The sequence below is a fragment of the Nocardia blacklockiae genome, assembly GCF_015477355.1.
Classification (GTDB): Bacteria; Actinomycetota; Actinomycetes; order Mycobacteriales; family Mycobacteriaceae; genus Nocardia; species Nocardia blacklockiae.
Window position 1 is genome coordinate 515,871 of the sequence record NZ_JADLRJ010000005.1, and the last position, 56,652, is coordinate 572,522.

Genomic DNA, 56,652 nt, shown 5'->3' on the forward strand with positions numbered 1-56,652 from the left:
CCTCCGCCGAAGCAGCAAACGCCACCGCCACATACCCCAGCAACAGCCCCTGCAACAGCGCCAAAATCCCCCCGGTGATCGCGGTCCCACCCCCGGCCTTCGGCGGATAGCCCGGTGGTGGATAGCCGTAGGCGGGATAGGCCGGTGGCGGGTGGCCGTAGGGCGGGTATTCCGGGTGGCCGTATGGATGGTTCATCGATGGTCCCCCCACCATTCGTGCTCGAAAACCAAACTGCTGCAAAGCGCGAGCCTCCGGGGCCCCCGCACGCTCGGCGCGAACTCTACCGGGCGGCGGGATCGAGGGTGAAGCGGTGGGATACGGGTAGCGCCCGCACGGTGGGGGCGTGCGGGCGCTGGGGGCCGGGTGGAAAGTGGTTACCGCAAATGGGTTTCGGCGTAGGCGCGCATGGCGTCGCGGACGAACTCGGCGGTGCCGGGGCCGTGCTTGTCGTAGTTGCGGCCGAAACGTGGGTCGGCTACGTACATTTCGCCGAGGTTGGTGAAGTACTCGCGGTCGGGGCGCTTGCCCTGGCCGCTGGTCGCCATCCAGTCGTAGTGGCGCTGGGTGATGGCCAGCACTTCGGGGCTGTCGGGGGCGAGGCCCGCGGTGTGCGCCTTGCCGTAGTCGGCCGCGATGTCGAGCTGGGTGCGGACGAACTGCTGCCGCTCGGCCTCGGTGAGTGAGCGCCACCAGCGGTCGCCCTGCTCGTAGGCGTCCTTGCCCCAGCGCTCGACCACCTCGTCCTTGTATCGGGTGTGGTCGAACCCGTCGAATACCTCGTCTGCCATGAGTGGCTCACCTGCTTCCGTCTTGTGCAATGTGGTGTGCACCGACGCGATGAGGCGGGCGATGCGGTCCTGCTCCTGACGCAGCAGGTCCAGGTGCGTCCGCAACGCGGTCGCCGTATCCCGTTCTCCGGCAAGGACTTCGGCGATGGCCGGCAGGCCGAGGCCGAGTTCCCGCAGCAGCAGGATGCGCTGCAGCCGGACCAGCGAGTCCTGGTCGTAGTAGCGGTACCCGTTGGCTCCCACCCGACTGGGCGGCAGCAGGCCGAGCTGGCCGTAGTGGCGCAGCGTCCGGCTGGTGGTGCCGGCCGCCTTGGCCAGCTCCTGGATGGACCATTCCGTCCGCCCCGCCCCGGATACCGCCCTGACCACCGCTTTCCCTCCTCGTTCGCGTCGATACGTCCAGCTTGCAAGTTGACGCTACGTCAAGGTCAAGCTTCTTTTCTCGGTAACCGGCGCGGGAACGGGTGCGGTGACGATCGGGGCTCGTGGAGCGCTGCCGGTCTGGCCGAGCAGCGTGCCGCCCAACGCGATCACCATGCCCAGCACCTGTAGCGGAGTGAGCGCCTGCCCGAGCCAGGCCCAGCCGAGGACCGCGGCCGACACGGGACTGAGCAGGCCGAGGAAGGCGACCGAGGTGGCGGGCATGCGAGCCAGGCCGCGGAACCAGACCGCGTACGCCGCGGCGGTCCCGAGCACGCCGAGGTACAGGTAGCCACCCACCGCGTCGGCATCGAGCGCCGGCGGGGCGCCCTCGGTGACGAGCGCCAGCGGCAGCAGGAACAACCCGCCGACCGTCAGCTGCCAGCCCGTAACCGCCAGCGGCCCAACGCCTTCCGGCCGCCCCCAGCGACCGGCCAGCACGGTGGCGGCCGCCATCGACGCGGCCCCGGCCAGGCCGGCCACCAGGCCGATCCCGTCCAGCACGGCGGTGGCCCGCAACACCACCAGCCCGACGCCGACGATGCCGATCACCCCCGCGAGCACCTTGCGCCCGCTCGGCCGCGCCCGCATCAGCACCGCCGTGAACACCACCGCGAACACCGGTGCGGTGGCGCTCAGCACGGCGGCCACACCGCCGGGCAGCCGATACGCGGCGAGGAACAGCAGCGGGAAGAAGATGCCGATGTTCAGCAGCCCGAGCAGGATCGTGCGCCCGATCCAGCGACCGTGCGGCAGCGTGCGGGTGACGGCCAGCAGCACCAGCCCGGCGGGCAGCGCGCGCATCAGCGCCGTGAACATCGGCCGGTCCGGCGGCAGGAATTCTGACGTGACGGCGTAGGTGGAACCCCACACCACCGGGGCCAGCCCGGTGAGCGCGAGGGTCGCGGCCGGGATGCGAGTGCTTGCCATGTCGTTCTCTCCCTATTGATAATCTCAACATTGAGATAAGACAGCAGCACTCATCTTGGTGTCAAGTATCTTAATGTTGAAACTTCTGGGAAGGGAGCGCCCGTGAGCGACGCCGTGGACGATGTGGTGGCGGCCTGGAACCGGGCCCGCCCCGAACTCGACGTGTGGCCGACGCACGTCATCGGCCGGATCAAACGGCTGGGCCGGCTGGTGGAACGGGAGATGAAGGAGTTCTTCGCGAGCCACGGCCTGGAGTACTGGGAGTTCGACGTGCTCGCCACGCTGCGCCGGTCCGGCGGCCCGGCGGGGCTCACCGCCGGTGCGCTGATCAAGACCACCATGGTCACCTCGGGCGCCATCACCAACCGCATCGACCGCCTGGCGGCCAAGGGCCTGGTGCGCCGCGCCGCGGACCCGGCGGACCGCCGCACGGTCCGCATCCAGCTGACCGACGCGGGCCTCGACCTGATCGACAAGCTGATGCCGCTGCACGTCGACAACGAGATCCGCCTGCTCGGCGGCGTGGACCGCGCGGAACTCGACCGGCTCGCCGCCCTCCTGCGCACCTTGTCGGAGTCCCTGGGCGACACCTCCCTGAGCTGAGCGGGTTACGCGCTCCCGTCGCCCGCAACGGGGCGAAACAACGTGACGCTCAGTCGGATTCGCCTTCGCCTGTCAAGGAACGACTGCAGAGGCTTCTTCGCCCGACGGAACGAACTCGTCCGGCGTCGCGCCGGAATCGTCTGTAGGCGGGGTGGATTCGTCGATCGGCGGGGCGGGTGCCGCCGCGGGTGGGGCGGCAGGCGGTTCCGGGTACGACTCGCCCGCGGGGCTGGTGGACTGCGGCGCTTGCGCGGTCGGGGCGACCGGTGGCGTGGTGGCGCGCGGGGTCGGCACGGCCGCGGTGTGTGGCGGGAGGGTGCCCGGTACCGAGGCCGGGTCGGCGCCCGGAGTGGTCGCCATTTCCGGCGCGACCTGGAGCAACGTGGCGAAGTCGACGACCCGGGCGCCCAGCACCGGTGTCGCGATGATGACGCCGTGGTCGAACATCCGGTAGGTCCCGATTCGGCCCGGCAGCAACGACTCCGGGCCCACGGCCGCGCCCAGCGGACCGGCCGGACCGCCCGACTCCGCGTACTTCGCATCGATGACGCTGTTGCCTCGCACCGCCTGCTGCCCGTAGTCGGCGGGCGGCGGCGCGACGGGGGCGGGCGCGAGTTCGTCCGGGGTCGGCCCGACCTCGAGGGTGGCGATGTCGATGGGCTGCCCGCCGCCCGGCGCGGCGGAGTACTCGGTGCGCAGAATCCGCCCGTCGCGCAACAACACTCGGCCCGCGGTGGCCCGCACCGCCGCCGCGGCCCGCGGATCCTCCCGCTCGGTGCCCGGATAGGCCTGGCAGTCGGTGGTGTCGCAGGTCTGGGCGTAGGGGTAGCGGTGTTCGGCGAGCGCGTAGGAGCGCGCGGCGATCGCCTGCGCGCGCAGCGCCTCCGCGCCGCCCTGGTCGGCCCAGTTGGCCTGCATCTCGGCCGGCACCACGCCGAGCAGGTAGTCGTCGACGTCGACCTCGTTGACGGTGCGGGCCTCGCCGTTCTCCAGCGCGACGCCCAGCGCGCCCCGATACGTGCCGCCGCCGCACACCTTCAGATGCTCGGCGGGCGGCCGGTCGGTGCCCTCCGCGACGGGGTACGCCCACGGCGTGTCGGTGGCGCCCTGCCAGATGACGTCGCCGTCGCAGCCCGCGGTGATCACGACATTGGCGCCGCCGTCGGGCATGGGCGTGAGGTGCGCGGCCTGCCCGGGGACGACACGCCGGTCGGCGACGGTCAGCCCGGCGTCGGAGAACACGTCGAGCGTCTCGTTGTCGTCGGCGGTGAGGCGCACGCTGACGGTGGTGGGCCCGATCGTGCCCAGCGCGGCGCCCGGATAGTAGTGCGCGAGAATGCCTTCGGCGGTGGCGCCCGCCGTGGCCTGGTCGAACGCGCCCACCTGGCTCATGCCGCGCCCGTGCCCGACTCCCGCCACCGGCCGGTACGGCGACCCGTCCGACCAGGTCGCGCTCACCACGACCGCGCCGCCGGTGACGCTCAGCACGACCAGTCCCGCCGTCACGGCGTGTCGCCGTCGGCGGCGACGCAGCTGGTCGCCCTGGCGCAGTACCGCCACCCACCCTCGTCTCGCGCTTGCCATCTGCACTCCCACGGGTTTCGCGGGTGGGGCGCGCCGGTTGTTTCCGTTCGGCATGTCCTGCCCGCTGTGCGGCTATTCGGAAGCTACATTCGAGCTATCTACCCTAATCCTCAACCGAAGGTTTAGATTTGTGACGATTGTGACTAGTGTGACCATTGTTCCGTCAGGAATCAACCTTGCTCCGCCACTGACGGCCAACGGTTCTACCTGAAGGGGAGAAGCTCGTGCCGTATCGCAGACCGAAACGCCCGTACATCCTTCCGGTGGTGGCCACCCTCGCGGTCACCGCGCCGCTCGCGGGTCTCGTCCTGCGCCACACGCCCGACTATCACTCGGCGAACGAAAGCAACCTCGCCGCGATCCCCGCGCAACTCGCCGAGGTGGGCCTCGCCTCCGCGCCGGACGTCGTCCTGCCACTGCGCGAACTCACCGGCCTCGACCTGCCGGACCTGCGGCTGTCCGATCTGCGTAAGCTGCCGCTCCCCCGCGCCCTGCCCGTGCCGCCGGGCCTGCCGACGCCGCCGGGTGTGCAGCTACCCAGCGAAATCCCACTACCCCAGTTCAATTCGCCCCAAGCCACGTCGGCGGCGCCGACACCCGGCAAGCGGCCCAGCGGCGGGCCCGCGTTCATCGGCGCGCCGCTCGACGAGTCCGGCGACGCCGCTCCGGCCCTCGCGCCGGGCACCGATCCCGACGCCCCCGCCCTCGCACCCGGGGCCGTCGCGCCCGAACTCGCCGACCAGGTGGGCGCGGAGGTCAAGGAACTCACCCGCGAGACCCCGTTCAGCATGGTGGCGCTCACGGCCGAGAACCTCGGCGGCACCAAGGCTTTGGTGCGGGCCAGGACGCCCGACGGCAGTTGGGGCCCGTGGTTCGCGACCGAGCAGGTCGACACCCGCGCCGACGACCACGCCCCGCCCGGCAAGACCGGCACCGAACCGATCTACGTCGGCAGGACCAACGCCGTCCAGGTGCTCACCACGCGCAAGGCGGCCCCGATCCCGGGCGCCGTGCCCGCCCGCTCCGGCGATCCCGCCCAGGTGACGGCCGCGGCGCTGTCGGCGGTGCTGATCGATCCGGGCCGCGGCGTCGCCGACGGCAACCTGACCAGCGTGGCGGCACCGCTGGCGAGCGGCGGACCCAAGGTGATCAGCCGGGCCCAGTGGGGCGCCGACGAGTCGATCCGCTGCGAGGAACCCACCTACGACGACGGCCTCGGCGGCATCACCGTGCACCACACGGCGGGCCGCAACGACTACTCCCAGGCCGAATCGGCCGGCATCGTGCGCGCCATCTACGCCTATCACGCGAAGACGCTGGGCTGGTGCGACATCGGTTACCACGCGCTGGTCGACAAGTACGGGCAGATCTTCGAGGGCCACGCGGGTGGTCTGGACCGGCCGGTGCAGGGCGCGCACGCGGGCGGGTTCAACGAGAACACCTCCGGTGTCGCGCTGATGGGCGACTTCGAGACCGAACCGCCCACCGACGCCGCGATCCAGGCGGCCGGGCAGTTCATCGGCTGGCGCGCGAAGGTCGCGGGACTGAACCCGCAGAGCCGGACCACGATGTATTCGGAGGGCACCGAATTCACGCCGTACGCCCAGGGCGAGGCCGTGCAGCTGCCGACCGTGTTCGCCCACCGCGACGTCGGCAACACCACCTGCCCCGGCGACGCCGCGTACGCGCTGATGGACCGCATCCGCGAGATCGCGGCCGGCAGCGGCGGCGCGCTGGGCACCCGGGTGGGCAACAACACCGCGCCGGGCGCCCAGCGCCCGCAGACCGACCTCGCCGCCCTCGCGGATCTGACCGGCCGGGTGCTGGGCATGGTCGGCGACAACATCGTGGCCAAGTACTGGGCCGACCAGGGCGGTCCGGACGGCCGGCTGGGCGCGGCCGCGTCCGAGCCGCAGCCGACCGCGAACGGCGGGCAGTACGCGAAATTCGTCAACGGCTACGTCTACGCCGCGCCGGACGGCACCGTGGTCGAGGTGGTCGGCCACATCCTGGACCGGTTCGTCCAGCTCGGAGCCGAAACCGGCCTGCTCGGCCTGCCGTTGCGAAACGCCTACCCGGTACCAGACGGCCTGCGCGCCGACTTCCAGCACGGCTCACTGATTCTCAACCAGGTCACCGGCATCGTGACCACCCTGCTGAAGACCTACGGCGACGGTTATCCACAGGGTCAGAACCCTGTTCCGGGCCGTCCTGCGCCCGTGGCCGGACAGCCCGGGGCTCCCGGTCAACCGGCTCCTGCTACGCCCGCCGTGCCGGAGCAACCGGCCTCCGAGCAGGCCGCCACGCCGGAGCCGGGCACCGAGCCCGTACCGGCCACGGGGCCGGAGCCGGATCCCGTGGTCCCCGACGTCTCAGACTCGTCCGGGCAGGCGGTACAGGAGTAGGTCCGCGCCTGCCGGATGGCGAATCAGCTTGTCCACCATCGTTCCAGCACCTGGGCGACGCCGTCGGCGGAGTTGGTGGCGGTGACCTCGTCGGCGGCGGCCTGCGCCTCGGGGTGGCCGTTGGCCATGGCCACGCCGTGCCCGGCCATGCGCAGCATCGGGACGTCGTTGGGCATGTCGCCGAAGGCGACCACGGTGCCGTGCTGAACGCCCAGCCGCTGCGCGACGATCGCCAGCCCGGAGGCCTTCGTCACCCCCGGCGCGGACAGCTCGATCAGGCCGTTGTTGGTCGAGTAGGTGATGTCGGCGCGCCCGGCCAGCTCGGGTTCCAGGGCCGCGCGCATCTCCGCGCTGCTCGCCCCGCGCAACCGGATCAGCATCTTGATGGCGGGCGCGGCCAGCACCTCGCGCCGCGCCACCTGGGTGTCGTCGGGGTTCAGCCAGGCGTGTTCGTACTCCGGCGAACTGACGAACTGCGGCGTGGCCGCGTCGTGCGCGCTCGCGCCGACCCGCTCGGCGGCCAGCCCGCAGCCGGGCAGCAGCCGTTCGGCCAGGTCGGCGATCCAGGCCAGGTTCTCCATGTCCAGCACACTGGTCTGCAGGATCCGGTCGGACGCGCTGTCGTAGATCACCGCCCCGTTGCCGCACACGCACAGCGGCGCGTACCCGAGACCGTCGACCACCGGATCGATCCAGCGCGGCGGCCGGCCGGTGGCGAGGACGAACGGGACGCCGTCGGCGATGAGCGCCGCGACCGCGGCCCGCGTGCGCGGGGTGACCTGCTCGTGCTCGTCGATCAGCGTGCCGTCGACGTCGGTGGCCACCATCTTCGGTTTGGGCAGGTGCAGACGCGTCACCTCGTCCATCCTGCCCGAAATCGGACGCCGCCCGTAATCGGTTTCCGCGGCGCGCGCGGCCCGGCGGTGGCGCGGGTCACATCCGCGCGCGCCCGGCCGAACCACGGCCACACCCCACCGACCTCGGCGATCGCCCGGCCGACCGGTGATCAGCCCCCTTACCACGGCTGCCGAACAACCGTCACCACCCGCCACACTGGTGCACGATGTGCTGACGATCCACGCATGTCACGGCTCTCCATGACACGCCGAGATCGCCACCTGTCCTTATGATCAGGGGCTAGTAACCGACCCGAGGGGATTGATGACCGGCTTTCTGCTACGACGCGCGCTCAACTATGTCGTGCTGCTGGTGCTCGCGACCTTCCTGACCTTCAGCCTGGCGTCACTGACCTTCCGCCCGCTGGACAGTCTCGAGCAGCGCAATCCCCGCCCGCCCCAGTCGGTCATCGATGCCAAGGCCGCCGAACTGCACCTCGACGAGCCGATTCCGCAACGCTATGTGACCTGGGTCAGCGGCATCGCCCAGGGCGACTTCGGGACGACGCTGGCCGGTCAGCCGGTGAGCGCGGAACTGGGCCGCCGGGTCGGCGTGAGCCTGCGGCTGCTGATAGTCGGCTCGCTGGTCGGCACCGTGCTGGGCGTGCTGATCGGCGCGGCCGGGGCCGTCCGGCAGTACCGGTTCAGCGACTACTTCACCACGGTGGTGTCCCTGCTGGTGCTCAGCACACCCGTCTTCCTGCTCGCCACGCTCCTGAAATACGGTGCGCTGGAGATCAATACGGCGACCGGTCGGCAGATCTTCCTCTATACCGGCGAAACCTCCGCGAACGCGGTGCACGGGTTGTGGAATCAGATCGTGGACCGCGCCCAGCACATGGTGGTTCCCACGCTCGGCCTGGCGCTGGCCGGCATGGCGAGTTACAGCCGCTACCAGCGCAACGCGATGCTCGACGTGCTGCAGAGCGACTTCATCCGCACCGCCCGCGCCAAGGGCCTCACGCGCAGCCGCGCGCTGTACAAGCACGGCCTGCGCACCGCGTTGATTCCGATGGCGACGCTGTTCGCCTACAGCCTGGGCGCGCTCATCACGGGCGCGACCTTCACCGAGAAGATCTTCGGCTGGCACGGCGTCGGCGAGTGGCTGGTCGACGGGATCAACGCGCAGGACCTCTACGTCGTGGTGACCGTCACGGCGTTCGCCGGATTGGTGGTGCTGGTGTCGGGCCTGCTGTCCGACATCGCGTACGCGATCCTCGATCCACGGGTGCGAGTGGGAGCATGACCGAAGCCGAAATGATCGTCCAGGGCGCGCCCGAGCCACAGGCCGCCGGTCGGCGAAAACTGGTGTGGCGCAGGTTCCGCCGGAACAAGCCCGCCGTCACCGGCGCGGTCGTCCTGGTGCTGATGCTGGTGCTGGCGTTCGCGCTGCCGGCCGTGCTGCCCTACGACTACCAGGAACTGGACTACAAGGCGCTGCTGCAACCGCCGAGCCCGCAACATCCGTTCGGCACCAATCAGATCGGCCAGGACGTGCTGGCGCAGACGCTGCGCGGGCTGCAGAAGTCGCTGCTGATCGGGTTCAGCGTGGCGCTCATCGCGAGCTTCATCGCGGCCACGGCCGGCTCGGTCGCCGGACTGCTCGGCGGCTGGACCGACCGCGCCGTCATGTGGCTGGTCGACCTGCTGCTGGTGGTGCCGAGCTTCATCATCATCGCCATCTTCGCGCCGCGCTTGAAGGGCAGCGGGTCGATCCTGCTGCTGATCGTCCTACTCGCCCTGTTCAGCTGGATGATCAGCGCGCGCATCGTGCGCGGGCTGACGCTGAGCCTGAAGGAACGCGAATTCGTCCGCGCCGCACGGTATATGGGCGCCTCGACCTGGACGGTGATCACCACCCACATCGTCCCGAACATCGCCTCCATCCTGATCATCGACACCACACTCGCGATCGGCGTCGCGATCATGTCCGAGACCGGCCTGAGCTTCCTCGGTTTCGGCGTGCAGCCGCCGGACGTGTCGCTGGGCTCGCTGATCGCGAGCGGGACGAAGTCCGCGCTCACCTATCCGTGGCTGTTCATGTTCGCCGGTGGCCTGCTGATCGTGACCGTGCTGTGCGCCAACCTGGTCGGCGACGGCCTGCGCGACGCCTTCGACCCCACCGCCGGACGGGCCCGGGCGCGGCGGAAGAAGTCCGACCGGGACGATGCCGCGCCGGACGGAAAGGCCGCCGCATGACCGACACGAGCACCACCGCGTCCGACGCGCCGCTGCTGGAGGTCTCGGACCTGCACGTCTCGTTCCCGGGCGAGGAGGGCCGGATCGACGCGGTGCGCGGCGTGAACTACACCGTGTCCGACGGCGAGGTACTGGCCATCGTCGGCGAATCCGGTTCGGGCAAATCGGTGTCGTCGCTGGCGGTGATGGGGCTGCTGCCCGAGCAGGCGCGTATCCGCGGCTCGATCCGCCTGCGCGGCAAGGAATTGCTCGGTATGTCCGACCGGCGGCTGTCGGCGCTGCGCGGCAGCCGGATCAGCATGGTCTTCCAGGACCCGCTGTCGGCGCTGACCCCGGTGTACCGGGTGGGCGATCAGATCGCCGAAGCCCTGCTGGCACACAAGAAGATGAGCAGGCAGCAGGCCGCGGCCCGCGCCGTGGAACTGCTGGACCTGGTCGGCATCCCCGAGCCGGATACGCGCGCCAAGGCGTTCCCGCACGAATTCTCCGGCGGCATGCGCCAGCGCGTGGTGATCGCGATGGCGATCGCCAACGACCCGGAGCTGATCATCTGCGACGAGCCCACCACCGCGCTGGACGTCACGGTGCAGGCGCAGATCCTGAACCTGCTGCGCAAGGCGCGCGACATCACCGGCGCGGGCGTCGTGATGATCACCCACGACATGGGGATCGCCGCCACCCTGGCCGACCGCGTCGCGGTCATGTACGCGGGCCGGATCGTCGAAACCAGCAGTGCCACCGACCTTTTCCACGCACCCCGGATGCCCTACACGGTGGGCCTGCTGGGTTCCATCCCGCGCATGGACGGCCCGCCGCGCAGCCCGCTCATCCCCATCACCGGCGCGCCGCCCGCCATGCACGCGCTGCCGCCCGGGTGCCCGTTCGCGCCGCGCTGCCCGGTCTCGGTCGACGCCTGCCGCGACGCGGAGCCGCCGCTGCTGCCGGCCGGCCCGGACCACCGCGCTGCGTGCATCCGCATCGACGAGGTCGGCACCGACGCGCTGTTCGCCGCCTACCGCCGCGAGGTGACGGCGCCCGCGGCCGAGACAGAGCCGGATCCGCGTGTGGTGCTGCGGGTTTCGGAGCTGACGAAGACGTTCCCGATCACCTCGGGCGTGGTCTTCAAGCGCCGCAGGGGCGAGGTGCGCGCGGTCGACGGCATCAGTTTCGAGGTGCGCGGCGGCCGCACGTTCGCGCTGGTCGGCGAGTCCGGTTCGGGCAAGTCCACCACCCTGACCCAGATCATGGACCTGGTACGCCCGGAGGCCGGCACCATCGAGGTGCTCGGCAGCGACGTCACCACGCTGACCAAGGAGCGCCGGCGCGAGATCCGGCGCAAGATGCAGATCGTCTTCCAGGATCCGTCGGGTTCGCTCGACCCGCGGCTGCCGATCTTCGACACCCTCGCGGAGCCGCTGCGGATCGACGGCCGCTCCAAGGACGAGATCCGCAAGCGGGTGCCGGAACTGCTGAGACAGGTCGGCCTCACCCCCGAGCACGCCGACCGCTATCCACCCGACTTCTCCGGCGGGCAGAAACAGCGCATCAACATCGCGCGCGCACTGGCCCTGGATCCGGAGCTGCTGGTGCTCGACGAGCCGGTGTCCTCGCTGGACGTGTCCATCCAGGCGGGCGTGCTGAATCTGTTGCGGCAGTTGCAGGCCGAGCGCGGGCTGTCGTATCTGTTCGTCTCCCACGACCTTTCGGTGGTCCGCAACCTGGCGCACGACATCGCGGTCATGTACCGCGGCAAGATCGTGGAAGCCGGTCCCGCCGAACAGATCTTCACCGCACCGCAGCACGAATACACCCGCGCGCTCATCGACGCGGTGCCCGTTCCGGTCGTCGCCGGGTAGGAGAGACGCATGAGGATCCGATCGCTGACGGCCTGCGTCGTCGCCGCCGCGGTGGTCGCCACCGCCGGCCTGACGGGCTGCGCGGGCACCCAGGGTCCGCCGGTCGGCGACATCGCGCTGGGCACCAGCAACGACATCAATCCGCAACCGCGCGAGGCGATCCGCGACGGCGGCAACCTGCGGCTGGCGACCACGGAGTTCCCGCCCAACTGGAACACACTGTCCAACGACGGCAACAATTTGGAGATCGCCCGCATCGTGTGGCCGATGATGCCGCGCGCGTTCACGACCGACGCGGGCGGCCGGCTGGAGGTGGACCGGAACTACTTCACCGACGTGCAGCTGACCGGCACCGATCCGCAGCAGGTCACCTACACCATCAACCCGAAGGCGGTGTGGAGCGACGGCACCCCGATCACCTGGGAGGACATCGCCGCCCAGGCCAACGCGCTCAGCGGCCGCGACAAGCGCTACCTGATCGCGGTGACCAGCGGGTTCGACCGGGTGGCGAAGGTCGAGCGCGGTGTCGACGACCGGCAGGCGGTGCTCACCTTCGGGCAGCACTACGCCGAGTGGCGAGGCCAGTTCGCCGGGAACTCCATGCTGTACCCGAAGTCGGTGACCCGCGACCCGGAGGTGTTCAACCACGGCCTGGTCGACCACATCACCGAGACCGCGGGGCCGTTCCTGGTGCGGTCCACCGACCGCACCCAGGGCCGGATCGTGCTGGGGCGCAACCCGAAATGGTGGGGCGAGACGCCGAAGCTGGAGACCATCACGGTCAGCGTGCTCGATCAGGCCGCCTGGCCGGCCGCCCTGCAGAACAACGAACTCGATGCGGCGCAGCTGTTCTCGGTGTCGGACCTGGCGACCGTGCGCGGCGCCGCCGGGCTGAGCATCCGGCGCGCGCCCGGCACCATGTGGCGCCATCTCACCTTCAACGGCTCGCCGGGCGCCATCCTGGCCGATCCCGCACTGCGGGTGGCGATTTCGAAGGCCATCGACCGGCAGACCATCGTCGACGCCGTCTCCAACGGGCTGGAGAACGACCCGAAACCGCTCGGCAATCACGTCTACGTGCGCGGGCAGGAGGGTTATCGGGACAACAACCCGCCCTTCGACCCGGACGCGGCCGCGCGTGAGCTCGACGCGCTGGGCTGGCGGCGCGAGGGTGACGTCCGCGTCAAGGACGGGCGGCGGCTCGAGATCCGGGATGTCATGTACAACAACGACATCTGGGTCAAGGTCGCCCAGATCATCCAGCAGAATCTGGCCCGGATCGGCGTGAAGCTGACCATCGACGCCCGGCCCGGCCAGAACATCTTCTCCGACGTCTTCATCCCGGGCGACTTCGATCTGGCCCAATTCCAGTGGCAGGGTGACGCTTTCCCGCTCAGCGGGGTGCCGCAGATCTACGCCTACCACCCCGACGACGTGCAGGGGAACTTCGGCCGCATCGGATCTCCCGAGCTGAACGACCTGATCGACCGGACGCTGTCCGAACTCGATCCGCAGCGGGCGATCGAGTTGGCGAACGAAGTGGACCGGGCCGTGTTCGCCGAGGGTTTCTCGCTGCCGCTGACCCAGGACCCGGGGAACTACGGCGTGCGCACCGACATCGCCAACTTCGGGGCGCCCGGATTGGCCTCCTACGACTACACCAAGATCGGCTTCACGCAGTGAACACCGGCCCCGACGGAAGGAGCGATCCATGCGGATTCGTTCGACAGTTGTCCGAATAGCGGTCCCCGCGGTCGCGCTCGGATTGGTCTTGTCCGGGTGTGCCGGCTCGGATGATTCCGGGGGCGGCAGCTCCGCGATCGGGGCCACCAACGACATCAACCCGCACGACGTGAGCGAACTGCGGGACGGCGGCAACCTGCGGCTGTCGTTCTCGGGTTACCCGAAGAACTGGAACAACCTGCAGATCGACAGCGACTACGACGTCACGAGCATCGAACGCCCGATGATGCCGCAGGCCTTCCGCATCGACGCCGCCGGTGAATCCACCCTGGACACCGACTATTTCACCGACGTGCAGCTGACCGGTACCGATCCGCAGCAGGTCACCTACACCATCAACCCGAAGGCGGTGTGGAGCGACGGCACACCGATCACCTGGGAGGACATCGCCGCCCAGGCCAACGCGCTCAGCGGCCGCGACAAGGGTTTCCTGATCACCAACAACCAGGGCTTCGACCGGGTGGCGAAGGTGGAGCGCGGCGTCGACGACCGGCAGGCCGTGCTCACGTTCAGCAAGCATTTCGCCGACTGGCGCGGGCAGTTCGCGGGCAACAGCTTCCTGTACCCGAAGTCGGTCACGGCCACCCCGGAGTCGTTCAACAAGAGCCTCGTCGACAACATCACGCTCACCGCCGGGCCGTTCCTGGTCCAGTCGACCGACCGGGCGCAGGGCCGCGTCGTGCTCGGCCGCAACCCGCTGTGGTGGGGCAACAAGCCGAAGCTCGACACGATCACCTGGAGTCTGCTGGACAGCGCCGCCGACATCCCGGCGCTGCAGAACAACGAACTGGACGTCGCCGGCGTCTCGAGCCGGGACGAGCTGAACACCGTGCAGGGGACGCCCGACATCGCCATCCGGCGCGCACCGGCGAACCAGTGGTCGCATCTGACCTTCAACGGGGCGCCCGGCTCCCTGCTCGCCGATCCCAAGGTGCGCGTGGCGATCTCGAAGGCCATCGACCGGCAGGGCATCGCCACCGCCATCGACAACGGGCTGGTCGCCGATCCCAAGCCGCTGAACAACCACATCTATCTCGAGGGCCAGAAGGGCTACCAGGACAACAGTCTCGGCTTCGATCCCGACGCCGCCGCCCGCGAACTCGACGAGGCCGGGTGGAAGCTCAACGGCGACGTGCGGGAGAAGGACGGCCGGAAGCTCGAGATCCGCGACGTCATGTACAACCAGGACGTCTGGGTGCAGATGGCGCAGATCATGCAGCAGAACCTCGCCCGCATCGGCGTGAAGCTCGTCATCGACACCAAGCCCGGCACCGGGTTGTTCACCGATTTCATCCAGCCCGGTGACTTCGACGTCGCGCAGTGGACCTGGGTCGGCGACCCGTTCCCGCTCGGCAGCATCTACCAGATCTGGGGTTACAACCCGAACGACCTGCAGGGCAACTACGGTCGCATCGGTTCCCCGGAACTGAACGACCTCATCGAGAAGACGGTGTCGGAGCTGGACCCGGCCAAGGCGATCGAGCTGGCGAATCAGGTGGACCGCAAGGTCTTCGAGGAAGGTCACTCGCTGCCGCTGCTGCAGACGCCGGGCATCGTGGCGGTGCGCGCCAATCTCGCCAACTACGGCGCCCGCGGCCTGGCCACCTACGACTGGACCAAAATCGGCTTCCTGAAGTGATTTCCGGTTCGGGCCATCCCCTGGCCTACCCGGTTCTGACGACGATCGGCGCCCTGGTGACCTGCCTCGCCTGGGCGCCGTTCGCCGATGTGGAGCAGGTGAGCGGGCTGGCGGCGGTGGTCGTCGTCGTGCTGGGGTATACGGCGGTGCGGCTGGCTGTCGCGTTCGCGGTGGTGCCGGTGCGCGGGCTCGTGCCGGGCATCGCCGACTGCAAGCGGGTGCGGCAGCAGCATCGGCTGGTCAGCCGGTCGTGGCTGGAACTGGAGGTGGACGGTCGGATCCGGTGGCTGCCGGTCTATTTCGATCCGGCACTGGTCACGCTCGGGGCCGTGACGGCGCGAACGGGCAAGGGGGCGGTGCGGATCGGGAGTCTGCGCCTGTATCCCTCGGGGGCGCTGCGGGATTCGGAGCCACCCGGCCGGTTGACCGACAATCCCACGCGGCCCGACCCGGACGGTCCGGCGCACGCCGAGCGGTCGGCCCGGTTCGGGCGGCGGCTGCTGCTGGACGCGCAGTTCTGCCTGGCCGCGCCGTTCGCGGGGCTGTTCTGGGTCTATGTGGCGGGCGGCGGGCTCGCCGCGTTCGTCGGCGCCACGACGGTGGGCGCCGCCGTCGCCGTCTGGCTCGCCGCCGTCCGCGGCTCGGACCCGAGTTGAGCCGGTTCGTCAGACGATGACCGGCTGCTGCTGGGTCGAACAGTGGATGCCGCCGCCGCCCTCCACGACGGCGTTGTATTCCACGCGCACGACCTCGCGGCCGGGGAAGGCGTCGGCGAGGATGCCGGCGGCGCGGTCGTCGCCGCGGCGGTCGCCGTAGGCGGGCATGTAGACCGCGGCGTTGCCGACGTAGAAATTGGCGTACGAATAGAGGAAGTCGGGACCGCGGGTGCCCGCGAGGGCGGTCGCGTCCGGCTGCGGGAGTTCGATGATCTCGAAACGGCGGCCCGCGGCGTCGGTGGCGTCGCGCAGAATATCCCGGGCGCGGACGGCCGCGCGCGCGAAGACGTCCTCCGGATCGGGATGCACCGGCCAATCCACCAGCACCACGCCGGGCGCGGCGAAACGGGCCACCGCGTCGACGTGACAATCGGTGACGTCCTCGCCGAAAACTCCCTGCAGCCAAACGACTTTGGTGATTCCCAGCATGTCGCCGAGCGCGTTCTCGATATCCTCGTGTGCCGCACCCGGATTGCGATTCGGGTTCACCAGCGCGCTCTCGGTCGTGAGCAGGGTGCCCGCGCCGTCCACCTCGAGCGCGCCGCCCTCGGCGACAATCGGCGCGACCACCCGCGGAATTTTCGCGTGCTCGAGCAGTTTTCGCGCCACCTTCGCATCCAGGTGGTACTCGGACTTCTGGCCCCAGCCGTTGAAGTTGAAATCGATTCCGGCCGGGCCGTCTGGCCCGGCGACGAATATCGGCCCGGTGTCGCGAATCCATAGATCGTCCAGCGGCGCCGGCACCACCTCCACGGCCGAGCCGCAGGCCCGGCGCGCCTCCTCGGCCTGTTCGCGCCGGGCCAGCAGGGTCACCGGTTCGTGCTCGGCGATCGCCCGGGCCAGTCGCACAATGTCCGCGCGCACGAGCGGTAACAACTCTTCCCACACCGACTCTTTGGCCGGCCACGCCAGCCAGGTGCGGGCGTGCGGAGCGGTTTCCGCCGGCATCACATAGCGCGTCATGCGCTCGACGCTACCGACTTCCCGGGCGCGTACCAAAAGAAGTCGAATATTCGTTGTTACAGCGTCACTTTCGTCCGGCGCGCATTCTCGGACGATGAAAGTTCAATCAGATGCGGATATTCGCCCGCTCGAATTCCGTGACTGAGACAGAATGTCTTGGACGGCGCTCACGAGTGCGGCGAGAAACGTCCACGGGCGCGGCCGGAATGCAATATTGCACTTGCAATGCCGTGTTTCACATTTGTCGGCACACATTTCGCAACCGACCGGGCGGCCTCGATTCGCCGGGCGGCGACGGCGAATTCCAGCGCCGATACCCATTCGCGTACTCGAGTTTCCGACGAATCCGGATAGCCGCCCGGACGCTCCGCTGCGCCGCCGGGCTCGATCGAGCGCGGTTGCGACTCAGACGGTTTCGTCGTCGGGACCTAGGACGGCGTCGAGCAGTTGCCGTAGCGCCCAGTCGAATTCGGCGAGCGCGTCGGCCGCGGCCAGGTGCGGGCGCGCGGTGGTGAGCGCCGGGAACTCCGCGGGGTCGATGTCGAAGCCCGGATGGCCGAGCGGGTGGTCGTTGACGACGTACCCGAGCAGCAGCTGCCAGACCGCGCGATAGGTCCGCGCCGCGAGTTCCGGGCGCAGGCCGGCGCGCAGCAGCGCGTCGAGAGCGGAGTCCGCGAACGGAAGCGCGGTGGCGGTCACCGACGAGGCCTCGATGATCACCCTGGCGGCCCAGGGATGGTCGAGCAGCACGCGGTGCGCGCCGAGCCACTGCCGCCGGATGCGCTCGCGGGGCGGACCGGAGCGCACCACCGGAAAGGCCCGGGCGAGATCGTCGTTCAGCAACGCCAGCAGTTCGCGGCGGTCGGCGATGTGCCGGTAGAGCGAGGCCTGGCCGGTGTCCAGTTCCTGGGCCACCCGCCGCAGCGTCAGCGCCGCCAGGCCCTCCGCGTCGGCGATGCGGCGCGCGGCGGCGACGATGACGTCCCGGGTCAGCGGTTGTGCGCGCACCTCACTCCCTTCCGCCGCCCGAGCCTAGGCGGCCGGGCGGGCCGCTCGCCGCGGGAGGGCCTGCCGAACCTCTTGCGAACAACGTTCGCATGTAGTTAGGTGTGCCTAACGCGAACGATGTTCGCATTCCGAGGAGGCTTGCTTGACCACCACGATCCCCGCCACCGCGCGCCCGGGCGCCGCCATGACCGCACTGGCCCTGGGTGTGCTGTCCTACGGCCTCATGCAGACCATGCTGGTGCCGGCCATCGGCGTGCTCCAGCACGCGTTGCACACCAGCGCGACCGCCGCGACCTGGGCCGTCATGAGCGCGCCGCTGCTCGCGAGCGCCATCCTCACGCCGCTGGTGAGCCGGCTCGGCGACCGGTACGGGCGGCGGCGCACGCTGCTGGTCGCGCTCGGCGTCTACCTGGCCGCGACCCTCGCGGCGCTGCTCGCCCCGCACATCGGCGTCCTGATCGCGGCCCGCGCCGGGCAGGGCATCAGCCTCGCGGTGCTGCCCTTGGCGTTCGGCTCGGTGCCCGACATCCTGCCGCCCGAGCGCGTGCACGCCGGGCTGGGGCTGCTGTCCGGGCTGGTGGGCGGGGCGGCGGGGATCGCTCTGGTGTGCGGCGGGCTGATCGTCGACCATGCCTCGTGGCGTTGGCTTTTCGTGGTGGGCGCCGGGTTGATCACGGCCGCGCTGGTGCTCACCTATCGGTTCGTGCCGGACGGTCCGGCCGCCGGGGCCGGGCGGCTCGACCCGGCCGGGACCGTGCTGCTGGCGGCAGGGCTGTGCGGCGTCCTGCTGGCGCTGAGCATCGGGCCGAGCGACGGGTGGCTGGGGGCGCCGACGCTCGCGCTCGCCGTCGGGGGCGTGCTGCTGCTGGTCATGTTCGTGCGGGTCGAGCGGCGGCTGCGGCAGCCGCTTCTCGAGATGGACCTGGTGCTGCGGCGGACGGTCGGCGGCACGCATCTCGCGGCACTGACGCTGGGCGCGATGCAGTTCATGTACTACGTGCTGGTGCCGAAGCTGGTCGAAGCGCCTACGGCGGCAGGCGGTTTCGGCTGTTCGGTGACGGCGGCCGGGCTGGTGATGCTGCCGTCCACGCTGGTGGTGCTGCCCGCCGGGGCCGTCGCGGGCCGGGTGATCGCGCGCCGCGGGCCGCAGCTGCCGCTGGCGGCGGGGCTGCTGCTGACCGCCGCCGGTGCCGCGCTGCTGGCCGTCGCGCACGGGTCGCTGTGGCAGGCGGCGGTCTGCGCGCTGCCGATCGGCCTCGGCACCGGACTGGTGATGACGGCGCTCCCCTCGCGACTGCACCACGTCGTCGACCCCGCCCGCGCGGCCACGGCCAACGGGATCAACACCGTGTCCCGGACGGTCGGCGGCGCGCTGGGCAGCCAGCTCGGCGCGGCGCTGATCGCGGGCTCAGTGACCGGTGGCTTTCCTACCGCGTTCTGGATCGCGACGGCCATCGGAATTGTGGGTGCCGCAGTGGTATTCGGTGTCTAGCCGAGAGGGCAGTCGGTGTCCTGCGGCATTCCGCTCCCCGAGCGCGGCGGCGGACTGCCTCGTCCGAAGGCCCCGGGGCAGTCAGGCTCCACGCGCCGCCCTGCGACGTTCCAACTCCTCCCGGTCGAGCACGGCGGCCCGTTCCGGGGTCGGGGCGCTGCCGCCGAGGCGGGCGGGCACCCAGGGGGCGCCGGCGGGCATCTCGTAGTCCCGCTGTGCCTGTTCTAGCAGTCGTTCCATGCGGGAACGCAATTCGGCGGTGAGGTCGTCCGCCGGCTCGCGGGCCGGGAGGGGCTCGCCGAGGCGGATGTTGATCGGGAAGCGGTGCCGCCCCAGGCGTTTGGGCAGGTCCTTGGTCCACACCCGCTGCGCGCCCCAGATCACCATGGGCACGATCGGCGCGCCGGACTCGATGGCCATCCGGGCCGCGCCGGACTTGAACTCCTTCAGCTCGAAGCTGCGGGAGATCGTGGCCTCCGGATACACCACCACGATCTCGCCGGACCGCAGCGCCGCCACCGCGCGCTCGTAGGATTCGGCGCCCGCGGTGCGGTCCACCCCGATCGCCTTGCACTGCTTCATCAGCCAGCCCACGATGCCGTGCTCGAGTTCGGCCTTCATCATGTAGCGGACGTTGCGCCCCGACTTCCGGCCCACCAGGCCGACTTCCATGAAATCGAGGTAGGCGGTGTGGTTCACGGCGAGGACGGCGCCGCCGGTGCGCGGGAGGTGTTCCTGACCGGCGATATCGATGCGCAGGCCCTGCGCCAGGAACAGGGTGCGGACCAGTCCGGTGAGGACGTCGAAGACGGGCTCCCGCGCCATACTCGAAAACTCCTGTGTTCCCTGCCTACTGCGCCGCGCCGTCCGCGCTGCGGCGGGCCGCCTTCTCGGCGGCCTCCGCGGCGTCCATGGCGTCGGCCTCGGCCAGCGTCGGGGCACTGCCGCCCAGGCGGGCCGGCACCCAGTATGCCCCGGGCTCGTGCGCGTAGTTCTCCTGCAGGCCCGCCAGCAACTCCTGCATGGTCGAGCGCAGCGTGGCGGTCAGTTCCGCCGCCGCCGCGGCGATGTCCGCGGCGTCCACCGCGGGCGGCGCGATCGGCGCTCCCACCGCGATCGAGATCGGGGTGTTGGTGCGGCCCAGGCGCTTCGGATGCCCCTTGGTCCACACTCGCTGCGCGCCCCAGATCACCATCGGGATGATCGGCACGCCCGCCTCGATCGCCATCCGCGCCGCCCCCGACTTGAACTCCTTGATCTCGAAGCTGCGGCTGATGGTGGCCTCGGGGTAGACGCCGACCAGTTCGCCGCGCCGCAGGTACTCGACCGCCGCCTGGTACGAATCCGCGCCGGCCGATCGGTCCACCGGAATATGCTTGAGCGCGCGCATGATCGGGCCGGAGATCTTGTCGTCGAAGACCTCCTTCTTCGCCATGAAGCGGATGTACCGCTTCGGTGTCCGCGCGGGCAGTCCGGCGTAGGTGAAGTCCAGGTAGCCGGTGTGGTTGATCGCGATGACCGCACCCCCGGTCGCGGGGATGTGCTCATCCCCGGTGACCTGGAACTTCAGTCCCTGCGCGAAGAAGACGGTCCGGGCCAGGCCGATGATCGTGCGGTAGACGGGTTCCACAATTCCGCTAGCGTAGTCCCTGTCACAGCAGGCACTCCCAGCGCACGCGCAGGAAAGAGGTTCACCGCAGTGAAACGCCCCCGACCAGCATCGCGGGAACGAGTCCGCCGGGTGCGCCGGGGAGCGCTACTCGCGGGCCTCGCCACGCTGGCCGTCAGCGCCGGGACCGGGTGCGATTCCCGGGTCGGAATCGAGGGAACCGACTACGACAGCGGCGCGTCCGACGGCACCGCCACGACCGCGGCGGCCGCGTCGACGACACCGCCGGTCGCCGGCGCCGTGGCGGTCACGGTGTCGCTGGAGTCGCCCGACTCGGCGGCCGCCGACGCGCTCACCCGCTGGGCCATCGATCTGCAGGAGGCGCCGCGGTCGACGCTGGTGGACAAGTGCTGGTCCATGGCCCCGCGCAACGTCGAGACGATGTACGCCGACGAGCAGGCCATCCTGGCGGCGCTCGCCGAACCGGGGGTCGACCAGGGCACCGCCGTGGTGTGGCAGAGCCCGGCCGGCACCGCGAGCCGGGCGGCGGTCACGGTCGTCGCCCAGCGCGCCGATATCGCCACGGGCTACGCCTGCCCGCGCGTCTTCACCGCGGGCGCCGAGCCCGGATTCACCGATGCCGATGCGCGCCACACCGTCCGGCGCTATCTGGCCCGGGCCACCGGCAAGCCGCTCGACCCGGCCGACCAGGAAGCCACCCATCCCCTGGTGTGCGCGGCGAGCCCGGCGACCTGGGACCCGACCGGCAGCGGGCGCGGCACGACACCGCCGCTGGCCGCCGAGCCGAACAAGCTCACCGGCGTGCGCTCGTTCGTCGACGAGTCGATCACCTCCGACCAGCTGCGCGGCGAGTATCTGAGCGTCTCCGCACCGGTCACCACGACGGCCGGTGGGCAGCAGGATCGGACATTCACCGTGCGCGCGACCGACCAGGGTTACTGCATCGGCGACGTCTCCTCCTAACGGCTACCCTGGATGGCTGTCGACGGTTCAGGAGGGACTTTTTCGTGCAGATCACCAGCGTCGGACACGCCGGGTTTCACATCCGCACCGCGTCGGGGACGATCCTCTGCGATCCGTGGGTCAACCCGGCGTACTTCGGATCGTGGTTCCCGTTCCCGGACAACACCGGGCTCGACTGGGACGAGCTGGGCGACTGCGACTTCCTGTACGTCTCGCACCTGCACCGCGACCACTTCGACGCGCGCACCCTGACCGACCACGTCAACAAGGACGCCACCGTCCTGCTGCCGGACTACCCGGTGCCGGACCTGCGGCGGGAGCTCGAGAAGCTCGGGTTCCACAAGTTCTTCGAGACCGAGGACTCGGTCAAGCACACGGTGCGCGGGCCCGGCGGCGACCTCGACGTGATGATCATCGCGCTGCGCGCTCCGGCGGACGGGCCGATCGGCGACTCCGGCCTGGTGGTCGCCGACGGTGAGACGGTGTGCTTCAACATGAACGACGCGCGGCCGGTGGACATGGACGTGCTGCACGAGCAGTTCGGGCACGTCGACATCCACCTGCTCCAGTACTCGGGCGCCATCTGGTACCCGATGGTCTACGACATCCCCGCGCGCACCAAGTCCAACTTCGGCAAGCAGAAGCGGCAGCGCGGCATGGACCGGGCCCGCAGCTACATCGAGCAGGTCGGGGCCACCTGGGTGGTGCCGTCCGCGGGGCCGCCGGTGTTCCTCGACGACGAACTGCGCTACCTCAACGACGACCACGGCGACGAGGGCAACATCTTCCCCGACCAGGTGGTGTTCCTGGAGCAGATGCGCATCCACGGCAATGCCGGTGGGGTGCTGATGATTCCGGGCTCGGTCGCCGACGTGCGCGGCGCGGAACTGGACCTCACCCACCCGTTCGATCCGGGCGAGATCTACGACGACAAGGCCGGCTACATCGAGCGGATGGCGCAGCGGCTGGCCCCGGTGCTGGCCGCCGAGAAGGCCACCTGGGCCACCGGCGACGGCCCGCTGCTGCCGCAGCTGAAGGAGCTGTTCGAGCCGATCATGGCGCAGAGCGACCTGATCTGCGACGGCATCGGCTACCCGGTCGGCCTGGTGCTCGGCGACGAGACCGTGGTGCTGGACTTCCCCAAGCGCGTGGTGCGCGGCCCGATCGAGGGAGAGGGCAAGTACCGCTACGGATTCCGCATCGAGCCGCAGCTGGTGCGCACGGTGCTGCGTGACGGCGAGCCGGACTGGGTGAACACCATCTTCCTGTCCACCCGGTTCCAGGCGTGGCGCATCGGCGGGTACAACGAGTACCTCTACACGTTCTTCAAATGTCTCACCGACGAGCGCATCGCCTACGCCGACGGCTGGTTCTCCGAGGCGCACGACGATTCGGCCTCGTGCGAGATCCAGGGCTGGGAGGTGCAGCGCCGTTGCCCGCACCTGAAGGCCGATCTGTCGAAATTCGGTGTGGTGGAAGGCACTACGCTGACCTGCAACCTGCACGGCTGGCAGTGGGACCTGGAGACCGGCCGCTGCAAGACGTCCAAGGGCCACGAATTGCGTTCCCGCAAACTGGTGTGAGCGGACTCGGCTCGGCCGGCCGGGCCGGTCAGCGTTCGGCGGCGGACGCGCGGGCCCGTTCGAGAATGCCGAGGGTGGTGACCGCGTCGCGCGGGTCCACCGGGACGGGCGCGCCGTGCAGCAGGGCGTCCGCCATCGCGGCGTAGAAGGCCGGGTAGTCGCCGGGTTCGGTGGGGGTGGGCCGGGTGTCGCCCTCGGTGCCCAGTACCCCCCAACGCTCCGGTTCAACTGTGCCCCAAAGCTTTCCGTCGTTCGGTCGGCGGCCGGAGCGCAGCGCCTCCTCCTGCGGGTCGAGGCCGTAGGTCACGTAGCCGCTCGCGGAGCCGAGCACCCGGAAACGCGGGCCGAGTTGCGGGGCAACGGCATTCATCCACAGGTGGGACCGCACACCGGATTCGTGCGTCAGGGCCAGGAAGGCGTCGTCGTCGGTGCGCACCTCGGGGCGGCGGGTGTCCAGTTCGCAGTACACCTCGGCGACCGGGCCGAACAGGGTCAGCGCCTGGTCGACCAGGTGGCTGCCGAGGTCGTAGAGGATGCCCGCGCCCTCGTCCACGCCGCCGACCTCGCGCCAGCCGCCCTTGGACACCGGCCGCCACCGCTCGAAACGGGATTCGAAGCGCCGGACCGTGCCGAGGCTGCCGTCGTCGATCAAGCGGCGCAGGGTGCGGAAGTCGCTGTCCCAGCGCCTGTTCTGGAAGACGGTCAGCGGCAGCCCCGCCCGCTCGGCCGCGGCGACGACCCGCGCGCCCTCGGCCGCGGTCAGCGCGAACGGCTTGTCCACGACCACCGGCAGTCCCGCCGCCAGCGCCCGGGTCGCGAGCGGCGCGTGGGTGCGGTTGGGTGTCGCCACGACGACCAGGTCGATGCCCGCCGGGTCGGCGAACAACTCGTCCGCGTTCGGCACCACGCGGACACCGGCATGCTCCCGGCGCGCCTGCTCGGCCCGCTCCTCCGACGAGGTCACCACCGCGGCCACCCGCAACCGCGGCTCGGCGGCGATCAGCGGCGCGTGGAACACCGACCCGGCCAGCCCGTACCCGATCACCGCGACACCCAGTTCCCGCATACCCGTCCTCTCGCCACCGACATCCTCGAACATCATGCTCCGCCGACCCAGCGAACCGGCTCACCGCGGTGTACGGGCATGTTCCGCACCGGCACGTGGTCCTACCCGGCCGCGGCCGGGCGGCGGGCGGCGACGCCCACGGCGATCAGGGTGAGCACGCTGCCCACCACGGTCGCCGCCGACAATCCGGAGCCGGTGGGCAGCGCGACATCCAGCACGACCGCCGCGAGCAGCTGTCCCGCCACCGAGGTGAGGCCGAGCAGCAGCACGCCGATCCACCGGACCACCAGGGCCGCCAGCGCGATGAACACGACCCCGATCACCCCGCCGAGATACAGCCAGGGAGCCGTCGGAAACCGGTCCGGCCACCCGGTGCGGGCCAGCACCAGGGCTTCGACCGCGATCAGCACGACCACGCCGGTGGCGAAATTGACCAGGGTCGCCGAGTACGGACCGCCCACCACGCCGATCCGCCCGTTCATCGCCTGCTGCCACGCCAGCCCGATCCCCGACAGCGCGGGCAGCACGATCAGCGCGGCCGGCGGCACGCCGCCCAGCAGATCACCGGCCGCCGACACCGATTCGCCCGTGCCGGAACCGCCGACGGCCGCGACCACGACCGCCACCAGGGCCAGCACCGCACCGACGGTGCGCGGGGCGGTCACCGGCGTCCGCCCGCTCGGCCCGAGCCCTAGCCGATCCACCACCAGACTGCTCGCCAACTGCCCGGCCACCGTCGCCACCGTGAACGCGGCCACCCCGAGGGCCGCCACCGTAAGCCCTTGGCACGCAACGAAGAACGCCCCGCAGAGCCCGCCGAGCAGCTGCCACCACCGCAGCTCGCCGGCGGCGACGGCCCGCCGCACCTTGCCGACGCCCGCGCGCAACCGGCCGCTGAGCGCGAACACCAAGCACAGCACCAGCAAGCCGGATCCGAAACTGATCACCGCGGCCGCCACCCCGTCGCGCAGCCGCTCCCCCAACGCCCCGTTCAACCGCCCCTGTACGGCCACGCCCGCACCGATACACATCCCCGCGGCGATGCCCCATTCTCTGCGCACCCGCCCGAGTCTGCGGGACGCCGGGCCGGTGGTCCCGGCACCGCGCCCGCGCGATATCGCCCGGGTGCGGCCGGGCGCGTTCGTCTCGAGCACGGCCGCCTGCTTCGTCCGGGCTCCGGAACGTTCCGCCATGCAGTGCGTTTGCCCCCTGCGGGCGGCTTTCACACGACCGGGCGGAATGTGCGGCTCAGTTCTTGCCTGTCGTCCCCGTATCGAAGGGGTTGTCGACCGGGACCCAGCCGTTGGTGGAGAACTCCCGGTCCGCGGCCGCGCCGACCAGGCCGTGGCGGTCGTTGAGGTCGTCGATCAGCTCCGCGACCGGGTGGGAATCGCTGTAGTGATAGCCCTGCGCCAGCGCGAAACCCAGCTCGGTGAGCACCGCCGCCTGGTATTCGGTCTCCACGCCCTCGGCGATGACCTGCAGATCCAGCGACTTGCTCAGCGCCGCGATGACGCCGAGCAGCGGCGGGGCGGGGGTGTCGGAGCGGATGGCGGCGACGAAGGACTGGTCCACCTTCAGGATGTCGCTCGGGATGGTCGCCAGGCGGCTCAGCGAGGAGTAGCCGGTGCCGAAATCGTCGATCGCGATCCGCACGCCGCGCTCGCGCAGCAGGTGCAGATTGGCGATGGCGGTCTGCGACTCGGCCGCCAGCTCGCTCTCGGTGACCTCCAGGACCAGTTGGTCGGCGGGCCAGCCGGTGTCGGCGAGGATGCCGGAAACCCGGTCCGCGTAATCGGATTCGGCCAGTTCCAGCCCGCTGACGTTGACGTTCAGCGTCAGATCCAGCTGCGCGAAGGTGTCCTGCAGGCGGGCCGCGTCGGCGCAGGCGCGGCGCAGCACCAGCTCGTCCAGATCGGAGATCAGGTCGTACTCCTCGGCGACCCGGATCAGGCCCTCCGTGGTGACATCCGGCTGCGCGCTCGACGACCAGCGCAGCAGCGCCTCCACGCCGACCGCCTTGCCGCCGCCCTCGGACAGGCTCACGATCGGCTGGTAGTGCACGTCCAGGGCGCCCTTGTCGATGGCCTCGCGCAACTCCACCGCCAGCGGCAGCTGCCGCGAGGACTCCAGCACCGTCCGGTTGCGGCCGGCCTGCTTGGCCCGGTACAGGCCGACATCGGCGCGACTCACCAGCAGCGAGCCGGATTCGCCCGGCTGCCAGGACGTCACGCCCGCGGAACAGCCCGTGGTCACCGCCGCGCGTAGCTGCTCGGTGAGCAGGATCGCGGCCTGCTCGGTGGTGTTGGGCAGCAGCAGCGCGAAGGCGTCGCCGCCGTAGCGGGCGAGCCGCTGGCCCGGCTGGAGCAGCTTCTGCCAGGTGTCGGAAACCCGTTGCAGCACGGCGTCACCCGCGCGGTGGCCGAGGTGGTCGTTGATCTTCTGGAAGCGGTCCAGGTCGACCAGCACCAGTGCCAGCCCCTGCCCGGTGCGGGTGGCGTGCGCGATCGCGGTGTTGAGGGCGCGGTCGAAACCGCGGCGGTTGAGCAGCCCGGTGAGCACGTCGATATCGGCGTCGGAGGCCATCCGGGTGAGGATGCCGACGACGATGCCCGCGCCCACCGTCACGCCCGCCGGGATCATGCCCGACCACCACGGCAGACCGCGCGAGGGCACCGCCCACAGGCACAGCGCCACGGCGAACAGCACATGCGCGGCAACCCACTGCCAGGCGAAGAAGATCGCGGCATCGCAGGCGACGAAGACGTAGAACGCCGCCAGGCTGATGCCGCCGACGGTGTTCGGGAACCAGTGCACCGCAACGGTGACCAGGATGGTCGCCATCGCGACGTACACGTGGTGGATCGAGTGCGGCAGCCGCGGACCCCAGATCAGCAGGCTGACCCCCAGCAGCAGCGCGATGACCGCCGCGATGCCGACCAGCGGCCGATTGCCCTCGTCACCCGGGGCCACGACGGTGATCAGCAGGCCCAGTACCCCGCCCATCACGTAGAACGCACCGGTGGTCCGAGCCATCACCATGGCCGTCGCCAGCGCCGACGCCGTCCGCACCCGCGTGCGGGTATCGCCGCGGGACCCGATTCCTCGCACGCTGCCTAGCCTAGACACAGTTGTCCCATGCAGTAGTCACATCGGCAGGAATCGGCGGGCAAAGTCGCCGATTTCTGCGGTCGCGAGCGCACGTGCGGCCGCACGTGCGCCGGAATACCCACCCCCGCGAATCATCAGCTACCGCAATGGTTCCAGGACTTCGCGGCCGACGAAGGGCACCAGCGCCGCCGGTACCCGGACCGAGCCGTCCGCCCGCTGGTGGTTCTCCAGCAGCGCGACGATCCAGCGCGTCGTGGCCAGCGTGCCGTTGAGGGTGGCCGCGATCTGCGGCTTGCCGTTGGCGTCGCGATAGCGCACCGACAGCCGCCGCGCCTGGAAGGTGGTGCAGTTGGAGGTGGAGGTCAGCTCGCGGTAGGTGCCCTGGCTGGGCACCCAGGCCTCGCAGTCGAACTTGCGCGCCGCCGAGCTGCCCAGGTCCCCGGCCGCGACATCGATCACCCGGTAGGGCACCTCGATCGCGGCGAGCATGTCCCGCTCCCAGCCCAGCAGCCGCCGGTGCTCGGCGTCGGCGTCCTCGGGCTTGCAGTAGACGAACATCTCGACCTTGTCGAACTGGTGCACCCGGATGATGCCGCGGGTGTCCTTGCCGTAGCTGCCGGCCTCCCGCCGGAAGCACGAGGACCAGCCCGCGAAGCGCTTGGGACCGTCGGCGAGGTCGAGGATCTCGCCCGAGTGGTAGCCGGCCAGCGGCACCTCCGAGGTGCCGACCAGGTACAGGTCGTCCTCTTCCAGGTGGTAGACCTCGGCCGCGTGCTGACCCAGGAAACCGGTGCCAGCCATGATCTCCGGGCGCACCAGCACCGGCGGGATCATCATGGTGAAGCCGTTGGCCACCGCCCGCTGCGCGGCCAGCTGCAGCAGGCCGAGCTGCAGCAGCGCGCCGTAGCCGGTGAGGAAGTAGAACCGCGAGCCGGACACCTTGGCGCCGCGCTCCATATCGAGCACGCCGAGCGACTCGCCCAGTTCCAGATGGTCTTTCACCGCGAAGTCGAATTCGGGCGGCGTGCCGACGGTCTCGAGGAGCACGAAATCGTCCTCGCCGCCCGCCGGGGCGCCCTCCTGCACGACGTTCGACAGCGCGCGCTGGGCGGTCTCCAGCTCGGCGTCGGCCGCGGCCTCGGCGGCCTCGGCCTCCTTCACCTTCGCGGCCAGTTCCTGCGCGTTCGCCAGCAGCGCGGACCGCTCCTCCGGCGAGGCCTTGCCGACCTTCTTGCCCAGCGCCTTCTGCTCGGCGCGCAGGCCGTCGGCCGTCGCGACCGCGGCGCGGCGCGCGGCGTCGGCCGCGAGCAGGGCGTCCACCAGCCCCGGATCCTCGCCGCGCGCCCGCTGGGAGGCGCGCACCGCGTCCGGATCGTCGCGCAGGAATCGGAGGTCGATCATGGGTAGCCAGCCTAGAACCTGGTCGACGCGCCGCGCGACCGGGCCGAGGTCCGGGAGGCTCGTGGCGGGTCCGATCGGGCGCTGTCATGATGGAGCGCGATGTCCACCGATGACGCGCCCCAGGCGCCCGAGCCCGAGACCCCGCCGCCGGCCGCGGGGGGTCGCGCGGCACGGCGGGCCGCCGCGAAGAGGTCCGCGACCGCGCGCACCGCGGTCGGTCGGTTGCACCTGCCCGCGCACAAACTGCGATGGGGCCTGCTGGCGGTGGCGGTGGGCGCGGTGCTGGCCGCGCTGGTCACCATGTTCATCTCCGGTTTCCGCAGCCCGCACGGGCTGGAGGCGCACAACCCGGCCGCACCGCAACTCGGCGGACGGGCCAACACCGCGTTCGGCAGCGCGCGCTCGGGCGACTGCCTGTCCTGGACCAACGCCAAGACGCTGGACCTGACCAAGGTCAACTGCACGGACAAGCACCTGTTCGAGGTCACCGCCGACATCGACCTGAGCCGGTATCCGGGCCGCGAATTCGGGCCGGGCTCACGGTTTCCCGATTCGCTGCGCTTCGCCGAACTGCGCGACGAGCACTGCACCCCGGCCGCCGCGGCCTACCTCGGCGGGCATCTCGACCCGCGCGGCCGCTTCGTGGTCGGCATGATCAACCCGGGCGAACCGGGCTGGCGCAACGGCGATCGCACCATCCGCTGCGGGCTGCAGCTGGTGAGCGCCACCGGCAACGCCACCCAGCAGGCCACCGGCCGGGTCCGCGACAGCGACCAGTCCCGCACCTTCGAGTCCGGCACCTGCATCGGCATCAACCAGAGCCTGCCCACCAACGAACCGGTCGACTGCGCCAAACCGCATGCCTACGAGGTGATGTCGGTGGTGGACCTGGGCACGCACTTCACCGGCGGCCCGCCGAACAACGCCGACCAGGACAAGTTCATGCAGGACGAGTGCGCCCGCGCGGCGGGCGACTACCTCGGCGGCCAGGACGCGCTGATCAACAAGACGCTCACGCTGTTCTGGGACAACCTCGACACCCGCAGTTGGCTGGTCGGCAGCCACAAGCTGAACTGCCTGGTGGGCAAGGGCTCTCAGGACGGCTTCTCGACCATCACCGGCTCGGCCCGCGGCGACGTGCTGATCGACGGCCAGGCGCCGGTGCCGCCGCCGAGCGACGGCCGCTCCACGCCGACACCGCTGCCGGGCGCCGCGCCCGCCCCGGCGCCGCCGCGACCCCGGTAGGCGGGCGCGGAATGGGAAGGCGCTGAATGCCGGTCACGATGTCCGACGACCGGTTCGAGGAACTGGTCGGCGAAGCGCTCGACCTGATCCCGCCGGAACTGGCCCGCGCCATCGACAACGTGGTGGTGCTGATCGAGCCGCGCCACCCGGAAGACCCTGGGCTGCTGGGGCTTTACCACGGCATCGCGCTGACCGAGCGGGTCGACAGCCAGTACGGCGGCGCGCTGCCGGACACCGTGACGATCTACCGCGAGGCGTTGCTCGACCTTTGCGACAGCGAATCCGAGGTGGTCGAGGAGGTCGCGATCACCGTGATCCACGAGATTGCCCACTACTTCGGGATTGACGAAGACCGCCTGCATGAGCTGGGATGGGGCTAGTCTTGACCCGCGAAGCGGGTCAAGCCGAAGAAACTTTGGACTCGAGGGAACCGGAGCGCGGGCCGTCGCGTCCAATCAACTCGTAGGGGGAATTCTCGTGGTTCCACCGAAGGGCGGGCAGCTGCCGGCCCGACTGTCGCACAGCCGCCACTAGAAGGAGTTCGAGTCATGGTTGGCCACGTACTCATCTCGCCCGAACTGATGCTCGCCGCCGCGACGGAGCTCGACCTGCTCGCCGAGCGCCTGGTAGCGGCGTCCGCGCTGAGCGGCCCGGCAACCCACGTCCTGCCCTCCGGTTGCGAAGAGGTCTCCCTCCTGGCGGCGGGTCACTTCAACCACGCCGCGGCCACCCACGACGGCGCCGTCGCGCAGGGCGCGCTGGAGCTGCACCATGCCGCGCACACGCTGCGCATGCAGTGCGCCAGCTTCCTCGCCGACGACGGCATCCAGGCCGCCAGCGTGGCCGCGGTGGGCGCGGCCATCCAGGCCTAGCCCCGAATTCCACGACACCACAGCGACTTCAGAGCCGTACAGGGGAGTAACGAACATGGTTGCAGGGATTACCGGGGCTATCTGGGAGCTTCGCCCCGCCGAGATCAATTGCGCCACACTGCACAGCGGCGCGCACGCCATCCCGATCAGCGCCGCGGGCACGGCGTGGGGCGCGCTGTCCGCGGTCTGGGCGGAGGCCGGCGTCACGGTCGCCCGCACGATGGCCGAGCTGGGCGTCGGCATGGAGGGTCTCGGTGGTCTCGCCGCGCTGGGCAAGCTGACGGGCTTCCTCGGCTGGGCCGGCCAGCAGACCGCCATGGCCGCCACCATGGGCGCCAAGGCGGCCGGCAACGCGACGGCCTACGCCGTCGCCGCGCTCGCCATGCCGAGCCCGCCGGAGATCACGGCCACCAACGCCGCCGTGGTCGCCGCGCACACCCCGCCGGGCATCGCCACGGGCAGCTTCGCGGCGGCCGAGGCCGCGCGCGTCGCCATGGACATGCGCGCCGCGCTGGTGATGGAGACCTACGAGGCCGCGACCACGGCCATCGTCACCACCCCGGGCGAGTTCCTGCAGCCGCCGCCGATCGTCCCCGGCGCCGGGTCCGCCGCCGAGGGCGGCCAGGCGGCCCAGGGCGCGACGCTGCAGGCCACCCCGAGCGACCCGCTGCAGGCCACCATCGCCGCCGCGCAGGCGGCCGCGAGCAACCCGGCCGTGCTGAACGCCGCCACCCAGGCCGCGCAGTCGGCGGCCTCCATGGCCGCCAGCGGCGTGAGCACCGCGGGCAATGTCGCGGGCACCGCGATCACCTCGGCCGTGCACGCCAGTTCGGGAGTGCCGAGCTTCGCCACCCCGATGATGTCCTCGATGGGCGCGGTCGGCAGCGTCGGCGGCCTCACCGCGGCCACCCGCGCGGTGTCGTTCTCCGGTGGTTCCACCGTGGGCATCGGCAACAACGCCGGTTCGCTCAAGCTGCCCGAGGGCTGGGGTTCGGGCGGCGCCCTGGGCGCCGGTCCGGCGGGCGGCGCGACGGGCACGGCCACCGCCGAGCCGATGGCTCCCGGCCAGCTGGGCACGCCCGCGGCGGGCCGCCCGGCCGGTGTCGGCGGCAATCCGCTGCTGGGCCACCAGGCACAGGACGACGAGGACGAGTCGCAGCCCACGGGCAACGACTACTTGCGGGGGGACCACTTCGGCCAGGGCGGCGTCATCGCGCCCGGGGTCATCGGTGGCGACCCCGCGGAGAGCGCTAGGTGACGGTGCTCGGAGCTGGGCACGGGCCGTCGATGTTGGACGCGGTCGTGCTGTCGTTCCACGAGTTCCAGCTGCTTCAGCAGCAGCTGGAACTCACCGACATCCCGGTCGTGCTCGCCGCGAACCGGTACTACGACAACGAGGTCACCTACGCCGAGGCCATGGACACCGCCGCCCGATCGCTCGCCGAGCGGGAGCTGGTGACCGGCGGCGAGGTCGTGCCGGAACTCGCGGAGCGGATGCGCGCGCTGAACCGGCCGCACTGGGCGCTGGAGATGCGCTGGATCGTTGCCGAACAGGTGAATCGGCTGTGCATCGCGAAGGGCGACGAGTTGGAGGTCGTCGTCCTGCGCGGGCAGGACACCTTCGTCGTCGACGAGGCCGGCCCCGACCTGCCGGGCACGGTGATCGCGGCGCTCGGCCCGGCGCAGGCGCTCGAGCTGTACGGCATGAACGCCCCGACCGAGGAACTCGCCCCGATCCTCGGCGACACCGGCGACAGCGCCGCCACCGCGCGGCGGCTGGCCGCCATCGGCAAGCCGGACCACGACGCCGCCACCCTGGCCGCGGCGCTGGTGGACATCGAGTCCGCCGCCGAGATCATCGGCGTGATCTACGGCGACGGCACCCGCGATTTCACGCCCACCCACATCTCGGTGTTCAACACCCGCCACGGCCGGTTCCTGTCGACCACCAGCATCTCCGACGACGACGTGAAGTGGTCGTCGCTGAGTTCCGGCACCGCGGCCCGGTTGCGTATCGCGTTGCAGGACTTGATCAATTCGATGCCGCTGCGCGAGGACTTCCCGCACGGCAACGTCTCGCCGCTGGGCACCTGAGGCGGCCCGGCGGCTCAGCCCATCGGGTCGTCGGCGGTCGGTTCGATCTCCGTGTCGAACGGCGGGGTGTAGCGGCCCCACCGCACGCACTCCCAGCCCAGGAAGTCGGCCTCGACACCGCCGGTGGGTGCGTACTGCGGGACCAGTTCGATGGTTTCGGTGTTGTCGAGGTGGTTGTTCGTCGCGAACGGCGCCGCCACCCCGCCGAGCACCCGCCCCGCCAAACGCATTGCGGCGCCGTGGCTCACGAGCAGGATGTCCCCCTCCTCGTGCAGGTCGCCGGGCGTCAGATAGGTCAGGCGCAGGTGTTCCAGCACGAGCAGATAGCGGTCGAGCACGTCCTGGCCGCTCTCGCCGCCCGGCAGCCGCGCCTCCAGTTCGCCGTGGTGCCAGCGGTGGTACACGTCCTGGAAGAGCCGGTGCGCCGCATCGGAACCCGCGCCCTCGAGGTCGCCGACCTGCACCTCGTACACGCCGTCGAGCACCTCCGCGGGCACACCCGTCACCGACTCGATGTGACCGGCGGTCTGGCGGGCGCGCAGCGCCGGGGAACTGAACAGCCGGCGGGGCGGCACCGGCAGCGCGGCGCCGAACGATTTCGCCTGCGCCACACCGCGTTCGGTCAGCGGCAGGCCGGGCACGCGGGTGTCGAGCACCTTCGCGACATTGCCCTCGGTCTCGCCGTGCCGCACCAGAATCAACTTCCCGGCTCGGTACGGCGCGCCGGTCTCCACGGTCTCGGTCACAGGTCCGCGACCCCCTTTCGCAAATCCTTCAGCCACTCCGACGCCGGTTCGTCCGGCGGCGGCGGGGTGCCGCTCGGCGAACTCGCCGGCCAGGAGCCCAGGTAGCGGAGCCGACCGGCGGTGCGGTGCAACGCCTTCAGCGCCTCGGCGACCGCGGTGTCGTCGATGTGGCCGACGCAGTCGAGGTAGAAGCGGTAGGTGCCCATGCCCGTGCGCGTGGGCCGGGATTCGATGCGGGTGAGATCCACACCGCGCGTGGCGAATTCGGCGAAGACCCGCATCAGCGCGCCGGGCTCGTTGGCCAGTTCCAGCACCACCAGCGAGGTGCGGTCGGCACCGGTGCGCGGCGGCGCGGTGCGCGGCCTGGTCACCAGCACGAACCTGGTGACCGCCTGGTCGTGGTCGGCGACACCGGAAGCCAGCGTCGCCAGCCCCAGCCGCTCGCCCGCCAGCGCGGTGGACACCGCGGCGTCGGCGTGGCCGTTCACCACGTCCTCCGCGGCGGCGGCGTTGGAGGCGGAGGTGTACAGCCGTGCCTGCGGCAGGCGCCGCTCCAGCCAGAGGCGCACCTGCGCGGCGGCCACCGGATAGGCGGCGACGGTGTGTACCTCGGACAGTTCGATCCCGGGCCGCGCGACGATCGTGAACGCCACGTCCAGCTCGGTCTCCGCCACGATCTGCAGCCGCGGGCCGACGGCGAGCGCGTCGAGGGTCGCCGAGATGGAGCCCTCGACCGAACTCTCGATCGGCACCACCGCGCCGTCGGCCGCACCGGACCGGATCAGTTCGAGCGCGGCGCCCTGACTGGGCGCGGCGAGACGCTCGACCGGTCCGTCGAACAGCTGCGCGGACTCGAGCTGGGCGAGGGCCATCTCGGTGAAGGTTCCTGACGGCCCGAAATAGGCGATACGCGGCACGGATACGACACTACCGACAGTCGGGGCCAGGGCTTCGAGTTCGTGGGAAGTCAACCGGCCAGCACGCGCAGGCCGCGCGCCACTTCGTCGGGAGTGTCCGACTCGACGGCGAGCAGTACCTCGCGCAGCGCCTGCACCGCGGGCGGCTGCAGCCCGCGCAGGAATTCGACATCGGGCGCGCGCAGGGCCGCACGGATGTCCTCGCCGCACAGCGCGGCGGCGGTACCGGCGATGATCGCCAGCGCGCGGGCCGCCGACGAGGTGCGGGCGACGAACCCGATCTCGGTGTGCGCGGCGCCGACCAGGAAGGCCGCCACCTGTTCGTCGGGGGCGTTGCCGTCCAGTAGCGGAGCCTGTGTCGCCGCGGAGGTGGCGCGGACCAGACCGTCCACCAGGCTCGCGCGGGCGACGCCGGGCACGCTCAACGGCACCAGGACCGGCTCGGCGGCGGAACTCGATTCGTGCGACACGGTTTCCACCGTAGCGATCGCAACGCTTGCGCTCCGGGTCGCGGTCACTTAGCTTAGGTTTACCTAATACGCGCCGGGTTCGGATATCTGGGAGGAAGCATGCCCCGCACTACCACCACCGCCGCCCCGTCCACGGCCGAGCGGGTGCGCAGCGCCAGCGCACACGCCGAGCACGCGGTCCTGGCCCTGCCCGGCGCCGACCCGGTTCCGACGACGGTGCACCACCTGCGCGCGAGCGGCGACGCCGTGATCGCGGTGCCGCTCGACTCCCCCGCCGTGACCGCGGCCTGGGGACCGCTCGGCTCGCCCGCGGTCCTGGAACTCACCGACATGGCCCCGCTGCCGCTGCGCGAGCCGGTGCGCTCGCTGGTGTGGCTGCGCGGCCGGGTCCGCGCCGTGCCGCAGTACGCCCAGCGCGCACTGGCCGGCGAGGTCGCCAAGGAGCATCCGCACCCGGCGCTGCTCGACGTCGGGCACACCACGACGCTGCTGCGCGTGGTGGTCGACTCGGCGGTGGTGGCCGATTCCAGCGGCGCCGCCGCGGCCTGCCTCGAACAACTGCGCACCGCCCGCCCCGACCCGTTCTGGGAACTGGAGTCGGCGTGGTTGCAGCACATGGACTCCGACCACGCCGACGTGGTGGCCCAGCTCGCCCGGCACCTGCCGGTCCGGCTGCGCGGCGGCGCGGTGCACCCGCTGGCCATCGACCGCTACGGCGTCACCCTGCGGGTCGAGAGCGCCGACGGCGACCACGACGTCCGCCTCCCCTTCGAAACCCCCGTCGACGACGTCCAGTCCCTCAGCCGCGCCGTCCGCATCCTCGCCGGCTGCCCGTTCCTGCACGGCATGCGCCACATGTGAATTCGGCCGACGACCTCGTCTCATTTCCGCCAGCCACGGCCTCGGCCGCCTCCTACGCTGTGCTCGTGCCAGACAACCGGACCATCATCCAGAACGCGTGGCGCGCGTTCGCGAGTCACGACGCCGCGCAGATCGCCCCGTACTTCACCGCCGACGCCGAGTGGCTGGCCCCGGCCGGCAACGCCACCGCGGTCGCGCTCGGCGGGCCCAGTCACCTGGTCGGCCGTGAGGTCATCACCCGATTCCTCGCCGAGGACTTCGGAAAGTTGTTCGTCGGCGACGTCGCGGTCGAGTTCCACGGCTTCTACGCCGACGGTGACCGCGTGATCGTGGAGGAGACCATGCGCGCGACCCTCCCCGGCGGCAACACCTACGTCAACGACTACTGCTTCGTCTTCGAGCTGCGCGACGGGCAGATCCACCGGGTGCGCGAGTACATGGACACCGCCCGCGGGCACCGCGCGATCTTCGGCGAACCCGCCACGACATAGGAGTGCCGCCGCCCACATACATTGGCGGGCATGGTGTCCTCCGCTGCTTCCGGTCCGTTCCGGCCCGAACTCGCGAACGGCCGCGAACGGACGGCCCTGCGGATCGAGATCGCGGTCGTGCTGGTCGTCACGTTCGGGCTCAGTGGCGCGAATGCGGCGTTGTCGCTGCTGGAGAGCGCGCTGGCGCCGGGCGGCGTCGGGGGGCAGAGTGTGGCGCTCAATCCGTCGCGGGCGGCGCAGTCGGCCATCGACCTGCTGTTCCAGTTGCTCGGGGTGTTGCGGCTGTTCGGGTGGGCCGCGCTCGGGCTGTATCTGTTGTGGCGCAGCGGGATCGGGCCGCGGCTGCTCGGGCTGGCCCGAATTCGCCTGCGGGGGGACGTCGTTCCGGGACTGGTGCTGGCGGCGCTCATCGGACTGCCGGGGCTGGGGCTGTATCTGGTCGCGCACGCGCTCGGCATGAGCGTGACCATCGTGCCCAGTTCGCTGCACGACCACTGGTGGCGGCTGCCGGTGCTGGTGTTCTCGGCGATCGCCAACGCGGTGGCCGAGGAGATTCTGGTGGTGGGTTATCTGATCACGCGGTTGCGAGCCCTGGGCTGGTCGGAGCGTAGGTCGTTGCTGGCCTCGTCCCTGCTGCGCGGCAGCTACCACCTGTATCAGGGCCTCGGCGGCGGGCTGGGGAACGTGGTGATGGGACTGGTGTTCGGCGGGTACTGGCAGCGCGCGAACCGCTTGTGGGCGTTGATACTCGCGCACGCCACCATCGACGTGGTCGCGTACGTCGGCTACACGCTGCTGCACGGGCACGTCTCGTGGCTGCCGTGACCTCGGGTGGCGTCCCGACACGCCGACGGCGGCGTGGTCGGTGGTCACCGTGAGCATCGTCATCGACTCGAGATGAACCCGGGAGCCCGCCGGGTCAGTAGCATCTCGGTGATGAACGGCGACGACCCCCAGCAGTACGCGCGGACGCGCCGGGTGCCGCCGCCAGGACCCGGACGGCCCGGCCGCATCCGGACAATCGGCGGCACCCGGGCGGCGAACCACCCCGGCGCCCCCCGATCGAACCCACCCAGGTGATGCGCCGCGACGCCACCGACCGGCCGCTGGCCTGGTCGCAGGTGCCGCCCGGCGGCAACCCGCCGCCCCGGTTCCGCTCGGGCCCGCGTCGCCCCGCCGAGCCGCCGCCCACGCACGCGCCCACTCAACGCCCGGTGCCGTACCGGGAGCCGCCACCGCCACCACCGCCCGCCGCACCGGCCCGCCGCCGCGACCGTCCGCCGCGCGAACCGCGAATACGGCGCAAAAGGCATTGGGGCCGTTGGTTGTTGGCACTGTTGCTGATTCTGGTGCTCACCCCGATCGCGGCCGCGGTCTACCTGGACCGCTCGCTGCACCGCGTCGACGCGCTCGCCGACTACAGCGGCCGCGGCGGCGACACCCCGGGCACGAATTGGCTGCTGACCGGATCCGACAGCCGACTGGGACTGACCGCGGATCAGGAGAGCGAGCTGTCCACCGGCGACACCGCCGACGCCGGCGGCGAACGCAGCGACACGATCATCCTGGTGCACGTCCCGAAGTCCGGCGGCGCGACCATCGTCAGCCTGCCCCGCGACTCCTACGTGCCCATCCCGGGCATCGGCCGGGACAAACTCAACGCGGCGTTCTCCGCGGGCGGCCCGAAACTGCTGACCCAGACCGTGGAGACGGTCACCGGCCTGCACATCGATCATTTCGCGGAAATCGGCTTCGGCGGATTCGCGGGCATGGTGGACGCGGTCGGCGGCATCGACATGTGCCTGCCGTACGCGATCGACGACCCGCTCGCGGGCATCGACCTGCCCGAGGGCTGCCAGCACCTGTCCGGCGCCCAGGCCCTCGGCTTCGTCCGCACCCGCGCCACCCCGCGCGCCGACCTCGACCGCATGCACAACCAGCAGCTGTTCCTCTCGGCGCTGCTACAGAAGGCGACGAGCACGGGGACGCTGGTCAACCCGTTCCGGCTGTGGCCGCTGGCGCAGGGACTGTCCGGCTCGCTGCGGGTCGACAACGGCGACCACATCTGGGATCTGGCCCGGCTCGGCTGGGCGCTGCGCGGCGACACGGTGTCGACCACGGTCCCGATCGGCGGCTTCGACGACGTGTCCGGCAGCGGCAATGTGCTGCTGTGGGACAAGGAGCGGGCGGGCCGATTCTTCGACGCGCTGGCGGCGGACCAGCCGGTTCCTGTGGATCTGATCACAAAATAGGTCGAGCGGCACCTCCTATTCTCGGCGCGAATTCCCGAAACCCGATCGGGCAGCACCGGAAATAGCCGGAGAGAATAGCGATACATTAGGCAATACTTGCCTCATTTAGGTCGCGCTCAATAAGGGTGCACTTGGATGACACGGCCGATAACCAGCACTAATGTCGCTGCCATGTCCACTCACCCCGAGCCTCCCCGCAGCAAGTTCCACCACTTGCTGCACGATCAGATTCGGCACGAATTCAATGCCGAACATCAGTACATCGCCATCGCGGTGTGGTTCGACAATGCCGATCTTCCGGTATTGGCGAAGTACTTCTACAAGCAGTCGGTGGAAGAGCGCAATCACGCGATGATGATCGCGCAGTACTTCCTCGATCGGGATATGAGCATCGAACTGTCCGGCGTCGACGGGGCGAAGTCGCAATTCCAGAACGTGCGCGAGCCCATCGAACTGGCGCTGCAGCAGGAGAAGACGGTCACCGATCAGATCGTCCAGCTGGCCAGCACCGCCCGCGAAGAGGGCGACTACCTGGGCGAGCAGTTCATGCAGTGGTTCCTGAAGGAGCAGGTGGAGGAGGTGGCGCGGATGACGACGCTGCTCACCGTCACCGAGCGCGCCGGCACCAACCTGTTCGACCTGGAGAACTTCGTCGCGCGCGAGATGAGCTCGCCGAGCGACGCCTCGGGCGCCCCGCACGTCGCGGGCGGCTCGGTCTGACCGTCCGCACCGGGTGAGCGAGGCTCGGCTCCGCGTGGAAAACCATGCGGAGCCGAGCTTTTCGCTATCGCAGGGTGACCTGGCGCGAGCGCAGGCCGTCGCGGGACCGGCGCTCGTCGGAGGTCAGCGGCGCGTCGGCGGCCAGGGCCGCGGCCAGGCGGGCACCGAATTCGGCCGCGGGCGCGACCCATTCGTTCGCGTGCCGCTCGCGATCCAGGTCGAACACCGGAACCAGCAGGCCGTGCGTGCGGAACGAGCCGGCGAACCGCGAGCCCTCGCCGAGGTGCAGCCCGCCGGCCGCGTGCACCCGGGCCAGCGCCAGCATCAGGGCGTCCTCGTCCTCGGGGCGCACCCAGCGCAGGTGCGCCTTCTCGCCGGCGTCGACCCACCAGGCCGCGCCGACGGCGTCGGCGCCCAGCTCCAGCCGATCCGACGGCAGGATCGCCTGGTTCGCCTGCTCGATCGTGGCGGCGACCTGCGGCTCGGGCGTCACGCCGGCGGGCACCCACCAGTCGAAGTTCTGGTGCACGGTCAGGTCCAGGCTCGCGCCCGGGTCCAGCACCTCGGTCAGCGCGGGGACCGTAGCCGCGCCGGACGCGGCGGCCGCCTGCAGCGACTCGCCCGGCTCGGCGCCCTGGGTCCACAGCACGGCGGCGGCCAGATCGGCGGCCGGGTCGTCGGACTGGTGCTGCACCTGCGCGGCGACGAAACCGGTCGCCTCGTCGCCCGCGCGCACCAGCGCGGCCACGGCGCCGGGCAGCACGGTGGCGAGGGTGACGGGACGTTCCGCCGCCACGCCGGGCGCCAGCTTCAGCGTCGCCGTCGCCGACGGCACGAACTCCCGTAGCGCGACGAGATCGCATTCGGCGGCGAGGCCGGCGAACGGGCGCGCCGAGGCCTGCGCGGCCTGCTGCTGCGCCGCGCGACGTTCGGCCAGACGCTGCGCCCGATTACTGTCGGGCTTGGGACTGTTGCGCTTCGACTTACCCACGAACGGTGAACCTACCGTGTCGGATCCGCTACCCCGGCACGGGCACGCCCGTTCGGGCGGCGCGCCTCACACGGTGGCGAGCACGGCCTTCGTGCGGCCCGGATGATTAGTGGCGATCCAGCTGACACCGAGTTCGGCGCACAGCTTCACGTCCTCGGCGGCGTCCACGGTCCAGCAGTAGGTGGCGCGGCCCGCGGCGGCGGCCTTGTCCACCAGTTCGGGATGGTCGCGCAGGGTCTTCACCGACGGCCCGACGGCGGTGGCGCCCACCGTGGTCGCGGCGCTGCCGCCGAGGTACCGCGACGACTCGCCCAGCAGCACCGTGGGCAGCAGCGGGGCCGAGCGCCGGATCCGCCACACCGCGGTGGCGGCGAACGACATCACCACTGCGCGCGAGTGGTCGGCCGAGGCCGGCGTCGCGATGCCGTAGCGCTGCAGTTCGGCCAGCACCTTCGCCTCGACCAGGGCGCCGTAGCGCACCGGGTGCTTGGTCTCGATGAACAGCTTGGTCGGCCGGCTGCGCCAGTCCAGCACCAGCGAGATGAGTTCGCCGAGGGTCAGCACCTCCGCGGCCGCGCCGTCGGCGCCGAAGTCCAACTCCCGCAACTCGTCCAGGCTCATCTCGCTCACCAGGCCGGTGCCCGAGGAGGTGCGGTCCACGGTGCGGTCGTGCACGCACACCAGGTGGCCGTCGCGGGTCAGCCGGACATCGCATTCGACACCGTCGGCACCCTCCTGCAGCGCGAGTTCGTAGGCGGCCAGGGTGTGCTCGGGGCGCGTGCCCGAGGCACCGCGGTGCGCCACCACGAAGGGTGCGCGACTGTCTCGACTCACTGCGCCATGACCTCCTCGTGCTCGGACTCCGCACCGGACGCCGAATCGGAATCGTCATTCTTCCCGACCGCCGGGCCGGCCGCGCGCTCGGCGGGATGCACCGGCTCGATCACCGGCACCGCCGGACCCACCGAGGCCACCCACCGCTTCGGCAACCGGACGCGACCGCGCAGGTCCAGGCCGTCGAGCAGCCGGACGAGCCACAGCGACAGCCCGGCGACCGCGGCGGCCACCAGATCGGTCCAGGCGGTGAACAGCACCCCGTCGGCCTGGCTCTGCAGCGAATCGGCGGTGCGCCAGCACAGCGACGCGAGCACCATCGCGCCGTTGAGCGCCCAGGCGCCCCACCAGACGCGCACCGCGCGCACGACTCTCGGGTCCCCGCCGCGCAATTCGGTCAGTTCGGTCAGGAACACGCCCGGATACAGCAGATTGACCACCGGAATCAGGCAGCCGCCCCACAGCACGCGCGGGGACCGGGGATCGCGGCGGCCGGCGCTGGCGTAGGCGGCCCGGCGCGCCTCGACGAGCCAGCCGATCAGCGCGATCGCGGCGGCCAGCGCGCTGACCAGCGCCAGGCAGGCCGTCGCGTAGACCGCGGTGTCGGAGGCCAGCAGGGCCGCGGGATGGATCAGGCGGGTGCGATTGTGCAGCAGCACCAGGTAGCGGACCAGTTCGGCGAGCGCGGCGAGGGCGAACAGCACACCGGTGGTGATGATCAGCCGGTCGCGGCGCTCGGTGAAGGCGGCCAACCGCCCGTTCTTCGCCGCCACCGGGCGCACGGGTTCGTCCCGCAGGCCCCAGCGCGGCATCTCGCGGTAGTGCGGCGTCGCGAGCGACGGGGGTGCCGAGCGGACCGGGCGACCGTCGCGCGGGTGCCGGCCCGGCGGCCGGGCCACCCACCGATAGTTGCGGCGCTCGGCCGGCGCGTCGACCGGCGCGGGAGACAGCAGCACACCGCGGCAGCGCGGGCACCAATGGTTCGGCCTGCCCTGCACCGCCCAGCGCGCGCCGCAGCGGGCACAGGGCTGCACGACGGTACTCACCGCTCGCCTCCCCCTCTCCTCGGATGCCGTAAGCCTTCGGTGGATCGCGCCATCAGTAGATCTTCGCCTCGTCCCCGTCCGCGCTCGCCAGCGGCCGACCGGAACTCTGCCACGCCACCATGCCGCCGACCACGTGGAACGCGTCGAAGCCGACGTGCGTCAGATACTGCACCACCTGGATGGACCGGCCGCCCTGCCGACACACCACGTAGATCTCGGAGTCGTAGTCCAGCTCGTCGACCCGCGCGGGCACGTCGGCCATCGGGATGTGCACGGCGCCGGGCGCGTGGCCGAGCCGCCACTCGTCGTCCTCGCGGACGTCGAGCAGGATGGCCGCGGCGGGCGGGTTGCTCGCCGCACCGGACCGGGCGGCGTCGAACTCGGCGGGTACTTCGTCGACCGGCACCGACGGAACTTCGGGGCTCGTCACGATCTCGATCCTGCCACGGTCGCGGGGCGGGTGCGGAGTCCGAGTGTTCTTGCCGGTGGGCAACCGCTACCGGACATCCGGTCTGTTCCGCTCCGGCATAGCCTGTCGGCCACCCCGGGCCGTCGGCCGCGTATACCCGTATGCCCAGTTATCCACATAATCCACAACCTGATCCACAGGTAGCGGAAAGGACTCCCGCCCGCGAGCACGCGGGCGACCGATCCGAGACTCCCCTCCTCATCCCGGAGCGGTCGCCCGCCGCCGAGGCGGGACCGCGCCGCAGGTCAGCATGTTCCCGAGATCCGCGGCGCGATCCCGACAAGTACTTGGACGGAACATCCGGGCGTCCGGTTCCCCTCGGTTCCGAAAAAACGACAACACCGGCGAGAAAACCGAAATCCCGGGCTCTGCCCGGTCGGATCGGTAGCCTTGGACCATGGACGCGAGCAGGGGGTTACTCGACGAATTGGACGCGGCCGGACTGGATACCGCCCTCGCGGAGGCCACCTGCCTCGGCGTCACGGTGGACACTGCGGCCGCGCGCGTACGACTCGAACTGGAGGTGCTCACCCTTCCGGCCGAGGGCCCGCCGCCCGAGGATCGCCGCGTGTTCCTGACCCTGACGGGCGTCAGCCGGGTCGCCGCCTCGCTGCGCAAACAGGAGTGGGACGACCTGGAGCCCAAGATCTTCCCGCTCACCCTGGACACGCTCGGCGAGGCCATCGCCGGTTTCGGCGGCGGCGCGCTGCACGGCTGGGATTTCATCGACGTCGACGACAGCGGCTGGTCGCTGTGGCGGGAACTGCTCAGCTTCGACACCACCGTGAGCGACCGCCCGGCCACGCACGTCCTGGAATTCTCTCAGCAGGAGGGCATCGACCCGCGCGAACTCGACGTGCGCGTGTGGTTCGAGGGCGTGGAGGTGGAGACCGCCGAGGGCCTATCCGTGCCGCCGGCCGATTTCGTCGCCGGCGGCCGCCGCTGGTGGAAGGCGCACGACGCGTGCGACCCGCGCACCATGCTGCCGGACGTCGCGCCGCCGATGTAACCGAGCACTCCTCCGCCCACTCCGTGGGACGCCGGGCCGCCATTGGAATCCGGGGGCATGGAACCCGGTTGCAACCGAGCGGGTGTACGAATGATGGTTGGGTGCGCTGGAACACGCCGAGCGCACACGGCCCGACATCATGAGGAAGGGACATCGTGGCTGAGTACACGCTGCCAGATCTGGATTACGACTACGGCGCCCTGGAGCCCCACATCTCCGGGCAGATCAACGAGCTGCATCACTCCAAGCACCACGCGACCTACGTCGCCGGCGTGAACACGGCGCTCGAGAAGCTGGAAGCCGCGCGCGAGGCCGAGGATCACGGCGCGATCTTCCTGCACGAGAAGAACCTGGCCTTCCACCTGGGTGGGCACGTCAACCACTCGATCTGGTGGAAGAACCTCTCCCCCAACGGCGGCGACAAGCCGGTCGGCGAGCTGGCCGCCGCGATCGACGACCAGTTCGGTTCGTTCGACAAGTTCCGTGCCCAGTTCACCGCGGCCGCCAACGGCCTGCAGGGTTCGGGCTGGGCGGTCCTGGGTTACGACACCCTGGGCCAGAAGCTGCTCACCTTCCAGCTGTACGACCAGCAGGCCAACGTGCCGCTGGGCATCATCCCGCTGCTGCAGGTCGACATGTGGGAGCACGCTTTCTACCTGCAGTACAAGAACGTCAAGGCCGACTACGTCAAGGCCTTCTGGAACGTCGTCAACTGGGCCGACGTGCAGGAGCGCTTCACCAAGGCGGTCGCGCAGGGCAAGGGTCTCATCTTCGGCTGAGTCCGCCCCGCGAGTGGGCCCGCGAACCGGACGGTTCGCGGGCCCATTCCATGTTTCAGGGCTGTTACCAGGCATTTGGCACTCTCTGGTACTTGTGTGCCAGACATTGTTTGCGTCATTCTCGGGTACCCACAAGTCAATGGACGGGCTCGCTCGGCAGGGCGAGCGGCCGGCCCCCGTCTCGACCTCGGGAGGCAGCGATGCGCAGCAACGATCAGGTCCTCGTGACGCCCTTCCAGGCCCGCGGCCTGCTCCGCGGCTTTCTCATCGGCGGCCGCTGGCCCGACACCACCAAGGAGTGGGCGCAACTACTCGTGCTGGCCGTGCGCGTCGCGAGCCTTCCCGGCCTGCTGTCCACCACCACGGTCTTCGGCGCCCGCGAGGACCTGCCCGACGATCCCGATCCGGGCACCGTGGGCCTCGTACTGGCCGAGGGTCCGGTGCTGGGCGAGGAGGCCGTGGAGCCGGGCCGCTTCGCCGAGCACGCCCCGCCCGCGCTGCTCATGCTGCATCCCCCGTCGGAAACCAGGCCGTCGCTGCCGGAATGCGCGGCGTCGGCCTCGGGGTGCGTGCTGCTGCCCGGCGTGCCGCATCTGGGCCTGGAACATCGCGCGGCGTGGGTGGAGACGGAGCTGGACGGCACGGTCACCACGATGGTGAGCCGCGTCGGCGTGGACCCCAACAGCGACCCCGACACCGCGGTGCTGGCCATGCTGCTCGCGGCGTGAGAACGGGTCGGCTGCCGCACTCGAAAGGGTCGGCTGCCGTCCGCGAACGGGTACCCGAAACCTTCCACGTGGATCCCCAAACTTATTGCGCGCATTGGCTTTTCGATGACGGGGTGTTGGCGACGCCGCGCAACTTAGGGTAGGCTTCTGCACAGCGAAGGGGAGTAGCCCCCAATCACGTGGTCGACATACTGATCCACGCCGCGGCACCGCGCCGGGCAGGGTCCGGACACGTGAACCGGCAGCGCGCCGGTGGGCGAGACCTTCGGCCGATAACAGACCAACCGAGCATTCGGATGCGTTGTCGGCTGAGGGCGCGCTCCGTCTTCGGCCGGCAGGCCGGAGACCTGGGAGCCGTTTCATGATCGCCACGATATTGCTGAGTTTCGGGGTGCTGTTCCTCGCCGAGCTCGGCGACAAGTCGCAGCTGATGGCGCTGACCTTCGCGCTGCGCTACCGGTGGTGGATCGTGCTGGCCGGCATCACCGTGGCCAGCGTCGCGGTGAATCTGATCGCCGCCGGCGTCGGGCACTTCCTCGGCGCCGCGCTCCCCACCGAACTGATCGCGGTGTGCACCGGCGTCATCCTGCTCGCGGTCGGTCTGTGGACGCTGTACGACGCGCGCCGCGAGAACACCGAGTCCGAGCCGGCCGCCGAGTCCGCCGCGCAGCCGCCGGGCCGGGCCTTCTTCGTGGTCGTCTCGGCCTTCCTGCTGGCCGAGCTCGGCGACCGCACGATGTTCGCCACGGTCGCCCTGTCGTCCAACCACAGCTGGCTCGCGGTGTGGACGGGCTCGGTGCTCGGCATGGTCGCCGCCGGGGGCCTGGCCATCGGCATCGGCATCACGGTCGGCAAGCACCTGCCCGAGCGCACCATCGCCCTCGGGTCGGGCCTGCTGTTCCTCTACATCGGCACGGCCACCCTGCTCTCGGCGCTGCTGCCGAACCTCGGCCGCGCGCCCGAACTGGCCCTTGCCGCACTCACCCCCGCGCTGGCCCTCGCCGCGCTGTGGGCCCTCGGCCGCCGCACCACCCGACCCGCCGAACACACCACACCGGACCCCCTCGACAGCCACCGGTAACGCGCAGCCCTCAGGTGCGTGAGAGGGCGGGTTCGGTGGCGGCGGCGGGGGCCGCGCCGAACAGGTCGCCGCTGCGGCGCACGAGTTCCAGCATCGGGGCGCGCAGGGCGTGCAGGCCGTCGGGGTCGTCGGCGGCGATGCGGGTGGTGACCATGGCGCTCAGGGCGGCGACCAGGGTCTGGCAGGCGAAGCGCTGCGGTTCGGTGCGCGCCTCGAGGGTGTCGGCCAGCATCTCCACGAACGACTCCTGCAGCAGCGCCCGGCGCGCGATGGCCTTCGGCCCCACGGCGTACACCTCGACCAGATACACCCGGGCGTACGCGGACTCGCTCGTCAGCGCGTCCAGGTAGGCGGTCAGCAGCACGTCCATCCGCTCTTCCAGTGGCGCGGGCGAATCCGCCTGCGCCCGTGCGGTTTCCGTGATCCGTTCGAGCAACAGGTGAACCGCGCGCTCGTAGGCCGCCTCGAAACAGTCCTCTTTGGAACGGAACTGCTCGTAGAAGGTCTCCCGCGACACCCCGGCGCGCTTGATGATCGCGGCGACGGACGTTCCGACATAACCGTTCTCGGCCATCGCGTCGGCCATCGCGGTCAGGATGCGGTCGCGCTGTGCGGCGACCACCGTTTCCCGGGGCAGGCCGTGACGACCGCGGGGCAGCTGGCGAACGGTGCTGACCGGCTCTGGCATACCGACGACGGTAGCACCGGGGAACACCCCTGTTCACAAACGGCTCGGCGGCCACCCCCGGCCGATCCGACCGACCCGCCGGTTAGGGTGCTTATTGACGGAAGGCCAGTGAAGGGCCGTCACAGACGAGAGGACCATAACACCGTGGAGATTTCGGGATCCGCCGCAATCATCACCGGAGCTGCGTCCGGCCTGGGCGCCGCGACCGCCGCCCGCTTCGCCGACCTGGGAGCCACCGTATTCGGGCTGGACCTGCAGCAGTCCATCGAACGCGCCGGCGACGGCGTGCCGCCCGGTGTCACCCTGATTCCGACCGACGTGACCGACGGCGACGAGGTGGCGGCCGCGGTCGCCACGGTGGTCGAGTCCGGCGTGCCGCCGCGCATCGTCGTCAACTGCGCCGGCGTCGGCTGGGCCGGCCGGATCCTGTCCAAGAACGGCCCGCACGACCTGGAGCTGTTCCGCACGGTCATCACCGTGAACCTGCTCGGCACCTTCAACGTGATGCGACTGGCCGCCGACGCCATCGCCAAGACCGAGCCGGTCGACGAGTACGGCCAGCGCGGCGTCGTCATCAACACCGCCTCGGTGGCGGCGTTCGAGGGCCAGGTCGGCCAGATCGCCTACTCGGCGTCCAAGGGCGGCGTGGCCGGCATGACCATCCCCGCCGCGCGCGACCTGGCGCAGTTCGGCATCCGGGTCGACACCATCGCCCCCGGCATCATCGACACCCCGATGCTGGCCGGCGTCACCGAGGAGTACCGCAAGGGCCTCGAGGCCGGCGTCCCGTTCCCCTCCCGCCTGGGCCGCCCCGACGAGTACGCCCAGCTGGCCCAGTACATCGTCGAGCACGACTACCTCAACGGCGAGGTCTTCCGCATGGACGGCGCGCTCCGCATGGCGCCGCGCTGACGCGGGGTCACTCCGAGACGGCCAGAGACGAGGCCCGTGCCGTACTTCGGTGCGGGCCTTCGTCGTTGCCGCGCAACAGATTTCAGGAGGCGTCCGAGGCGGGGCGGAGGTGGATCAGGGCGCGGCGGGTGGTGTCGACAGTGGCCTCGGCGACGGCCTTGGTGACGAAGTGGCCGAGGGCCGTGACCAGGAAGAGCACGACGATCGCGGCGGGCGCCCAGGACCAGCTCAGGGCCAGCAGGATGCGGTCGAAGGTGCCGCGCGGCTGGACCACCGGCTCCCAGCTGTTGAGCCGGGCCCAGCGGCCGAGGAAAATACCGACCGCACAGGACAGGTGCAGGCCGAGCGTCACGTGCAGCCGATAGCGGCCCAGCCCGCTGCCGTCGAGGAACCGGCCCACCTCGGCCAGGGCCAGGTAGTAGGCCAGGAAACCGGCGACGATGAACGCGGTGTACAGCGGGAGCACGGTCGTCACCACCGGGCCGTCGCCCACGGCGTGGATGTCGTAGCGCAGGTGCACGAGATCGGTCACCACATACGGCGCGTTGGGCAGGAACAGCACGAACAGCACCAGCCCGCCCCACCACACCGGCGAGCGCGCCGCGGTGCCGGCGCCGCGCCCCGTGCGGAACACCAGCAGCGCCAGCGCCACCGGGACCCACGCCAGGACGGTGTTCCAGGTCATCCAGAAGAGGTCCCGACGAGCCACGTGCACCAGGCTCGCCCCCACCGAATCGAGCACGTCCATACCTCCATGATGGGGTACTGCACGGCGACGGCTCCAGCGCCGAACGACAGAAGGCCCACACCGAACCGGTGTGGGCCTTGCTGATTCGCCCGAATTACAGGGCGCGGACGCCGGAGGCCTGCGGCCCCTTCTTGCCCTGGGTGATCTCGAAGCTCACCTGCTGGCCCTCGTCGAGGCCGCGGTAGCCGCTGCCCTCGATCTCCGAGTAGTGCACGAACACGTCGGGGCCGCCCTCATGAGCGATGAAGCCGTAGCCCTTTTCCGCGTTGAACCACTTCACAGTGCCCTGAACCATCTTGTCTTCTCCTGAATAGGTTGTTGCCGGTCGCCGCGGTCGCGGCACCCGGGTCGCATCCAGACGGCGACTTGCAACTTGCCTGGCAAGGAGAAGCGACGCCCGCACAATGCTCCGCGCGAGCATGATGAACACGAACACATAAAAGATGCGACCAACAACAGTAACGCATGGGAGCCGGAAAGGTTCCGGCCCCGGGAGCGGCCATGACCAGCGTCACAGCCGCTCCACGCGGGTCGGTCGGTCGGTTTACAGCGAGCGGGTCAGCCGGTCGGCCAGCACCTGGGCGAAGTGTGCCGGATCCTTCAGCTCGCCGCCCTCGGCGAGAACCGCCGTGCCGTACAGCAATTCGGCGGTCTGTGCGAGATCCTCCGCCTTGCCCGCCTCGGCGTCGTCCTTCTTCTCGGCGTAGGCGTCGCGCAGGCCGGTGACCAGCGGATGACTCGGGTTGAGCTCGAGGATCCGCTTGGTCTCCGGCAGCGCCTGGCCCGAGGCCCGGTACATGCGCTCCAGCTGCGGAGTGAAATCGAACACGTCACCCACGACGCACGCCGGGGAGGTGGTCAGGCGGCTGGACAGCCGCACCTCCTTGACGCTGTCGCTGAGCGTCTCCTTCAGCCACTTCAGCACGTCGCCGAAGTCCTTCTCCTGCTGTTCGCGCAGCTGCTCGGAGGCCTTCTTCTCCTCCTCGGTCTCCAGGTCGACCTCGCCCTTGGCGATCGACCGGAACTGCTTGCCGTCGAATTCCGGCACCGCGCCGACCCACATCTCGTCGACCGGGTCGGTGAGGACCAGCACCTCGAGACCCTTGGCCTTGAACGCCTCCATGTGCGGCGAGTTCTCGATCTGCTGCCGGGACTCGCCGGTCATGTAGTAGATGGCGTCCTGGCCGTCCTTCATCCGCTCCACGTACTCGGCGAGCGTGGTGGGCTGCTCGTCGGAATGCGTCGACGCGAAGGAGGAGACCTGCAGGATGGTCTCGCGGTTGTCGAAGTCCGACAGCAGGCCCTCCTTGAGGACGCGGCCGAACTCCTTCCAGAAGGTCTCGTACTTCGACTTGTCCTCGGCGCCCTGCAGATCCTTCACCGTGGACAGGACCTTGCGCACCAGGCGCTTGCGGATCATCTGGATCTGCCGGTCCTGCTGCAGGATCTCGCGAGAGACGTTGAGCGACAGGTCCTGCGCGTCCACCACGCCCTTGACGAAGCGCAGGTACTCCGGCATCAGCTCTTCGCAGTTGTCCATGATGAACACCCGCCGGACGTAGAGCTGCACGCCGCGCTGATGGTCGCGCTGGAACAGATCGAACGGCGCGTGCGACGGAATGAACAGCAGCGCCTGGTATTCGAAGGTGCCCTCGGCCTTGAGCGGGATGATCTCCAGCGGATCGTCCCAGGCGTGCGAGACGTGCTTGTAGAACTCCTTGTACTCCTCCTCGGACACCTCGCTCTTCGGGCGCGTCCACAGCGCCTTCTGCGAGTTGAGCGTCTGATCCTCGAGGATCGTCCGCTCCTGCTTGTCCTCGCCCTCACCCTCGGTGACGGTCCGCTCCACCTGCATGCGGATCGGCCAGGCGATGAAATCGGAGTACTTCTTGACGATGTCGCGGAGCTTCCACTCCTGCGTGTAGTCGAAGAGGTGGTCCTCCTCGTCGGCGGGCTTGAGGTGCAGCGACACCGCGGTGCCCTGCGGCGCCTCGTCCAGGGTTTCGATGGTGTAGGTGGAGCTGCCCGCGGCCGACTCCCACCGGGTGGCCGTCGTCTCACCGGCGCGGCGGGTGGTCAGGGTGACCTTGTCGGCCACCATGAAGGTCGAGTAGAAGCCGATGCCGAACTGACCGATCAACTCCTCGGCCTCGGCCTGCGACTTCTTGGCCTCCAGCAGCTGCCGGCGCACCTCGGCGGTGCCCGACTTGGCCAGGGTGCCGATCAGATCCACCACCTCGGCGCGCGACATGCCGATGCCGTTGTCGCGGACCGTGAGGATCCGATTCTCCTTGTCGACCTCCAGCTCGACGTGCAGATCCGAGGTGTCGACCTCCAGATCCTTGTCCCGGAACGACTCCAGCCGCAGCTTGTCCAGGGCGTCGGAGGCGTTCGAGATCAGTTCGCGAAGGAAGGTGTCCTTGTTCGAGTAGACCGAGTGGATCATCAGTTCCAGGAGCTGATGAGTCTCGGCCTGAAACTCCAGCTGTTCGACGTGCTCAGTCACGTGCAGATATTACGACGGCCGCGCGGGCGACGGCACGGGGCTGGGTTCTCGGAAGTCGGCCATGGCCGGGACCTCGGTCTCCGCGCCGGGCGCGCCGGGGTGACGCGGGGCCATCCACTCGCGCAGGGCCAGGGTGGCGCGCACATCGTCCTCGTTGTACTCGAACAGGCGGGTGCGCTGGGTGAGATCCGGTGCGCCGTCGTAGCCGACGGCGAGCCGGTACCAGCTCATCGAGGCCTCGCCGCCGGCCTCCGGGTCGCGCCAGGAGAAACCGGCCACCGGGGCGATCTTCTTGAGGCCCTTGCCGTTCGGGCAGATGAACTGCTCGGAGACCGCCTGGAACATGTCGACCCAGTGCGGGCCGTCGACGAATTCGCGGATCTCGTCCTCGGTGGGGATGCCCGGCATGCCCGCGAACCGGCGCGCCGACTCGTAGAGCCACTTGTCCTCCGCGGTGCGCGAATAGCAGTACGCGGCAAAGGTTTTCCCGGCCGCGACGGCCTCGGCGCGCACATCCATCAGCCAGCCCCAGAACTCGGCGAACGAGCGGGCCTCGTCGGCCGTGGGCAGCGGGTCCCAGGTGACGAACGGGCGGTACACGCCGTCGAGCAGGGTGCCCCACAGGTAGGCGCCGTACTCCTGGTAGCTCTCCAGGTCGACGTCGACCTCCACGTCGGCGCGCCGCACCCGCACCTGCTCGAAGCGGCGGACCAGCGGGGCGCCGGACATCCAGGCGCGCGCGGTGACCACCGTCTCGGCGAAGGGCTCGTACTGCCAGTCGTCGGGGTCGTCGCCGGTCCAGCCGGCCAGGTCCTCGATGGTCTGCACGCCGTGGCGGCGCAGCAGCTCGGCCCGCGAACCGGGCGCGACCAGGCTGACATCGCGATGTTCGGTGAGCCAGCGCTCGCAGCTCGGCGTCTCCGGATCGGCCGAGCGGTTCCACCAGGGGCAGCGGCGGCACTCGGGCACCTTGGACGGGATGGTCGGCAGCTCGCCGCGGACCACGGCGATCCGGTCGGCGTAGCGGCGGTCGTACTCGTCGAGCAGCGGGCCCAGGTCGTGCACCAGGATGCGGTCGAAGTGGTAACCGATGGCGCCGCCGACCAGGGCCGGGCTGGCCAGGCCGTGGCGCTGCAGCATGCGGTACAGGTGGACCAGGCGCTGCTGGTCGCGCGGCTGCGCGCGGACGCGGACGTGCCGGTCCGGTTGCGGGTCCCAGCGGTACAGGTCGGAGGTCAAGGGGTGGAAATCGGCCGGGTCCGGCTGGCGCGGATCGGTGACCTTGTGGTTCACCACGATCACCGGGAAGTAGCCGCCGCGGGCGAGATCGCGCAGCAGGATCTCCGACCCGCCGCGGCGGCCCGTCTCGGGTTCCTGTGGCAGCAGCGCGCCCCAGATGCGTTGCGCGCCCTCGGCACACGCGCGCAGGGTGGCCGCGGCGCGCTCCGCCGCCGGCAGCGCGGGATCGATGACGACCCACCGCTCCGGCGCGGCGGCGACCAGCGTGTCGCGGACCCGCTCGCGATGCGCCGCCGCGGCCTCGCGCCGCTGCTTGACGCCCGCGTCCTCGACCACGCCCGTGAGCACGCCGGGATGGGTGGCCTCCAGATGCAGCCGGTGCCGGCAGCCGATCAGTGCCCGCGCGTCGACATAGGCGGGGCGCACGTTCTCGACAGTGCTTGCGGCGGAATCGTTCTCGCGCTCGGCGCGCGGCGCCACCGCCCGCGGGCCCGCGCTGTCGGCAGCCGCGCCGACGGCGGGCGAGCCGGGCACCGCGGCCGCCTGCCGCTCGGTGCTCCCGCCGTCGTCATCGCGACCATTCCGGTCGCCGCTGCCCGAATACACGTAAGCAGTATGGTCCAGACCCCCGACAGACCCGCGAACCGCACTGGTCGCGGGGCTCCGGCGCCGCCGCGCAGCGCGCCCTCGCAGGCGCGCGCCCCGACCGGATAGGGTTGGCGCAAACTGTGTGTGCATCGAAAGACACGGCAGGTAACGGCTGCCTGCGCGGACCAGCATTACGGAGGCCTTCGGGATGGGGTTGTTCACCAAGCGCAAGGGGCGAGCGGACCGCAAAGCCCAGGCGAAAGCCCTCAAGCACAAGGCCGCCCTGGAGGCCAAGCTCGGCGCCCGCAACGAGCGCAAGCGCAATCGCGCGGAGATCCGCGCCCAGCGCGAGGTCGCCAAGCAGCAGATCGCCACGCTGAAGGCGGAGGAGAAGGCCGCGCTCAAGACCGCCGAGAAGGCCGAGCGCGACCTGCTGACCGCCGGGCAGGTCAAGAAGTACCTGGGCGTGGCCAGGGTGCTGGTGCCGGTGCTGGCGCCGCTGGCCTACCGCGCCGCCACGTTCATCCGCGGGCAGCTCGACACCCGCCGCGCGCACCGGCTGGGCATCGGACTCGATCAGCTCGGCGATTTCAGCGGGCACGGCGCCAAACTGCAGGCGCGGATCGCGAATGCCGAAGCGGCACTGACGGAGATCGCGAACAAGGCCGGCAAGGACGACGACGCCGCGAAGTTCGTCGCCACCACCCGCGACCGCGTGACGAGCCTGGCCGCCGCGGTCCGCACCGCCGAGCAGATGCCGCCGCAGCGCCGCCGCGCGGTGCACACCTCCATCTCCCACGAGCTGTCCGGCCTCGAGGCCGACATCCTCGCCCGCCTCGGCGTGCGCTGAGTCCGAGCCCCTCCGATGCTCCACCCCCGTCCGTCCCGATCCCGGCCGCTGGGTCCCGCACCCGCCGGGCCCGGTGCCGGGCCGCGGGTGGTCTCCGCCGGGCAGGTGCGCGGCGGGCTGACGGGTGCGGCGGTCGCGGTGCTGGCCGTCGCGGCGCACGGACTCGCCGGGGGTGGCCGGCCGGGTTCGACCGCGCTGACACTGCTGGTGCTCGCCGCCACGGTGTGCGGCGTCGCCGCGGGGGCCGGGCGTGCCGAAAACCTCGGGCGGGTGCGGCTTTTCGGGATGCTCGCCGGGGGTCAGCTCGCCGGGCACGCGGTCCTGACCGCGTCCGTCGGGCACGACCACGGCGCGGCGGCGCGCGGCACCGCCCATGCCGCGGACCTGCTCGTCGCGGGCGTGCACCTGCCCGCGGGCTGGATGCTGTGCGCGCACGTCGGTGCGGCCGTGCTGGGCGCGCTGCTCATCCATGCCGCCGATCGGCTGTATCGGGCTGTCTCGCAAGCCGTTCGGACGATCACCGGCTCCCCGAGCCCGCTTCCCGTCGCGTCCGCGCCCCGCTGGCAGGGCGCGGCGACCCGCTCGTATCGCTTTCTCCGTCTCGGCGCGCTCGGTCCGCGCGCGCCGCCGGTGCCGGCCTGAGCCCCCGACACCCATCCCCCCGACCGAGAAAGTTCTCGCATGTCCACAGCGATCTCGCGCACCCTCGTCGCGACCGGCGCCGCCGCCGGCCTGGCCCTGCTCGCCACCGGCACCGCCGCCGCCCACGTCACCGCCGACGCGCCCGGCGCGAAGCAGGGCGGCTACGCCGTCGTCACCTTCCGGGTCCCGACCGAATCGGCGACCGCCAACACCACCGGCCTCACCGTGAAGCTGCCCGGCCTGAGTTCGGCACGCACCGAACCGATGCCGGGCTGGAGCACCCGGATCGATAAGAACGAACAGAACCAGATCGTCGCGGTCACCTGGACCGCCGACCCCGGCAATCCCGGCGTGAGCGCGACCCAGTTCGAACGCTTCGTGCTGGCCGTCGGCCCACTGCCGCAACAGGAATCGGTGAGTTTCCCGGCCGCCCAGACCTACAGCGACGGCAAGGTCGTCGACTGGAACCAGCCGATGGGCCCGGACGGCGCGGAGCCGGAGCATCCCGCGCCCGAGATCACCCTGGCCGCAGGCGGTTCCGGGGACGACCACAGCGTGGCCGCCGAAGACCACGACACCGACGAACACGAGACCGACGGCACGGCCCGCTGGCTCGGCGGCCTCGGCCTGGCCCTCGGCGCGGTCGGCGCGCTGCTCGGCCTGGCCGCGCTGGTGCGGGGACGGCGCTCGTGATCCGGCGACTGCTCGCCGGTCTCACGGCCGCGCTGGTGCTCGGCGGACTCGCCGCGCTCACCGCCGGACCGGCTGCCGCGCACTCCGCGGTGATCGCCACCGACCCCGCCGACGGCGCGCAGCTCGCCACCGGCCCGGCTCGGGTCAGCGTCACGTTCAACGAGAACCTGCAACCGAGCTTCCCGTCGCTGACGGTGGTGGGCCCGGATGGAAACCGTTGGGACAAGGGCCAACCCGAGGTGTCGGGTCCGTCGGTGAGCGTCGAGGTCGGCGAGCTCGGACCGGCCGGGCAGTACACCGTCGCCTACCGCGTGACCTCCGCCGACGGCCACCCGGTGAGCGGCACCCGCACCTTCACCCTCACCGCGCCGGGCCACGGCACGCCGGGACCGAAGGCCGGGGCGGCCGCCGACTCCGGTGACGGCGACTCCGGCGGGATCCCGGTGTGGGTGTTCATCGTGGCCGCGGTCGTGATCCTGGGCGGTGTGCTGGCGGTGGTGCTGCTCGGCCGCGGAAGCGCCCGCAAGCAGTCGTGAGCACCGCGGCGACCGGCGGCGGACCGACCGCCCTGCGGGCGGCGCTGCTGCTGGTCGTCCCCGCCGCGCTGCTCGGCGCGGCGCTGGCGTGGGCGCTGGCCGCGCCCGATCCGGTGCAGTCCGAGGCGCCGGTGCGGGCGCTGGCCGACTGCGCCGGCGCGACGGTGCTGGGACTGGCCGCGCTGCCGCGGCTGCACGACCGCGTGCGGCCGTCGTGGCGACTGCTGGCCGGGCTCGGCGGGCTGTGGACCGCAACGGAATTCGCGGTGCTCGGCTGCGAGGCCGCCCAGGTGGTCGGTGTCCCACTGCTGCGCCTGCGGCTCGGGCAGTTCGGCGACTACCTGACCCACATCAGCGGCGGCCAGGTCGGCATCGCAATCCTGATCGGCACCTGCGCCGTCACCGGCTACTGCGCGCTGGCCTTCCGCCGGCCGCGGCACGCGACCACCGACCTGGTGCTGGTGTTCGCGGCGGTGGCGCTGGTACTGCGGCCGATCACCGGGCACATGTCGCAGCAAGCGTTCGGCTCGGTGCTGGCGGCGGGCCACGCGCTGGCCGCCGCGGTCTGGTTCGGGCTGCTGCTCGCGCTGGCGCTGGTGGTCCGCACGCGCGGCGAGTGGGCGCTGCTGCTGCCGCGCTATTCGGCGT

Annotated in this window: 56 protein-coding genes (2 of these 56 running past the window's edge); 31 read left to right on the forward strand and 25 right to left on the reverse strand. The window is 70.8% G+C overall.

Annotated features, from left to right (window positions below):
• The 3 genes from IU476_RS18615 to IU476_RS18625 form a co-directional block, all read right to left on the reverse strand.
• Positions 1–241 carry the start of a hypothetical protein gene (locus IU476_RS18615; RefSeq protein ID WP_195101745.1) on the reverse strand. The gene continues 350 nt to the left of window position 1, outside the view, so the window shows 241 of its 591 coding nt (coding positions 1–241); it begins with the start codon at positions 239–241; the stop codon falls past the left edge of the window.
• Between the two features lie 134 nt (positions 242–375).
• Positions 376–1,158 carry a MerR family transcriptional regulator gene (locus tag IU476_RS18620; RefSeq protein ID WP_195101747.1) on the reverse strand — a complete coding sequence of 261 codons (783 nt, stop codon included), beginning with the start codon at positions 1,156–1,158 and terminating at the stop codon, positions 376–378.
• Between the two features lie 48 nt (positions 1,159–1,206).
• Positions 1,207–2,139 carry an EamA family transporter gene (locus IU476_RS18625; RefSeq protein ID WP_195101749.1) on the reverse strand — a complete coding sequence of 311 codons (933 nt, stop codon included), beginning with the start codon at positions 2,137–2,139 and terminating at the stop codon, positions 1,207–1,209.
• Positions 2,140–2,241: 102 nt separating this feature from the next.
• On the opposite strand from IU476_RS18625, the gene IU476_RS18630 reads away from it, so the two are divergent.
• Positions 2,242–2,742, forward strand: a complete 501-nt coding sequence (locus IU476_RS18630) for a MarR family winged helix-turn-helix transcriptional regulator (RefSeq protein WP_195101751.1) — start codon at positions 2,242–2,244, stop codon at positions 2,740–2,742.
• A gap of 72 nt (positions 2,743–2,814) precedes the next feature.
• On the opposite strand, the gene IU476_RS18635 is transcribed toward IU476_RS18630, so the two are convergent.
• Positions 2,815–4,326, reverse strand: a complete 1,512-nt coding sequence (locus IU476_RS18635; RefSeq protein WP_195101754.1) for a SpoIID/LytB domain-containing protein — start codon at positions 4,324–4,326, stop codon at positions 2,815–2,817.
• A 224-nt stretch (positions 4,327–4,550) separates the two neighbouring features.
• Here IU476_RS18635 and IU476_RS18640 point away from each other — a divergent pair, with 224 nt between their 5' ends.
• Entirely contained in the window at positions 4,551–6,731 is a 2,181-nt protein-coding gene (locus tag IU476_RS18640) for an N-acetylmuramoyl-L-alanine amidase (protein ID WP_195101756.1), read from the forward strand.
• Between the two features lie 23 nt (positions 6,732–6,754).
• Here the strand turns inward: IU476_RS18640 and IU476_RS18645 are convergent, their stop codons facing one another.
• Positions 6,755–7,597 (reverse strand): HAD family hydrolase, encoded by an 843-nt coding sequence (locus tag IU476_RS18645; protein ID WP_195101758.1) that lies wholly within the window; start codon positions 7,595–7,597, stop codon positions 6,755–6,757.
• A 295-nt stretch (positions 7,598–7,892) separates the two neighbouring features.
• On the opposite strand from IU476_RS18645, the gene IU476_RS18650 reads away from it, so the two are divergent.
• From IU476_RS18650 to IU476_RS18675, 6 genes are read left to right on the forward strand one after another with little or no spacing between them, the layout of a single operon-like run.
• Entirely contained in the window at positions 7,893–8,873 is a 981-nt protein-coding gene (locus IU476_RS18650) for an ABC transporter permease (RefSeq protein ID WP_195101760.1), read from the forward strand.
• Positions 8,870–9,826, forward strand: coding sequence for an ABC transporter permease (locus IU476_RS18655; protein ID WP_195101762.1), 957 nt, complete (start codon positions 8,870–8,872; stop codon positions 9,824–9,826). Before IU476_RS18650 ends, IU476_RS18655 begins: the two co-directional genes overlap by 4 nt.
• On the forward strand, positions 9,823–11,682 hold the full coding sequence (locus tag IU476_RS18660; RefSeq protein WP_195101765.1) for an ABC transporter ATP-binding protein: 1,860 nt from the start codon (positions 9,823–9,825) through the stop codon (positions 11,680–11,682). The genes IU476_RS18655 and IU476_RS18660 overlap by 4 nt, the downstream gene beginning before the upstream one ends.
• Before the next feature lie 9 nt (positions 11,683–11,691).
• Positions 11,692–13,365: an ABC transporter family substrate-binding protein gene (locus IU476_RS18665; protein ID WP_195101767.1), complete on the forward strand. Its 1,674-nt coding sequence runs from the start codon at positions 11,692–11,694 to the stop codon at positions 13,363–13,365.
• A 28-nt stretch (positions 13,366–13,393) separates the two neighbouring features.
• Entirely contained in the window at positions 13,394–15,064 is a 1,671-nt protein-coding gene (locus tag IU476_RS18670) for an ABC transporter family substrate-binding protein (protein WP_195101769.1), read from the forward strand.
• Positions 15,061–15,720: a hypothetical protein gene (locus tag IU476_RS18675; RefSeq protein WP_195101770.1), complete on the forward strand. Its 660-nt coding sequence runs from the start codon at positions 15,061–15,063 to the stop codon at positions 15,718–15,720. The genes IU476_RS18670 and IU476_RS18675 overlap by 4 nt, the downstream gene beginning before the upstream one ends.
• A gap of 9 nt (positions 15,721–15,729) precedes the next feature.
• On the opposite strand, the gene IU476_RS18680 is transcribed toward IU476_RS18675, so the two are convergent.
• Together IU476_RS18680 and IU476_RS37075 are read right to left on the reverse strand one after the other, a co-directional pair.
• The gene (locus IU476_RS18680; RefSeq protein WP_195101772.1) at positions 15,730–16,743 is read right to left on the reverse strand and encodes an agmatine deiminase family protein; all 1,014 of its coding nucleotides are present in this window, start codon (positions 16,741–16,743) and stop codon (positions 15,730–15,732) included.
• A gap of 405 nt (positions 16,744–17,148) precedes the next feature.
• Positions 17,149–17,751 carry a TetR/AcrR family transcriptional regulator gene (locus tag IU476_RS37075; protein WP_195101773.1) on the reverse strand — a complete coding sequence of 201 codons (603 nt, stop codon included), beginning with the start codon at positions 17,749–17,751 and terminating at the stop codon, positions 17,149–17,151.
• Positions 17,752–17,893: 142 nt separating this feature from the next.
• On the opposite strand from IU476_RS37075, the gene IU476_RS18690 reads away from it, so the two are divergent.
• A complete protein-coding gene (locus IU476_RS18690; protein ID WP_195101774.1) occupies positions 17,894–19,243 on the forward strand; it encodes an MFS transporter in 1,350 nt (449 codons plus the stop codon).
• An 81-nt stretch (positions 19,244–19,324) separates the two neighbouring features.
• Here the strand turns inward: IU476_RS18690 and IU476_RS18695 are convergent, their stop codons facing one another.
• Both IU476_RS18695 and IU476_RS18700 read right to left on the reverse strand, forming a co-directional pair.
• A complete protein-coding gene (locus tag IU476_RS18695; protein WP_195101775.1) occupies positions 19,325–20,068 on the reverse strand; it encodes a lysophospholipid acyltransferase family protein in 744 nt (247 codons plus the stop codon).
• 25 nt (positions 20,069–20,093) lie between these two features.
• Positions 20,094–20,873, reverse strand: a complete 780-nt coding sequence (locus IU476_RS18700) for a lysophospholipid acyltransferase family protein (protein WP_195101776.1) — start codon at positions 20,871–20,873, stop codon at positions 20,094–20,096.
• A gap of 111 nt (positions 20,874–20,984) precedes the next feature.
• Between IU476_RS18700 and IU476_RS18705 the strand changes: the two genes are divergently transcribed.
• Positions 20,985–21,836: a hypothetical protein gene (locus IU476_RS18705; RefSeq protein ID WP_195101777.1), complete on the forward strand. Its 852-nt coding sequence runs from the start codon at positions 20,985–20,987 to the stop codon at positions 21,834–21,836.
• A 44-nt stretch (positions 21,837–21,880) separates the two neighbouring features.
• Positions 21,881–23,419, forward strand: a complete 1,539-nt coding sequence (locus tag IU476_RS18710) for a Rieske 2Fe-2S domain-containing protein (protein ID WP_195101778.1) — start codon at positions 21,881–21,883, stop codon at positions 23,417–23,419.
• 28 nt (positions 23,420–23,447) lie between these two features.
• Here IU476_RS18710 and IU476_RS18715 read toward each other — a convergent pair whose 3' ends face one another.
• The 4 genes from IU476_RS18715 to serS form a co-directional block, all read right to left on the reverse strand.
• The gene (locus tag IU476_RS18715) at positions 23,448–24,485 is read right to left on the reverse strand and encodes a Gfo/Idh/MocA family protein (protein ID WP_195101779.1); all 1,038 of its coding nucleotides are present in this window, start codon (positions 24,483–24,485) and stop codon (positions 23,448–23,450) included.
• A gap of 101 nt (positions 24,486–24,586) precedes the next feature.
• Positions 24,587–25,546 (reverse strand): DMT family transporter, encoded by a 960-nt coding sequence (locus tag IU476_RS18720; protein WP_324194120.1) that lies wholly within the window; start codon positions 25,544–25,546, stop codon positions 24,587–24,589.
• Positions 25,547–25,733: 187 nt separating this feature from the next.
• Positions 25,734–27,596 carry a putative bifunctional diguanylate cyclase/phosphodiesterase gene (locus IU476_RS18725; RefSeq protein WP_324194121.1) on the reverse strand — a complete coding sequence of 621 codons (1,863 nt, stop codon included), beginning with the start codon at positions 27,594–27,596 and terminating at the stop codon, positions 25,734–25,736.
• Positions 27,597–27,734: 138 nt separating this feature from the next.
• Entirely contained in the window at positions 27,735–28,997 is a 1,263-nt protein-coding gene (gene serS / locus IU476_RS18730) for a serine--tRNA ligase (protein WP_195101781.1), read from the reverse strand.
• A 99-nt stretch (positions 28,998–29,096) separates the two neighbouring features.
• Between serS and IU476_RS18735 the strand changes: the two genes are divergently transcribed.
• From IU476_RS18735 to IU476_RS18755, 5 genes are all read left to right on the forward strand, one after another.
• Positions 29,097–30,242: a septum formation family protein gene (locus IU476_RS18735; RefSeq protein ID WP_195101783.1), complete on the forward strand. Its 1,146-nt coding sequence runs from the start codon at positions 29,097–29,099 to the stop codon at positions 30,240–30,242.
• 26 nt (positions 30,243–30,268) lie between these two features.
• A complete protein-coding gene (locus IU476_RS18740; protein WP_195101785.1) occupies positions 30,269–30,622 on the forward strand; it encodes a metallopeptidase family protein in 354 nt (117 codons plus the stop codon).
• Positions 30,623–30,790: 168 nt separating this feature from the next.
• Positions 30,791–31,114 (forward strand): PE family protein, encoded by a 324-nt coding sequence (locus tag IU476_RS18745; RefSeq protein WP_195101787.1) that lies wholly within the window; start codon positions 30,791–30,793, stop codon positions 31,112–31,114.
• A 55-nt stretch (positions 31,115–31,169) separates the two neighbouring features.
• Positions 31,170–32,372 (forward strand): PPE domain-containing protein, encoded by a 1,203-nt coding sequence (locus tag IU476_RS18750; RefSeq protein WP_195101789.1) that lies wholly within the window; start codon positions 31,170–31,172, stop codon positions 32,370–32,372.
• Positions 32,369–33,208: an ESX secretion-associated protein EspG gene (locus IU476_RS18755; RefSeq protein WP_195101791.1), complete on the forward strand. Its 840-nt coding sequence runs from the start codon at positions 32,369–32,371 to the stop codon at positions 33,206–33,208. Before IU476_RS18750 ends, IU476_RS18755 begins: the two co-directional genes overlap by 4 nt.
• A 14-nt stretch (positions 33,209–33,222) precedes the next feature.
• On the opposite strand, the gene IU476_RS18760 is transcribed toward IU476_RS18755, so the two are convergent.
• The 3 genes from IU476_RS18760 to IU476_RS18770 are packed head-to-tail and all read right to left on the reverse strand — an operon-like array spanning position 33,223 to position 35,341.
• Positions 33,223–33,954 (reverse strand): histidine phosphatase family protein, encoded by a 732-nt coding sequence (locus tag IU476_RS18760; RefSeq protein ID WP_324194122.1) that lies wholly within the window; start codon positions 33,952–33,954, stop codon positions 33,223–33,225.
• A complete protein-coding gene (gene pheA, locus IU476_RS18765; RefSeq protein WP_195101793.1) occupies positions 33,951–34,871 on the reverse strand; it encodes a prephenate dehydratase in 921 nt (306 codons plus the stop codon). Before pheA ends, IU476_RS18760 begins: the two co-directional genes overlap by 4 nt.
• Before the next feature lie 50 nt (positions 34,872–34,921).
• The gene (locus tag IU476_RS18770; RefSeq protein WP_195101794.1) at positions 34,922–35,341 is read right to left on the reverse strand and encodes a hypothetical protein; all 420 of its coding nucleotides are present in this window, start codon (positions 35,339–35,341) and stop codon (positions 34,922–34,924) included.
• Between the two features lie 99 nt (positions 35,342–35,440).
• Between IU476_RS18770 and IU476_RS18775 the strand changes: the two genes are divergently transcribed.
• The 5 genes from IU476_RS18775 (at position 35,441) to IU476_RS18795 (ending at position 39,665) form a co-directional block, all read left to right on the forward strand.
• Complete coding sequence (locus IU476_RS18775) at positions 35,441–36,202, forward strand: DUF2470 domain-containing protein (protein WP_195101795.1); 762 nt, start codon at positions 35,441–35,443, stop codon at positions 36,200–36,202.
• 65 nt (positions 36,203–36,267) lie between these two features.
• Positions 36,268–36,693: a nuclear transport factor 2 family protein gene (locus IU476_RS18780; protein WP_195101796.1), complete on the forward strand. Its 426-nt coding sequence runs from the start codon at positions 36,268–36,270 to the stop codon at positions 36,691–36,693.
• A gap of 30 nt (positions 36,694–36,723) precedes the next feature.
• On the forward strand, positions 36,724–37,518 hold the full coding sequence (locus IU476_RS18785; protein ID WP_195101797.1) for a CPBP family intramembrane glutamic endopeptidase: 795 nt from the start codon (positions 36,724–36,726) through the stop codon (positions 37,516–37,518).
• Between the two features lie 254 nt (positions 37,519–37,772).
• Entirely contained in the window at positions 37,773–38,945 is a 1,173-nt protein-coding gene (locus tag IU476_RS18790) for an LCP family protein (protein ID WP_195102067.1), read from the forward strand.
• A 171-nt stretch (positions 38,946–39,116) separates the two neighbouring features.
• Positions 39,117–39,665 carry a ferritin gene (locus IU476_RS18795; RefSeq protein WP_195101798.1) on the forward strand — a complete coding sequence of 183 codons (549 nt, stop codon included), beginning with the start codon at positions 39,117–39,119 and terminating at the stop codon, positions 39,663–39,665.
• Positions 39,666–39,729: 64 nt separating this feature from the next.
• On the opposite strand, the gene IU476_RS18800 is transcribed toward IU476_RS18795, so the two are convergent.
• The 4 genes from IU476_RS18800 to IU476_RS18815 all read right to left on the reverse strand — a co-directional run bounded on the left by IU476_RS18800 (position 39,730) and on the right by IU476_RS18815 (position 42,966).
• A complete protein-coding gene (locus IU476_RS18800) occupies positions 39,730–40,656 on the reverse strand; it encodes a DUF5926 family protein (RefSeq protein WP_195101799.1) in 927 nt (308 codons plus the stop codon).
• Positions 40,657–40,722: 66 nt separating this feature from the next.
• Positions 40,723–41,490 (reverse strand): glycerophosphodiester phosphodiesterase, encoded by a 768-nt coding sequence (locus tag IU476_RS18805; protein WP_195101801.1) that lies wholly within the window; start codon positions 41,488–41,490, stop codon positions 40,723–40,725.
• Positions 41,487–42,536, reverse strand: a complete 1,050-nt coding sequence (locus IU476_RS18810) for a DUF4328 domain-containing protein (RefSeq protein WP_195101803.1) — start codon at positions 42,534–42,536, stop codon at positions 41,487–41,489. Before IU476_RS18810 ends, IU476_RS18805 begins: the two co-directional genes overlap by 4 nt.
• Positions 42,537–42,588: 52 nt before the next feature.
• Positions 42,589–42,966 carry a rhodanese-like domain-containing protein gene (locus IU476_RS18815; RefSeq protein WP_195101804.1) on the reverse strand — a complete coding sequence of 126 codons (378 nt, stop codon included), beginning with the start codon at positions 42,964–42,966 and terminating at the stop codon, positions 42,589–42,591.
• A gap of 436 nt (positions 42,967–43,402) precedes the next feature.
• On the opposite strand from IU476_RS18815, the gene IU476_RS18820 reads away from it, so the two are divergent.
• From IU476_RS18820 to IU476_RS18835, 4 genes are all read left to right on the forward strand, one after another.
• Positions 43,403–44,014 (forward strand): hypothetical protein, encoded by a 612-nt coding sequence (locus tag IU476_RS18820; RefSeq protein ID WP_195101807.1) that lies wholly within the window; start codon positions 43,403–43,405, stop codon positions 44,012–44,014.
• Positions 44,015–44,169: 155 nt separating this feature from the next.
• Positions 44,170–44,793: a superoxide dismutase gene (locus IU476_RS18825; RefSeq protein ID WP_195101809.1), complete on the forward strand. Its 624-nt coding sequence runs from the start codon at positions 44,170–44,172 to the stop codon at positions 44,791–44,793.
• 200 nt (positions 44,794–44,993) lie between these two features.
• Positions 44,994–45,521, forward strand: a complete 528-nt coding sequence (locus tag IU476_RS18830; RefSeq protein ID WP_195101811.1) for a peptidase — start codon at positions 44,994–44,996, stop codon at positions 45,519–45,521.
• A 361-nt stretch (positions 45,522–45,882) separates the two neighbouring features.
• Positions 45,883–46,602 carry a TMEM165/GDT1 family protein gene (locus tag IU476_RS18835; protein WP_195101813.1) on the forward strand — a complete coding sequence of 240 codons (720 nt, stop codon included), beginning with the start codon at positions 45,883–45,885 and terminating at the stop codon, positions 46,600–46,602.
• 10 nt (positions 46,603–46,612) lie between these two features.
• Here IU476_RS18835 and IU476_RS18840 read toward each other — a convergent pair whose 3' ends face one another.
• Complete coding sequence (locus IU476_RS18840) at positions 46,613–47,290, reverse strand: TetR/AcrR family transcriptional regulator (protein WP_195101815.1); 678 nt, start codon at positions 47,288–47,290, stop codon at positions 46,613–46,615.
• A 144-nt stretch (positions 47,291–47,434) separates the two neighbouring features.
• Here IU476_RS18840 and IU476_RS18845 point away from each other — a divergent pair, with 144 nt between their 5' ends.
• Positions 47,435–48,202, forward strand: coding sequence for an SDR family NAD(P)-dependent oxidoreductase (locus IU476_RS18845; protein WP_195101817.1), 768 nt, complete (start codon positions 47,435–47,437; stop codon positions 48,200–48,202).
• A gap of 82 nt (positions 48,203–48,284) precedes the next feature.
• Here IU476_RS18845 and IU476_RS18850 read toward each other — a convergent pair whose 3' ends face one another.
• The 4 genes from IU476_RS18850 to IU476_RS18865 all read right to left on the reverse strand — a co-directional run bounded on the left by IU476_RS18850 (position 48,285) and on the right by IU476_RS18865 (position 53,301).
• On the reverse strand, positions 48,285–48,950 hold the full coding sequence (locus IU476_RS18850; RefSeq protein WP_195101819.1) for a DUF1361 domain-containing protein: 666 nt from the start codon (positions 48,948–48,950) through the stop codon (positions 48,285–48,287).
• A gap of 94 nt (positions 48,951–49,044) precedes the next feature.
• Positions 49,045–49,245 (reverse strand): cold-shock protein, encoded by a 201-nt coding sequence (locus IU476_RS18855; RefSeq protein ID WP_024801330.1) that lies wholly within the window; start codon positions 49,243–49,245, stop codon positions 49,045–49,047.
• A 249-nt stretch (positions 49,246–49,494) separates the two neighbouring features.
• Positions 49,495–51,456, reverse strand: coding sequence for a molecular chaperone HtpG (gene htpG, locus IU476_RS18860; protein ID WP_195101821.1), 1,962 nt, complete (start codon positions 51,454–51,456; stop codon positions 49,495–49,497).
• 9 nt (positions 51,457–51,465) lie between these two features.
• Positions 51,466–53,301: a TM0106 family RecB-like putative nuclease gene (locus IU476_RS18865; protein ID WP_438944029.1), complete on the reverse strand. Its 1,836-nt coding sequence runs from the start codon at positions 53,299–53,301 to the stop codon at positions 51,466–51,468.
• A gap of 190 nt (positions 53,302–53,491) precedes the next feature.
• Here IU476_RS18865 and IU476_RS18870 point away from each other — a divergent pair, with 190 nt between their 5' ends.
• The 5 genes in view from IU476_RS18870 to IU476_RS18890 are tightly spaced (at most 39 nt apart) and all read left to right on the forward strand, a layout consistent with a single transcriptional unit that may run on beyond the window.
• On the forward strand, positions 53,492–54,133 hold the full coding sequence (locus tag IU476_RS18870) for a DUF6474 family protein (protein ID WP_195101822.1): 642 nt from the start codon (positions 53,492–53,494) through the stop codon (positions 54,131–54,133).
• Positions 54,134–54,148: 15 nt separating this feature from the next.
• Complete coding sequence (locus IU476_RS18875; RefSeq protein WP_228823828.1) at positions 54,149–54,775, forward strand: hypothetical protein; 627 nt, start codon at positions 54,149–54,151, stop codon at positions 54,773–54,775.
• Between the two features lie 39 nt (positions 54,776–54,814).
• The gene (locus IU476_RS18880; protein ID WP_195101823.1) at positions 54,815–55,468 is read left to right on the forward strand and encodes a YcnI family protein; all 654 of its coding nucleotides are present in this window, start codon (positions 54,815–54,817) and stop codon (positions 55,466–55,468) included.
• On the forward strand, positions 55,468–56,004 hold the full coding sequence (locus tag IU476_RS18885; RefSeq protein WP_438944037.1) for a copper resistance CopC family protein: 537 nt from the start codon (positions 55,468–55,470) through the stop codon (positions 56,002–56,004). The genes IU476_RS18880 and IU476_RS18885 overlap by 1 nt, the downstream gene beginning before the upstream one ends.
• Positions 56,001–56,652: the 5' portion of a CopD family protein gene (locus IU476_RS18890; protein ID WP_195101825.1), read on the forward strand. The gene runs 290 nt beyond the window's last position; the window shows 652 of its 942 coding nt (coding positions 1–652); its start codon is at positions 56,001–56,003; its stop codon lies off the right edge, out of view. Before IU476_RS18885 ends, IU476_RS18890 begins: the two co-directional genes overlap by 4 nt.

What these genes read in the sequence shown, in the direction of transcription:
- IU476_RS18660 (WP_195101765.1), top strand. Translation starts at nt 9,823, where the DNA reads ATGACCGACACGAGCACCACCGCGTCCGACGCGCCGCTGCTGGAGGTC.
- IU476_RS18880 (WP_195101823.1), top strand. Translation starts at nt 54,815, where the DNA reads ATGTCCACAGCGATCTCGCGCACCCTCGTCGCGACCGGCGCCGCCGCC.
- IU476_RS18850 (WP_195101819.1), bottom strand. Translation starts at nt 48,950, where the DNA reads ATGGACGTGCTCGATTCGGTGGGGGCGAGCCTGGTGCACGTGGCTCGT.
- serS (WP_195101781.1), bottom strand. Translation starts at nt 28,997, where the DNA reads ATGATCGACCTCCGATTCCTGCGCGACGATCCGGACGCGGTGCGCGCC.
- IU476_RS18870 (WP_195101822.1), top strand. Translation starts at nt 53,492, where the DNA reads ATGGGGTTGTTCACCAAGCGCAAGGGGCGAGCGGACCGCAAAGCCCAG.
- IU476_RS18625 (WP_195101749.1), bottom strand. Translation starts at nt 2,139, where the DNA reads ATGGCAAGCACTCGCATCCCGGCCGCGACCCTCGCGCTCACCGGGCTG.
- IU476_RS18790 (WP_195102067.1), top strand. Translation starts at nt 37,773, where the DNA reads ATGCGCCGCGACGCCACCGACCGGCCGCTGGCCTGGTCGCAGGTGCCG.
- IU476_RS18715 (WP_195101779.1), bottom strand. Translation starts at nt 24,485, where the DNA reads ATGCGGGAACTGGGTGTCGCGGTGATCGGGTACGGGCTGGCCGGGTCG.
- IU476_RS18740 (WP_195101785.1), top strand. Translation starts at nt 30,269, where the DNA reads ATGCCGGTCACGATGTCCGACGACCGGTTCGAGGAACTGGTCGGCGAA.
- IU476_RS18695 (WP_195101775.1), bottom strand. Translation starts at nt 20,068, where the DNA reads ATGGCGCGGGAGCCCGTCTTCGACGTCCTCACCGGACTGGTCCGCACC.
- IU476_RS18830 (WP_195101811.1), top strand. Translation starts at nt 44,994, where the DNA reads ATGCGCAGCAACGATCAGGTCCTCGTGACGCCCTTCCAGGCCCGCGGC.
- IU476_RS18875 (WP_228823828.1), top strand. Translation starts at nt 54,149, where the DNA reads ATGCTCCACCCCCGTCCGTCCCGATCCCGGCCGCTGGGTCCCGCACCC.
- IU476_RS18785 (WP_195101797.1), top strand. Translation starts at nt 36,724, where the DNA reads ATGGTGTCCTCCGCTGCTTCCGGTCCGTTCCGGCCCGAACTCGCGAAC.
- IU476_RS18645 (WP_195101758.1), bottom strand. Translation starts at nt 7,597, where the DNA reads ATGGACGAGGTGACGCGTCTGCACCTGCCCAAACCGAAGATGGTGGCC.
- IU476_RS18670 (WP_195101769.1), top strand. Translation starts at nt 13,394, where the DNA reads ATGCGGATTCGTTCGACAGTTGTCCGAATAGCGGTCCCCGCGGTCGCG.
- IU476_RS18665 (WP_195101767.1), top strand. Translation starts at nt 11,692, where the DNA reads ATGAGGATCCGATCGCTGACGGCCTGCGTCGTCGCCGCCGCGGTGGTC.
- IU476_RS18635 (WP_195101754.1), bottom strand. Translation starts at nt 4,326, where the DNA reads ATGGCAAGCGCGAGACGAGGGTGGGTGGCGGTACTGCGCCAGGGCGAC.
- IU476_RS18835 (WP_195101813.1), top strand. Translation starts at nt 45,883, where the DNA reads ATGATCGCCACGATATTGCTGAGTTTCGGGGTGCTGTTCCTCGCCGAG.
- IU476_RS18680 (WP_195101772.1), bottom strand. Translation starts at nt 16,743, where the DNA reads ATGACGCGCTATGTGATGCCGGCGGAAACCGCTCCGCACGCCCGCACC.
- IU476_RS18745 (WP_195101787.1), top strand. Translation starts at nt 30,791, where the DNA reads ATGGTTGGCCACGTACTCATCTCGCCCGAACTGATGCTCGCCGCCGCG.
- IU476_RS18840 (WP_195101815.1), bottom strand. Translation starts at nt 47,290, where the DNA reads ATGCCAGAGCCGGTCAGCACCGTTCGCCAGCTGCCCCGCGGTCGTCAC.
- IU476_RS18655 (WP_195101762.1), top strand. Translation starts at nt 8,870, where the DNA reads ATGACCGAAGCCGAAATGATCGTCCAGGGCGCGCCCGAGCCACAGGCC.
- IU476_RS18820 (WP_195101807.1), top strand. Translation starts at nt 43,403, where the DNA reads ATGGACGCGAGCAGGGGGTTACTCGACGAATTGGACGCGGCCGGACTG.
- IU476_RS18650 (WP_195101760.1), top strand. Translation starts at nt 7,893, where the DNA reads ATGACCGGCTTTCTGCTACGACGCGCGCTCAACTATGTCGTGCTGCTG.
- IU476_RS18750 (WP_195101789.1), top strand. Translation starts at nt 31,170, where the DNA reads ATGGTTGCAGGGATTACCGGGGCTATCTGGGAGCTTCGCCCCGCCGAG.
- IU476_RS18795 (WP_195101798.1), top strand. Translation starts at nt 39,117, where the DNA reads ATGTCCACTCACCCCGAGCCTCCCCGCAGCAAGTTCCACCACTTGCTG.
- IU476_RS18735 (WP_195101783.1), top strand. Translation starts at nt 29,097, where the DNA reads ATGTCCACCGATGACGCGCCCCAGGCGCCCGAGCCCGAGACCCCGCCG.
- IU476_RS18775 (WP_195101795.1), top strand. Translation starts at nt 35,441, where the DNA reads ATGCCCCGCACTACCACCACCGCCGCCCCGTCCACGGCCGAGCGGGTG.
- IU476_RS18855 (WP_024801330.1), bottom strand. Translation starts at nt 49,245, where the DNA reads ATGGTTCAGGGCACTGTGAAGTGGTTCAACGCGGAAAAGGGCTACGGC.